Source organism: Bradyrhizobium sp. HKCCYLS3013, assembly GCF_051167615.1.
In the GTDB taxonomy this organism is placed as follows: Bacteria; Pseudomonadota; Alphaproteobacteria; order Rhizobiales; family Xanthobacteraceae; genus Bradyrhizobium.
In genome coordinates, this window is record NZ_JBNPTK010000014.1 from 1 (window position 1) to 57,671 (window position 57,671).

General features: G+C 66.1%; 43 protein-coding genes, 1 tRNA gene and 1 pseudogene (1 of these 45 running past the window's edge). 22 read left to right on the forward strand and 23 right to left on the reverse strand.

Translation table 11 applies throughout. The annotated features are described in order from the left end of the window. Positions 1–451: 451 nt before the first annotated feature. Both ACQR1F_RS23230 and ACQR1F_RS23235 read right to left on the reverse strand, forming a co-directional pair. The gene (locus ACQR1F_RS23230; RefSeq protein WP_434898847.1) at positions 452–1,657 is read right to left on the reverse strand and encodes an MFS transporter; all 1,206 of its coding nucleotides are present in this window, start codon (positions 1,655–1,657) and stop codon (positions 452–454) included. 104 nt (positions 1,658–1,761) lie between these two features. Continuing rightward, positions 1,762–2,039: pseudogene (locus ACQR1F_RS23235) on the reverse strand (MFS transporter); the annotation flags it as partial. A 209-nt stretch (positions 2,040–2,248) separates the two neighbouring features. Between ACQR1F_RS23235 and ACQR1F_RS23240 the strand changes: the two are divergent. From ACQR1F_RS23240 to ACQR1F_RS23255, 4 genes are all read left to right on the forward strand, one after another. After that, positions 2,249–3,445 carry an FAD-binding domain gene (locus tag ACQR1F_RS23240; RefSeq protein ID WP_434913942.1) on the forward strand — a complete coding sequence of 399 codons (1,197 nt, stop codon included), beginning with the start codon at positions 2,249–2,251 and terminating at the stop codon, positions 3,443–3,445. 80 nt (positions 3,446–3,525) lie between these two features. Continuing rightward, entirely contained in the window at positions 3,526–3,864 is a 339-nt protein-coding gene (locus ACQR1F_RS23245; protein ID WP_434913943.1) for a hypothetical protein, read from the forward strand. A 14-nt stretch (positions 3,865–3,878) separates the two neighbouring features. Continuing rightward, positions 3,879–5,399, forward strand: coding sequence for a chloride channel protein (locus ACQR1F_RS23250; RefSeq protein ID WP_434913944.1), 1,521 nt, complete (start codon positions 3,879–3,881; stop codon positions 5,397–5,399). A 447-nt stretch (positions 5,400–5,846) separates the two neighbouring features. After that, on the forward strand, positions 5,847–6,080 hold the full coding sequence (locus ACQR1F_RS23255) for a hypothetical protein (RefSeq protein WP_434913945.1): 234 nt from the start codon (positions 5,847–5,849) through the stop codon (positions 6,078–6,080). A gap of 450 nt (positions 6,081–6,530) precedes the next feature. Here ACQR1F_RS23255 and ACQR1F_RS23260 read toward each other — a convergent pair. After that, positions 6,531–6,620: transfer RNA gene (locus ACQR1F_RS23260), tRNA-Ser, on the reverse strand. 220 nt (positions 6,621–6,840) lie between these two features. Between ACQR1F_RS23260 and ACQR1F_RS23265 the strand changes: the two genes are divergently transcribed. Continuing rightward, positions 6,841–7,185, forward strand: coding sequence for a hypothetical protein (locus tag ACQR1F_RS23265; RefSeq protein ID WP_316215259.1), 345 nt, complete (start codon positions 6,841–6,843; stop codon positions 7,183–7,185). A 42-nt stretch (positions 7,186–7,227) separates the two neighbouring features. Here ACQR1F_RS23265 and ACQR1F_RS23270 read toward each other — a convergent pair whose 3' ends face one another. The 4 genes from ACQR1F_RS23270 to ACQR1F_RS23285 all read right to left on the reverse strand — a co-directional run bounded on the left by ACQR1F_RS23270 (position 7,228) and on the right by ACQR1F_RS23285 (position 13,700). After that, positions 7,228–8,688, reverse strand: a complete 1,461-nt coding sequence (locus ACQR1F_RS23270) for a trehalose-6-phosphate synthase (RefSeq protein ID WP_316179270.1) — start codon at positions 8,686–8,688, stop codon at positions 7,228–7,230. Between the two features lie 216 nt (positions 8,689–8,904). Next, positions 8,905–9,723, reverse strand: coding sequence for a trehalose-phosphatase (otsB, locus tag ACQR1F_RS23275; RefSeq protein WP_434874069.1), 819 nt, complete (start codon positions 9,721–9,723; stop codon positions 8,905–8,907). 3 nt (positions 9,724–9,726) lie between these two features. Beyond that, the gene (locus ACQR1F_RS23280) at positions 9,727–11,241 is read right to left on the reverse strand and encodes an MFS transporter (protein ID WP_434913946.1); all 1,515 of its coding nucleotides are present in this window, start codon (positions 11,239–11,241) and stop codon (positions 9,727–9,729) included. A 422-nt stretch (positions 11,242–11,663) separates the two neighbouring features. Continuing rightward, entirely contained in the window at positions 11,664–13,700 is a 2,037-nt protein-coding gene (locus tag ACQR1F_RS23285) for a methyl-accepting chemotaxis protein (protein ID WP_316179265.1), read from the reverse strand. 300 nt (positions 13,701–14,000) lie between these two features. Here ACQR1F_RS23285 and ACQR1F_RS23290 point away from each other — a divergent pair, with 300 nt between their 5' ends. The 4 genes from ACQR1F_RS23290 (at position 14,001) to ACQR1F_RS23305 (ending at position 19,036) form a co-directional block, all read left to right on the forward strand. Next, positions 14,001–14,486: a (2Fe-2S)-binding protein gene (locus ACQR1F_RS23290; protein ID WP_315717018.1), complete on the forward strand. Its 486-nt coding sequence runs from the start codon at positions 14,001–14,003 to the stop codon at positions 14,484–14,486. 99 nt (positions 14,487–14,585) lie between these two features. Further along, positions 14,586–16,931, forward strand: coding sequence for a xanthine dehydrogenase family protein molybdopterin-binding subunit (locus ACQR1F_RS23295; RefSeq protein ID WP_316238040.1), 2,346 nt, complete (start codon positions 14,586–14,588; stop codon positions 16,929–16,931). Positions 16,932–16,949: 18 nt separating this feature from the next. Continuing rightward, positions 16,950–17,750 (forward strand): FAD binding domain-containing protein, encoded by an 801-nt coding sequence (locus tag ACQR1F_RS23300; RefSeq protein WP_316179262.1) that lies wholly within the window; start codon positions 16,950–16,952, stop codon positions 17,748–17,750. Positions 17,751–17,923: 173 nt separating this feature from the next. After that, complete coding sequence (locus ACQR1F_RS23305; protein WP_316238082.1) at positions 17,924–19,036, forward strand: CaiB/BaiF CoA transferase family protein; 1,113 nt, start codon at positions 17,924–17,926, stop codon at positions 19,034–19,036. Between the two features lie 359 nt (positions 19,037–19,395). On the opposite strand, the gene hppD is transcribed toward ACQR1F_RS23305, so the two are convergent. Continuing rightward, entirely contained in the window at positions 19,396–20,514 is a 1,119-nt protein-coding gene (gene hppD, locus ACQR1F_RS23310) for a 4-hydroxyphenylpyruvate dioxygenase (RefSeq protein ID WP_434913947.1), read from the reverse strand. A 118-nt stretch (positions 20,515–20,632) separates the two neighbouring features. Here hppD and ACQR1F_RS23315 point away from each other — a divergent pair, with 118 nt between their 5' ends. Together ACQR1F_RS23315 and ACQR1F_RS23320 are read left to right on the forward strand one after the other, a co-directional pair. Beyond that, on the forward strand, positions 20,633–21,112 hold the full coding sequence (locus ACQR1F_RS23315) for an Lrp/AsnC family transcriptional regulator (protein WP_434913948.1): 480 nt from the start codon (positions 20,633–20,635) through the stop codon (positions 21,110–21,112). A 90-nt stretch (positions 21,113–21,202) separates the two neighbouring features. Then, on the forward strand, positions 21,203–21,514 hold the full coding sequence (locus ACQR1F_RS23320) for a DUF1272 domain-containing protein (RefSeq protein WP_315801714.1): 312 nt from the start codon (positions 21,203–21,205) through the stop codon (positions 21,512–21,514). Positions 21,515–21,589: 75 nt separating this feature from the next. Here the strand turns inward: ACQR1F_RS23320 and fahA are convergent, their stop codons facing one another. The 5 genes from fahA to ACQR1F_RS23345 form a co-directional block, all read right to left on the reverse strand. Continuing rightward, a complete protein-coding gene (fahA, locus tag ACQR1F_RS23325) occupies positions 21,590–22,864 on the reverse strand; it encodes a fumarylacetoacetase (protein ID WP_315801715.1) in 1,275 nt (424 codons plus the stop codon). A 160-nt stretch (positions 22,865–23,024) separates the two neighbouring features. Beyond that, positions 23,025–24,371: a homogentisate 1,2-dioxygenase gene (hmgA, locus tag ACQR1F_RS23330; protein ID WP_434913949.1), complete on the reverse strand. Its 1,347-nt coding sequence runs from the start codon at positions 24,369–24,371 to the stop codon at positions 23,025–23,027. Next, the gene (locus tag ACQR1F_RS23335; RefSeq protein WP_316179254.1) at positions 24,371–25,327 is read right to left on the reverse strand and encodes an MBL fold metallo-hydrolase; all 957 of its coding nucleotides are present in this window, start codon (positions 25,325–25,327) and stop codon (positions 24,371–24,373) included. Before ACQR1F_RS23335 ends, hmgA begins: the two co-directional genes overlap by 1 nt. Before the next feature lie 27 nt (positions 25,328–25,354). Beyond that, the gene (locus ACQR1F_RS23340) at positions 25,355–25,585 is read right to left on the reverse strand and encodes a DUF2783 domain-containing protein (protein ID WP_434881373.1); all 231 of its coding nucleotides are present in this window, start codon (positions 25,583–25,585) and stop codon (positions 25,355–25,357) included. Between the two features lie 13 nt (positions 25,586–25,598). Then, complete coding sequence (locus tag ACQR1F_RS23345) at positions 25,599–27,233, reverse strand: FAD-dependent oxidoreductase (RefSeq protein ID WP_434874074.1); 1,635 nt, start codon at positions 27,231–27,233, stop codon at positions 25,599–25,601. A gap of 167 nt (positions 27,234–27,400) precedes the next feature. Here ACQR1F_RS23345 and ACQR1F_RS23350 point away from each other — a divergent pair, with 167 nt between their 5' ends. Then, positions 27,401–27,958: a MarR family winged helix-turn-helix transcriptional regulator gene (locus tag ACQR1F_RS23350; RefSeq protein ID WP_316179251.1), complete on the forward strand. Its 558-nt coding sequence runs from the start codon at positions 27,401–27,403 to the stop codon at positions 27,956–27,958. A 135-nt stretch (positions 27,959–28,093) separates the two neighbouring features. Here the strand turns inward: ACQR1F_RS23350 and ACQR1F_RS23355 are convergent, their stop codons facing one another. Further along, positions 28,094–30,550 (reverse strand): adenylate/guanylate cyclase domain-containing protein, encoded by a 2,457-nt coding sequence (locus ACQR1F_RS23355; protein WP_434913950.1) that lies wholly within the window; start codon positions 30,548–30,550, stop codon positions 28,094–28,096. A 261-nt stretch (positions 30,551–30,811) separates the two neighbouring features. Continuing rightward, positions 30,812–32,893, reverse strand: a complete 2,082-nt coding sequence (locus tag ACQR1F_RS23360; protein ID WP_315801722.1) for an AsmA family protein — start codon at positions 32,891–32,893, stop codon at positions 30,812–30,814. Positions 32,894–33,105: 212 nt separating this feature from the next. Between ACQR1F_RS23360 and ACQR1F_RS23365 the strand changes: the two genes are divergently transcribed. After that, positions 33,106–33,780, forward strand: coding sequence for a Crp/Fnr family transcriptional regulator (locus tag ACQR1F_RS23365; RefSeq protein ID WP_434881370.1), 675 nt, complete (start codon positions 33,106–33,108; stop codon positions 33,778–33,780). A gap of 276 nt (positions 33,781–34,056) precedes the next feature. Then, on the forward strand, positions 34,057–35,691 hold the full coding sequence (locus ACQR1F_RS23370; RefSeq protein WP_434881369.1) for a glycosyltransferase family 39 protein: 1,635 nt from the start codon (positions 34,057–34,059) through the stop codon (positions 35,689–35,691). 24 nt (positions 35,692–35,715) lie between these two features. Here the strand turns inward: ACQR1F_RS23370 and ACQR1F_RS23375 are convergent, their stop codons facing one another. The 4 genes from ACQR1F_RS23375 to ACQR1F_RS23390 all read right to left on the reverse strand — a co-directional run bounded on the left by ACQR1F_RS23375 (position 35,716) and on the right by ACQR1F_RS23390 (position 42,314). Next, complete coding sequence (locus ACQR1F_RS23375; RefSeq protein ID WP_315801725.1) at positions 35,716–38,868, reverse strand: efflux RND transporter permease subunit; 3,153 nt, start codon at positions 38,866–38,868, stop codon at positions 35,716–35,718. Next, a complete protein-coding gene (locus ACQR1F_RS23380) occupies positions 38,868–39,794 on the reverse strand; it encodes an efflux RND transporter periplasmic adaptor subunit (RefSeq protein ID WP_316179240.1) in 927 nt (308 codons plus the stop codon). The genes ACQR1F_RS23375 and ACQR1F_RS23380 overlap by 1 nt, the downstream gene beginning before the upstream one ends. 160 nt (positions 39,795–39,954) lie before the next feature. Next, a complete protein-coding gene (locus ACQR1F_RS23385; RefSeq protein WP_316179238.1) occupies positions 39,955–40,632 on the reverse strand; it encodes an OmpA family protein in 678 nt (225 codons plus the stop codon). A 131-nt stretch (positions 40,633–40,763) separates the two neighbouring features. Then, the gene (locus ACQR1F_RS23390) at positions 40,764–42,314 is read right to left on the reverse strand and encodes a caspase family protein (RefSeq protein WP_434896188.1); all 1,551 of its coding nucleotides are present in this window, start codon (positions 42,312–42,314) and stop codon (positions 40,764–40,766) included. Between the two features lie 351 nt (positions 42,315–42,665). Between ACQR1F_RS23390 and ACQR1F_RS23395 the strand changes: the two genes are divergently transcribed. Beyond that, entirely contained in the window at positions 42,666–43,472 is an 807-nt protein-coding gene (locus ACQR1F_RS23395) for an N-acyl homoserine lactonase family protein (protein WP_315801728.1), read from the forward strand. Positions 43,473–44,416: 944 nt separating this feature from the next. On the opposite strand, the gene ACQR1F_RS23400 is transcribed toward ACQR1F_RS23395, so the two are convergent. Continuing rightward, positions 44,417–45,394, reverse strand: coding sequence for a L,D-transpeptidase family protein (locus ACQR1F_RS23400; protein ID WP_434913993.1), 978 nt, complete (start codon positions 45,392–45,394; stop codon positions 44,417–44,419). A 226-nt stretch (positions 45,395–45,620) separates the two neighbouring features. On the opposite strand from ACQR1F_RS23400, the gene ACQR1F_RS23405 reads away from it, so the two are divergent. Then, a complete protein-coding gene (locus ACQR1F_RS23405; protein ID WP_434913994.1) occupies positions 45,621–46,475 on the forward strand; it encodes an efflux RND transporter periplasmic adaptor subunit in 855 nt (284 codons plus the stop codon). Between the two features lie 376 nt (positions 46,476–46,851). Here the strand turns inward: ACQR1F_RS23405 and ACQR1F_RS23410 are convergent, their stop codons facing one another. After that, positions 46,852–47,712: a caspase family protein gene (locus ACQR1F_RS23410; protein ID WP_434913951.1), complete on the reverse strand. Its 861-nt coding sequence runs from the start codon at positions 47,710–47,712 to the stop codon at positions 46,852–46,854. A gap of 430 nt (positions 47,713–48,142) precedes the next feature. Between ACQR1F_RS23410 and ACQR1F_RS23415 the strand changes: the two genes are divergently transcribed. From ACQR1F_RS23415 to ACQR1F_RS23430, 4 genes are all read left to right on the forward strand, one after another. Then, the gene (locus tag ACQR1F_RS23415) at positions 48,143–49,867 is read left to right on the forward strand and encodes a hypothetical protein (RefSeq protein ID WP_434913952.1); all 1,725 of its coding nucleotides are present in this window, start codon (positions 48,143–48,145) and stop codon (positions 49,865–49,867) included. A gap of 211 nt (positions 49,868–50,078) precedes the next feature. Then, entirely contained in the window at positions 50,079–50,804 is a 726-nt protein-coding gene (locus ACQR1F_RS23420; protein ID WP_434885464.1) for a thermonuclease family protein, read from the forward strand. 154 nt (positions 50,805–50,958) lie between these two features. After that, positions 50,959–52,146 carry a pyridoxal-phosphate-dependent aminotransferase family protein gene (locus ACQR1F_RS23425; protein ID WP_315801732.1) on the forward strand — a complete coding sequence of 396 codons (1,188 nt, stop codon included), beginning with the start codon at positions 50,959–50,961 and terminating at the stop codon, positions 52,144–52,146. A gap of 8 nt (positions 52,147–52,154) precedes the next feature. Next, a complete protein-coding gene (locus ACQR1F_RS23430; protein WP_434913953.1) occupies positions 52,155–54,254 on the forward strand; it encodes a S9 family peptidase in 2,100 nt (699 codons plus the stop codon). Positions 54,255–54,345: 91 nt separating this feature from the next. On the opposite strand, the gene ubiG is transcribed toward ACQR1F_RS23430, so the two are convergent. Beyond that, complete coding sequence (gene ubiG / locus ACQR1F_RS23435) at positions 54,346–55,110, reverse strand: bifunctional 2-polyprenyl-6-hydroxyphenol methylase/3-demethylubiquinol 3-O-methyltransferase UbiG (RefSeq protein ID WP_409997904.1); 765 nt, start codon at positions 55,108–55,110, stop codon at positions 54,346–54,348. A gap of 47 nt (positions 55,111–55,157) precedes the next feature. Further along, entirely contained in the window at positions 55,158–55,625 is a 468-nt protein-coding gene (locus ACQR1F_RS23440) for a PH domain-containing protein (protein WP_315801735.1), read from the reverse strand. Positions 55,626–55,785: 160 nt separating this feature from the next. Between ACQR1F_RS23440 and ACQR1F_RS23445 the strand changes: the two genes are divergently transcribed. Both ACQR1F_RS23445 and ptsP read left to right on the forward strand, forming a co-directional pair. After that, positions 55,786–57,042, forward strand: coding sequence for an aspartate kinase (locus tag ACQR1F_RS23445; protein WP_315801736.1), 1,257 nt, complete (start codon positions 55,786–55,788; stop codon positions 57,040–57,042). 302 nt (positions 57,043–57,344) lie between these two features. After that, on the forward strand, positions 57,345–57,671 hold the start of the coding sequence (gene ptsP / locus ACQR1F_RS23450; RefSeq protein ID WP_315715187.1) for a phosphoenolpyruvate--protein phosphotransferase. Its footprint extends 1,941 nt past the window's final position; 327 of the gene's 2,268 nt are visible here — the first part of the coding sequence; its start codon is at positions 57,345–57,347; its stop codon lies off the right edge, out of view.

Consider the following 57,671-nt stretch of genomic DNA (forward strand, 5'->3'; position numbering starts at 1 on the left):
TGGCGCGCCTTCGCGCCAGCCTTGAGGCCGGCCGATCACCGGTCTACAAAAAAGACAGTTGCTCCCCGGGGACCGGCGTTCTTGCCCCCGTTTGCGACGACGCGCCAAAGGCACGCCACGCAGGCAGCAGCGTCGGGATGCCAGGACCATGCGACTTGACCGTCCGTGCCGGCGCCGCTCGTCAGTCGGCGCCCGCCCGTCCATCACATCCCACCCCAACGCTCCTGACGATGCGCAGCGCCCCTCGTCGATGAGGCGGGACGGCGATAGAGAACCATAAATTCCGATAAAACGAAAGAACAAATTTGCGCAGACGGGCGCCACCGGGGCGATGTCGTTGACGCAACGAACGAACTTCGTGTTTTGGCGCAGGACGGACGCGGCCTGTCCCGCGGTCCGGCGCTTCCCGCCGAGCCCATGACCGGCCCGACGGGCGACTCAGTCGAACGCCTCAGGACGAGACCGCCGCGCGCATCGGACGGCGCCGCCGCAGCAGCAGCAGGATGACCACGGCCGCGCATGAGCAGGCCAGGCTCAGCGCCAGCGGCGCGTTGCTGCCGTAGCGGGTCAGGAGCTCGACCAGGATGGGCGCCGACACCGCCGACAGCAGGTTGAGCGGCAGTCCGATCTGGGCTGACGCCTTGGCGAACGCGGCCTTGTCGTAGAACACCAGCGGCATCGTGGCCCGCGCCACGGCGAGCGCACCGCTGCCGAGCCCGTAGATCAGGATGAAGCCGCCGATCGCGGCATGCGAGCCGTCGCTCAGCATCAGCAGCAGCATTGCCACCGGCAGCGCCAGTCCGGCGACGATCGCGGTGCTGATGCCGTCCCAGCGGCCGCCGCCGAGAAAATCGATGGCGCGGGCGCTGATCTGGATCACGCCCAGCATCGAGCCGAAGCCGACCGCCTCGGCCGCCGACAGGCCTTCGGCCTTCAACAGCTCGATCAGCACCGCCCCCATTCCGAACGCGACGAAGGCGTTGAGGCCGGAGGCGCCGACCAGCAGATAGAAGGTGCTACGCGTCGGCGTCGATGCGGGGGCGGACGCTGCCGCATCCGAGGACGGCGGCAGATGATCATGGACGCGCCGCGGCAGCAGGAACACGAACAGCGGCAGCGAGACCAAGAGCAGCAGACCGGCATAGACGAGACAGGTGCTGCGCCAGCCGATATGCGCCGAGAGGGCCGAGGTCACCGGCCAGAAGATGCTGCTCGACAGCCCCGTGACCAGCATCAGTGCGCCGATGGCGCTGCGCGCGCGCAGGCCCGCGATCTCGTTGAGCACGATGTAGGAGGCGGTCGAGAGCGTGGCGCTGCCGGCGATGCCGAGCAGCAGCCACGCCGCATAATAGGTCAGCGGCCCCTGCGCGGTCGACAGCAGCGCATAGCCGGGTGCGGCCAGCACCGTGCCAGCGATCATGACGCGTCGGCCGCCCTGCTTGACGAACGGCCGCGCCAGCAGCGGCGAGCACAGCCCCATCGACATGTACAGCACGGTCGTGCTGGCGAAGATCGCCGTGAGGTCCATCTCCAGATCCGCTGCCATGGCCCGGCCGATCACCGCCGGCAGGCTGAGCGTGCCCCAGGCGATGAGCTGCGTGACGGCGAGGACGATCAGGACGCGCAGGAGGGAGGGATCGGCGATGACGGGGGGCATTTCTGGGCGAGGGCACTACAGGAGAGGGCGCGCGACACGCGCCACAGTGCTGGTTTTAGAGCATTCGAGCCGCACGAGCCCCGCTGTTTCGGAATTGCGTCCTGTCACCGATGAGGGGGCTCGGACCACGTGCCGGCCATGACGTGCGCCGGTCGCCGCCGGCGAAGCAGCAACAGCATGAGCGGGGCGGCGGAGGAGCAAGCGAAGGTCACCCCAGCGACGCGTTGCCGCCATAGCTGGTGAGCAGCGCAGCCAGGACAGGCGCCCAGACGGCCGACAGCAGATTGAGCGGCAACGCGATCTGCGCCGACGCTTTGGCAGACGCCGCCTTGTCGTAGAACACGAGCGGCATGGTCGCCCGTGCCACCGCCAGCTCGCCGCTGCTGCTCCATCTCGATGATCCATCGAAGAACAGAGCCAGGAGCGGCCAACCACACCAAGCTCCGCTGTACTGCGTACGATAGCGTACCGACTATTCCACTTTGCATCCTATAAGCGCTGTTGCTGATAGCCCGCAAAATTTGTCCATGCGTTACCAACGTGCAACAGGACGCTCGATCAGCGAAGTTGGTCCACCTCATGAGAACCGCCTTGATTTCCGGCGCCGGGATCGCGGGGCCTGCGCTCGCATATTGGTTGAAGGCGGCCGATTTCGAGCCAACGCTCGTTGAGCGGGCCCCGGCCTTGCGCCAAGGTGGCTATGTCATCGACGTTTGGGGGCTTGGCTATGATCTCGCGGAGCGCATGGGTCTGCTCGGCGACATCAATCGCGTCGGTTATCATATGCGGGAGATGCGCATTGTAGACGGCGGGGGCCGGTCCGTTGCCGGATTCGGCGCAGCGATATTCTCGGAATTGACTGCCGGGCGCTATGTGACGCTCCAACGAAGCGACCTTTCCCGGCTGCTGTTTGAGAGATCACAGGGACAGGTCGAAAGCATCTTCGGCGATACGATCGTCGCCTTGGAAGAGCAGGCGGATTGCGTCCGGGTCCGGTTCGAGCGCGAGCGTGAACGACGATTCGATCTCGTGATTGGCGCGGACGGATTGCATTCGCGTACGCGCGCACTCGCCTTCGGACCGCAATCCAGGTTCGAAAAGCACCTCGGCTATGCCGTCGCGGCGTTCGAGGCGCGCGGCTATCGCCCTCGCGACGAGGATATTTATCTGATGTACGGACGACCGGGCCGGATGCTCGGTCGTTTCACGTTGCGCGACGATCGCACGCTGTTTCTGTTTGTTTTCCTTTCGACGAGAGAGGAGTTGCCCACCACGATGGATGCCCAGAAGGCGCTCCTCGACGACCTCTATCGGCACGATGGCTGGGAATGCTGCAAGATTCTGGCCGAACTCGAGCAAACTGAGTCGCTCTATTTCGACAGCGTCAGTCAGATCCGGATGCAAAACTGGTCCCACGGCCGCATCGCGCTGGTGGGAGACGCGGCATTCTGCGTCTCGCTGCTGGCCGGGCAGGGCTCGGCGCTGGCAATGATCTCGGCTTACGTCCTTGCCGGTGAACTCGCAGCTGCAGACGGGCAGTATCAACTCGCATTTCGGAGATACGAAACATTGTTGCAAAGCTACATCAATGCCAAGCAGCGTGGAGCCGAGCGCTTTGCCGGTGCTTTTGCACCGAAGACAGAGTTCGGGCTGCGATTCCGCAACTTGGTGGTCAAAGCGTTTGCTCTTCCCGGCCTGGCCAGGCTCGCTATCGGGCGTGACATCACAGATTCCTTGGAACTTCCGCAGTATAGTTGGCCATTGTTCAGCAGAAGGGCGATCGATTAGCACTTGCCCTGACGCTGCACTCTGCGTCAAAGCCGTCCAAGTCCCTGTTGCCCAGTGCGGACGGCGTCCGGAACGCTTTTATGGCCGACCAGTCCGTATCTTGCGATCCCAACCTTGAGCCATTTCGTGTGACCCGGATGCCCACAGGACTGACTTCCGACAATATCAAAGCGATCGCAGCCGGCGGCCGCAAATCGCTGCTGGAGGAACGGCGGGTGAGCCTGCTCGTTCTTTGTGGCCTCGCCTTGGTTATCGGGGTGATGACTGGACTAGGCGCGGTTGTGTTCCGCGCCCTGATCGGCTTCGTGCACAACGTCTCTTACAATGGCAGACTCAGTTTCGTTTACGACGCCAATATCAGCGAGGGTCCCAGCCGCTTTGGCGACTTCGTTCTGTTGTCCCCGATGGTCGGGGCCTGATTGTCGTTTTTCTCGTGAGGCGCTTTGCTCCCGAAGCAAAGGGACACGGCGTCCCCGAAGTGATGGATGCGATCTTCTACAAGCGCGGCAATATCCGCGGCACGGTCGCCGTGATCAAGGCGCTGGCCTCCGCAATATCGATCGGTAGCGGCGCCGCCGTCGGGCGCGAGGGGCCGATCATCCAGATCGGCTCGGCGCTTGGTTCGGCCTTCTCTCAATTCATCGGACTCTCCACGCGGCAGAAGATAACGCTGTTGTCCGCGGGCGCCGGCGCGGGCATCGCCGCAACGTTCAACACGCCGCTTGGCGGTGTGCTGTTCGCCCTCGAAATTCTCCTGCCGGAAGTGTCGAACCGCACCTTCCTTCCCGTCGTCGTGGCGACGGGCGCTGCGACGACGATCGGGCGAATTCTCATCGGCCCGGACCCGGCCTTTGCGGTGCCGGACGTTCAATTTCCCATGGTTGCGTCGTTCAATCCGCAGGAGGCGGTTGCGTTCGTCCTGCTTGGAGTGCTGTGCGGCGCAGCAGCCTGGTCGTTCATTCGGCTGCTCGTTTTCATGGAGGATGGATTTCCGAAACTGTCCGGAAACGAGTACGTCCAGAACATCGTGGGCATGGCTGTGATCGGCCTGATGATGGTGGGACTCAGTCACGCGTTCGGCCATTCCTACGTCGATGGGGTTGGCTATTCGGTCATTCAGGACATCCTAGACCACAAGATGACCGCGACGGGTCTTCTTGCGCTGCTATTCGCGCTGAAGCTGCTCGCCACCACCGTCAGCCTTGGCTGCGGGGCCTCAGGCGGGATCTTCTCTCCCTCGCTCTATCTTGGCGCCACTCTTGGCGCGGCATTTGCGACCGGGACCAGTTCGATCTTGCCTCATTCCGGGCTGACGCCGTCCTCGGCCGCTATCGTTGGAATGGCGGCCATGGTCGGCGCGGGAACCGGCGGCGTGATGACGGCCATCGTCATGGTGTTCGAGATGACGCGTGACTACGCGATCATTGTGCCGGTGATCGTCGCGGTGGCGCTGGCTGCCGGCGTAAGGCGCGCGCTCGTCAATGAGACGATCTACACGGTCAAGCTGCGTCATCGCGGCCACCGTATCCCCAAGGAGCGGCATATCAATCTTTACCTGGTTAAGCAGGCGCAAGACATCATGGAGCGTCGCTTTATCGTAGCCAGGGCCGGCACAACGCTGAAGCACGCCTTGCCCGCGGAAGATACCGATGACGCTCGAGCCATCGTCGTCGAGCGGGATGGCCGGATCGTGGGGCTGATTCCGCCGCGTTCGGGTCTGTGGATGGAATCTCAAACCAACCCTGACCTGTTTGTCGAAACCTTTGCCGAACGGCGGATGGTCATTTGTCGCGATCAGGACCTTCTGAGCCTGGTGTTTGCGAGACTCAAGCGCCACGGCGCCGGTGCCGCCATCGTCTTCCAGGGCGGCTCCCGCCCGCGGGTGAACGACATCGTCGGCATCGTCACCAAGCGTACGATTGCTGACGCGGTCATCGACAGCTACGAGGACTGATCCGCGCGGGGATCTGAAGCACGGCGGCCGCCGCGCCGTTTCGCTCGACGTCGTGCTGCCGCAGGCCCGCCACGTCCAAAGTCCGTACGATAGCGTACGACTCCTCGCGCTGGTTGTCTTCAAAGTCGCCCCAAGGAGGAGGGAAGTGAATGTTGTGGGAACGGGGGATGATTCGTGGACACTTCGAGAGAAATTGCGTTGCGATTGCCGCAGGCATATTGCGAGTTCTGTACGATGAGGACTCCTCACGTCCACGAACGGTTGGCCATCAACGGAACTCAAGTTGCACGTTCGGTCTGTTTCGCATGCAAGAGCGAGCGGCCGAAGGAACAACCGCAAGAGAGCCGCGGTCGTAGCTCGCAACTGCAAAAATAGACCAGCGCCGATCATTTCGGCGTGCAGCATGAGCAGGAGCCGCCAAGCCGACCGTCATACGGAGAAGCGCTCATGACCGCGAATGTTTTCGACGAGCACGAAGGTCGCGTGAGGTTCATCACCGCCATTGCCATGGAGGTGAAAGCCCTCGCTCTGAGCGCATCCAGAGATGAGATGATCTCGACGAGCGATCCAGGGGCCGAAAAGTTGGTTTACGCCAAGGCTTACCAAGCCTGGGCCGATAGCAAGATCGAAGGGACGGCAGACGACATATTTGAGGCAGTCCAGGAAGTGCTCGACGTCTGAAGATGCGTCGTGTGAGCGAAATATCCTGAAGACTGTCATCCTCGGCATGGAAAAACGGAGAGCCACGGGAGCGCAACCCTGCGCAGTCTGCCGAAGGGCACCTACAAGATGACTCTCTGCCAGCTTTCGCCCCATCGACGCCGCGCGGTTCGGCCAAGACCGCTCTGAGCTTGAGCGAGCATCGCGAAGTTCACCTCCTGGATTTCTCCCGCCGACGTGTGCCAAACGGCCGGGGCTGCTCGGTCCACTCCAATGAGGTTGTGCGGGATGATCCGATCCCGTTGGCGACCTTGGGGGAAGACCGTCTGGATCGAGGAGAAGTTGAGCCTTCCGTTAAAGGACGGGAATTGGCTCGCCCCAAGCCGAACGTTCGAGTTCCGCCATGCAACGAGCGGACGCCGCCTATCGAAGGCCCGCCATAGCGCAGTTTGGCGTAGAAAATCGTGCAGCTGGCGGAGAGAGTGGGATTCGAACCCACGGTACGGTTTCCCGCACACACGCTTTCCAAGCGTGCGCCTTAAGCCACTCGGCCATCTCTCCGGCGGCCCTCTCTTGGCGGGGTCGGCGGCGTTTTGCAAGCCGGGCGGGGGCCTCGGCGGCAAATTTCCCCCAAATCGCTGATAAAAATCATCAATCCGCCCTGGTTGCGGGCTCGATCTGGCCTCGCCGCCGCCTGGCCGGACCCACTGTGAACCGGCCGGGCGGACGGCACGACCACTGATTTGCGGCCTCGATCCGGCTGCCCATGAGGGACCTCGCCATGCCGCCATCCTCCCCTGCCTGTCTCGCCATCCTGCTGGCCGCGGCGTTCAGCCTCGCCGCCGCCGGGGCGGCGCGCGCCGATCAATGCACCAAACAGGGGGTCGACGTGACCTGCGACGACGGGCGCAAGGGGATCTGGCAGGGCGACGCGATCCTGTGGCCGGACGGGACCAGGTCCAGCCTGAATCCACACCCGTCCGTCATCATCGGCAACAAGGCCTCGGTGGTCGTCGGGCCGGGCGTGTTCGTCGGACAGGGCAAGGGCATGGTGCCGATGGACAATCCGAGCTCGCCGAACAAGCTGCGCTGCGCCGTGCTCGACGGCGTGTCCTACTGCCATTGAGCCTGTGAGCCTCGCCGCCACCGGCGGCGAGGCGCGAGCCATTCAGTGATAGCGCGCACCGGGCGAGAGCATGCGGCCGGCCAGGAAGCCCGCGGGCGCCGCAGGCAGGGGTTCGATCTCGACCTCGGCGGCGTCGCCGTCCTGCAGGGTTTCGACGAAGTCGGCAAACCATTGCTGGATCGAATGGCGGCGCAGCTTCGTCATCATGATCTCGTAGCGCATACGGCGCTCGTTGAGCGGCATCGACAACGCCGTCGCGATCGTCCGGGCCATGCCGTCGATGTCATGCGGATTGACCAGGAGCGCCGCGTCGAGCTCGTTGGCGGCGCCGGCGAATTTCGACAGCACCAGCACGCCCGGATCGACCGGGCTCTGCGCGGCGACATACTCCTTCGCCACCAGGTTCATGCCGTCGTGCAGCGGCGTGACGACGCCGACCTGGGCGCTGCGATAGAGTCCGGCCAGCACACCCTGGCCATAGCCCTTGTTGAGGTAGCGGATCGGCGTCCAGTCGACCTCACCGTGGCGGCCGTTGACCTCGCTGACGAGGCGCGCGACTTCGCTCTGCAGATTGCCGTAGGCCTCGATCGATTCGCGCGAAGGCGTCGCGATCTGCAGCAGCGACGCGGCACGCAGCAGGCTCGGGTGCATCGTCCACATGCGATCGAAGGCATTGACGCGGTTGACGAGGCCCTTGGAGTAGTCGAGCCGGTCGACGCCGATGGCGAGCTTCTCGCCATTCAGGCTGCGGCGCAGCCGCGACACGTCCGGATGCGCCACCGCCTTCGCCGCCTGCTGCGCGAACTTGTCGGCGTCGATGCCGATCGGGAACACGGCCAGACGCGTGCGGCCGTGCAGCGACCTAACCACGCCGTCGCGCACCTGAAGGCCGAGATCGGTGCGGATGCAGGCGGTGAAATTCTCCCGATCATCCTCGGTCTGGAAGCCGATCAGATCATAGGCGAGCATCGCGGTGACGAGATCGCGGTGATTCGGCACGCTGTCGATGACGCAGCGCGCGGGCCATGGCGTGTGCAGGAAGAAGCCGATCGGGCTCTTCACACCGAGCGTGCGCAACTCCGCGCCGAGCGACAGGAAGTGATAGTCCTGGATCCAGAACAAGGTGTCCGGCTTCTGGAATCGGAGCAGCGCGCGCGCCACGAAGGCGTTGACCTCGCGATAGGACCGATAATCATCATGCGAGACGCTGATCAGATCGCTGCGTGAATGCAGCGCCGGCCACAGTGCCGAATTGGCAAAGCCTTCGTAGTAGCCGGCATAATGCGCGGCTGGCAGATCGAGCAGCGCCAGCGCGCCTTCACCGATCTGCTCGATCTCCGCGATCGGCTCCGTCTGCGCGCCGTCACGCACACGTCCCGAAGACCCCACCCATACTGCCCCCGATTTCTCCACAACGGGCAGCAATGCTGCCGCAAGTCCGCCGGTCATTGGCTCGTTGGCTTTGCCACGCGCCACCCGATTCGAAACCACGACGAGGTTCACAGCTCCCTCCTGTTGGTCATGTCGGTTAACAGCTGTTCATCAATATGGTTCCAGGCCACCCTTTCAACCAAATGAAACCAAATTCGGGCATTCGCGCGGTGTAATCACAGCGTCAATCAAGTCAGAACGTTTCTAATCAAGAGCGACGCATGCAACATGCGAATGCATGGCGAATGGAACTAATAACGCGGCGATGCGGAACCCCTGCGCGGACCGCTAGGTCGACGAATTAGTTCCGCCGTCGGCGAGGCGCGCCAGGAACGCGCGCACGTCGTCCGGTGCGTCGAAATGTCCGTCGACACCGAGCGCGCGGCGCCCGACCGAGAACGACAGGCCAGCGAAATCCGGCATGATCGCGAACACCGTCTCGTCGGTGACGTCGTCGCCGATGAAGAACGGCTTGCGTCCCTTGAACGGCGCGTGCCGCATCAGCTCGCGTACGCCGCTCGCCTTGGTGAAGCCGGCGTGCTTGATCTCGCACACACACTTGCCGGGCAGCACCTCGATCGGCGCCCCCGGCAACTCGGCGCGGATGCGCGACACCTCCTCGTAGATCGCTTTCTCCGCCTGCGGCGCGAGGCGATAATGCAGCGCCAGCGAGTACCCCTTGTCCTCGAGCAGAATGCCGGGGCTGAGCTTGGCGATCGCGGCGAGCCTGCGCTTCAGCTCCTTGTCCAGCGGCGGCGCCTTGATCGCATCCGCCTCGCCGCCGCCGCCGAGCCGCATCTCCGCGCCATGGCCGCCGACGGCGGGGTAGACCTCCGGCGCGAAGATGAGATCGATGTCGTTGAGTGAGCGGCCCGAGACCAGCGCCAGCGCGCCGGAGGTTCGTTGCAGCAACGCGTTCAGTGCCTCGGCGAGACCCGGCGGCACCCACACCTCGCGCGGCGTCGGCGCAAGATCGAGCAGGGTCCCGTCGATATCGAGCAGGATCGCCACCTCGCGAAGGTGCGGCACGAGACTCACCGGCGTCGGAACGATCTCGGCGGGCTCCGACGCAGGCGAAGCAGTCAGATCGGAGTTTTCGGACTTCATCATCTACTCCATGACAGCGAGCGGTCGCGCCACCTGCTCGAGCGATTTGCGCTCGGCCGCGATGGCATAGCGCCAAGCGACGAGCGCCGCCACCAGCATCAGCGCGGCACCGAACAGATAGCCGCCGAACACCGCGCCGCGCGCCCCGCTGTCAAGCAGCACGCCGAACAGCGCGGGTCCCGCCACGCCGCCGATCCCGGTACCGATGGCGTAGAACAGCGCGATCGCGAGCGCGCGCACCTCCAGCGGAAAATTCTCCGACACGGTGAGATAGGCGGCGCTTGCGGCCGGCGACGCGAAGAAGAAGATCACCATCCAGGCCGCGGTCTGGGTCGCGGCGCTCAGCACGCCGATCGAGAACAGATAGCCGGTGAGCGCGAGCAGCACGCCGGAGACGCCGTAGGTGAAGGTGATCATGGCGCGGCGGCCGAGCGTGTCGAACAGGCGGCCGAGCAGCAGCGGCCCGAGCACGTTGCCGGCCGCGAAGGGCAGGATGTACCAGCCGACGTGATCGGACTTGATGCCGTAGAAATCGGTCAGCACCAGCGCGAAGGTGAAGAAGATCGCGTTGTAGAAGAACGCCTGCGCGATCATCAGCGTCAAGCCGACCAGCGAGCGCTGGCGATAGACCGAGAACAGCGTATGCGCGAACTCGGCGAGCGGCGTGTGATCGCGCATGCGAAGGCGAATCTTGGGCAGGGATTTGGCGCGCTCCTCGCGGTCGTGGCCGGTGACGTCGCGCTCGATGGCGGCGACGATGTCGTGCGCCTGGTCCGGATGGCCATGGATCATCAGCCAGCGCGGACTTTCCGGAATCCACATCCGCATGATCAGCACGACCAGGCCGAGACAGGCGCCGATGCCGTAGGCCAGCCGCCAGCCGACATCCGGGCCGGTGACATCAGGATCGAGCAGCAAGATGGCGCCGACGGCGCCGAGCGCGGCGCCCAGCCAGAAGCTGCCGTTGATCATGAGATCGGTCCAGCCGCGATAGCGCGCCGGCACCAGCTCCTGGATCGTCGAGTTGATCGCGGTGTACTCGCCGCCGATGCCGGCGCCGGTCAAGAAGCGAAACAGCGCGTAGGTCGCGACATTCCACGACAAGGCGGTGGCGGCCGTCGCGGACAGATACAGCGCGAGCGTGATGAAGAACAGCTTCCGGCGGCCGATGCGGTCGGTCAGCCAGCCGAAGCCGAGCGCGCCGAGCACGGCGCCGGCGAGATAGGCGCTGTTGGCAAGCCCGATGTCGAGATTGGAGAAGTGCAGCGCCGGGCTCTGCTTCAGCGCGCCCGACAAGGCGCCGGCGAGCGTCACCTCGAGCCCGTCGAGCACCCAGGTGATGCCGAGCGCGAGCACGACGCGGGTGTGGAAGGCGCTCCAGCGGAGGTCGTCGAGCCGGGCGGGGATGTTGGTTTCGATGACGCGATCCTGGCCTGCCGTGTCGTCCGGCGGCGCGCTGGATGGCGGCGCTGACGTGATGACGCGGAGGTGCGGAAAGGATGCCTGTCGGGGTGCCATGGAATCCCAATGCGACGGCGCGGGTCGCACCGCATGCTCGACCGAGAGGATGAAGCAAATGCGGCAGCGAGACCCTGCCGCTGCGACCCAACGTCTCGGCCAGCGCTGGGTTCCCCCAAGCGGGGTGGGGAACCTACTCTCGGCACCAATCAGGCCGGGTCAGACGGTCGCGTAGCGGGCCCCAAATGCCGCCTCACACTTGGCTGTCGTCCCGGGCAAGTCCGCTGACGCAAAGCGTCGGCGGACGCAGACCCGGGATCCATACCGCGTGATGCCAATTGAGGTACGCGATCAATACCGCCCGTCCCACGACTGCTGCGGCGTATGGGTCCCCGCGTTCGCGGGGACGACAGCGGAATGTGCGGCGGCGGCCTCGGCATACCATCGGCCGATCGAGTGCGACCGGCAAAAGTCCTGACGATTTACGCCGCGCGGATGTTGGCCATGAAGCGGTTGAGCTCCGCGCGCAGGCGGGCGCTCTCCGAGGACAGCGACTGGGCCGAGCGCAGCACCTCCTCCGAGGCTTCGCCGGTCTGGGTCGCGCCGCGATTGACCTGGGTGATGTCGGTGGCGGCGGCCTGCGTGCCCGCAGCGACGCTCTGCACATTCCTGGCGATCTCCTGGGTCGCGCCGCCCTGCTGCTCGACCGCGGTCGCGATCGACGAGGCGATGGTCGAGATCTGGCGGATGGTGCCGCCGATCTGCTTGATCGCGGTCACCGACTCCTGGGTCGCCGCCTGCATGCCTGAGATGTGGTTGGAGATGTCGTCGGTCGCCTTGGCGGTCTGCTCCGCCAGCGACTTGACCTCGGAAGCCACCACCGCAAAGCCGCGGCCGGCATCGCCGGCGCGGGCGGCCTCGATGGTCGCGTTCAGCGCCAGCAGGTTGGTCTGCTCGGCGATCGCGGTGATCAGCTTGACGACGTCGCCGATCTCCTGCGCCGCGCGCGACAGCTTGCCGATGCGCCCGTCGGTCTCCTCGGCCTGGGCCACGGCGGATTCCGCGATGCGGCTGGACTCGCGGACCTGGCGGCCGATCTCGTCGACCGAGGCCGACAGCTCGTCGGTCGCGCTCGCCACCGAGTGGATGCGGCCGGTGGCCTGGTCGGAGGTGCCGCTGACGCGGCTCGCCAGCGACTGCGTGGTCTCGGCGGTGCGCGTCAGCGTCGAGGCCGCCTGCTCGAGGTGCTCGGCCGAGGTCGAGACGTTGGACACGATCGAGCCGACGGCGGTCTCGAACTCGTCGGCGAAGCGGATGAGCTCGGCCCGCCGCGCGGCGCCCGCCGCCTTGTTCTGGGCGTCCTGCGTCGCGGCGTCGCGCTCGGCCTTGGCCACCGCCTGCACTTTGAACTCCTCGACCGCCGCCGCCATCTCGCCGATCTCGTCGCTGCGCCCGAGGCCGGGCAGCCGGACGTCGAAATTGCCCGAGGCAAGCTCGCGCATCGCCTTGCACATCGTGATCATCGGCCTGGAAATGCCGTTGCCGAGCATCAGCGCCAGCACGGCGCCGAGCGTCAGCCCGCCGATCGCCAGCATCGCGATCAGCCGCTCGATGTCCGCGATGGTGGTGTTGGCGGCGGCCTCGATGCGCTGCTGGTCGGAGGCGACCTCGGATTTCAGCCCGTTCGACAGCGCGATGATCTCGGTCCCGACGAGGCCCATTTCCTGTTCGAGCTTGCCGAGCGCCTTCATGTTCTCCGATAGCTTGATGAAGGCGGCGCGATACTGCTTGATCAGGTCGCCGAGCTCGGCGACGCGCTGGGTGATCTTCTCGTCATTGGCATAGATCGTCACCAGCGAGGTTTCCAGGAAGCGCGTGCGCGCGATGGCGCCGTCGGCGGTCTTGGCATCCGGCTTGGCGATATAGGTCCCGACCAGCGCGGACACGGTCAGATACTGGCCGGTGAGGTCCTTGGCCGTCGTCTGCACCGACGGCAGGCCGGCGAGCGCGGCAGTGTCCGCCAGATCATCGAACTTGAAGCGGATCTTGTTGCCGATGATGCCGATCTGGTCGGTCGCCAGCTTGGCGTTCTCGCGGGTCAGGGCAACGATGCTCGAGAACGTCTTGGCGAAGGCCTGAAACTGCGCCTGCAACTTGCCGACCTGCGCACGCCGCTCGGCGCCGGTCGCGGCCATCGATTTGTCGATCGCGGCCTGGAGCGCCTGCTGGGCAGCGGTGGCCGCCGCCTCGTCCTCGGCTTTGCCGGTCAGGGCATAATAACGGGCGAGCGCCTGGTACGAGACCAGCTCGCGATCGACGGTGCGGGCGGTGTCGGCTTCCGCAACGCTGCCGCGATAGGCCGCGACCGCCGCGGCGACCCGCTCGAACCCCAGATAGGAGAAGCCGATGCTGGCGGCGGAGATGGCCAGCACCACGGCAAAGCCGAGGACGATCTTGCCGCGAAATCGCAGGGTCAGAAAATTGGCACGCCGCGACTGCGGCGCAAGCTGCGCAGACATTCCCACCCCCGACACGCCATTCTTTAATATTGGCCACAAACCAACCCGCCCGGCGGCAACGCACCAGAGCGTGATCAAAACTACGTCACAATGGCTAAGGGGCGGTAAATGGGCGGCATCGGCCTACGGCCTGCGCTCTCACCTGCGCCGATGCCGCCTCGCATGGCGGGCCACATGCGACCGAATCGCCGAGGCCGCGCGCAAGACGTCGCAATGACATCAGAGACGAAAATTCGAGTTGCAAAGTCCTGAGGGCGCTGTTTCTAATCAGAATAAGAAAAATTCATCGGGAGGTTACTCGTGTCGACAGTCAAACTGACGGTGAACGGCAAGGCGGTCTCGGTCGAGGCCGAGGATCGCACCCTGCTCGTTCACCTCCTGCGGGATCATCTCAATCTCACCGGCACCCATGTCGGCTGTGACACCAGCCAATGCGGCGCCTGCGTCGTCCATATCGACGGCCGCGCCGTGAAATCCTGCACCGTGCTCGCCGGCCAGGCTGCCGGCGCCAACGTCACCACCATCGAAGGCATCGCCAAGGGCGACGAGCTGCACCCGATGCAGGCCGCCTTCCGCGACAATCACGGCCTGCAATGCGGCTATTGCACGCCGGGCATGATCATGTCGGCGATCGATATTGTGCACCGCCACGGAGGCGAGCTCGACGAGAGCACGGTGCGTGAGGAGCTGGAAGGCAACATCTGCCGCTGCACCGGCTATCACAACATCGTCAAGGCCGTGCTCGACGCTGCCGGACGGATGAAGGTCGCGCAAGCTGCCGAATGAGGCGGGCGAGAGCCGCCGTTTACCGCAATACCGAGACCACGACCGCTGCGCGCGATGGCCGCGGCGGGACAATAGAACTCCGGTAGGGGAGAGATTCGCATGGGTATGGAAGGCATTGGCGCCAGCGTCGTCCGCAAGGAGGACAAGCGTTTCATCACCGGCAAGGGCCGTTACGTCGACGACGTCAAACTGGTGGGCATGACCTTTGCCCATTTCATCCGCAGCCCGCACGCGCATGCCAAGGTCAAGAGCATCGACTCCTCGGCCGCCGAGGCGATGCCGGGCGTGGTCGCGGTGCTGACCGGCAGGCAGATCGTCGACGACAAGGTCGGCAACCTGATCTGCGGCTGGGCCATCACCTCGAAAGACGGCTCGCCGATGAAGATGGGAGCATGGCCGGCGATGGCGCCGGAGACCGTGCGGTTCGTCGGCCAGGCCGTCGCTGTGGTGATCGCCGAGAGCAAGAACCTCGCCCGTGACGCGGCCGAAGCCGTCGTGGTGGAATATGAAGAGCTGCCGGCAGTGGCCGACATGCCCTCCGCGCTGAAGCCCGGCGCGCCGCAGCTTCACCCGGAGGCCCCCGGCAACGTCGTCTATGACTGGCATATTGGCGACGAGGGAGCGGTCAACGCCGCCTTCGCCAAGGCCGCCAACGTCGTCACGCTGGAATTGACCAACAACCGGCTCGCACCCAACGCGATGGAGCCGCGCGCGGCGATCGCCGACTACGACGCCGCCGAGGAGCACTTCACGCTCTACACGACGTCGCAGAACCCGCACGTCGCCCGCCTGGTGCTGTCGGCGTTCTACAACATCGCGCCGGAGCACAAGCTGCGCGTCATCGCGCCCGACGTCGGCGGCGGCTTCGGCTCCAAGATCTTCATCTATCCCGAGGAGATGGTGGCGCTGTGGGCCTCCAAGAAGGTCGGCCGCCCGGTGAAGTGGACCGGCGACCGCACCGAGGCGTTCCTGACCGACGCGCACGGCCGCGACCACATCTCCAAGGCGGAGATGGCGCTCGATGCCGACAACAAGATCCTGGGGCTGCGGGTCAAGACCCACGCCAATTTCGGCGCCTACATGTCGCTGTTCTCGTCCTCGGTGCCGACCTATCTGTACGCGACCCTGCTGTCGGGCCAGTACAACATCCCGGCGATCTATGCCGAGGTGATGGGCGTCTACACCAACACCACGCCGGTCGACGCCTATCGCGGCGCCGGACGCCCTGAGGCGAGCTATCTGCTGGAGCGGCTGATGGAGACCGCGGCGCGTCAGCTCAAGGTCGATCCGGCCGAGCTGCGGCGCAAGAACTTCATCACCCAGTTCCCGCACCAGACCCCGGTGATCATGGCCTACGACACCGGCGACTTCAACGCCTCGCTCGACGCGGCGATGAAGGCCATCGACTATGCCGGCTTCCCGGCGCGCAAGGCAGCCGCCAAGGCGCAAGGCAAGCTGCGCGGCATCGGCTTCTCCTGCTACATCGAGGCCTGCGGCATCGCGCCGTCGAAGGCAGTCGGCAGCCTTGGCGCCGGCGTCGGTCTGTGGGAATCGGCTGAGATCCGCGTCAACCCGGTCGGCACCATCGAGGTGCTCACAGGCTCGCACAGCCACGGCCAGGGCCACGAGACCACCTTCTGCCAGCTCATCGCCGAGCGCCTGGGCGTGCCGATCAGCCAGGTCTCGATCGTTCATGGCGACACCGACAAGGTGCAGTTCGGCATGGGCACCTACGGCTCGCGCTCGGCCGCAGTCGGCCTCACCGCGATCCTCAAGGCGATGGAGAAGGTCGAGGCCAAGGCCAAGAAGATCGCAGCGCATGCGCTGGAGGCTTCGGAAGGCGACATCGTCATCGAGAACGGCGAGTTCAAGGTGACCGGCACCGACAAGTCGATCGCGCTGCCGATGGTCGCCCTCGCCGCCTACACCGCGCACAACCTGCCGGACGGCATGGAGCCCGGATTGAAGGAGAGTGCCTTCTACGATCCGACCAACTTCACCTTCCCGGCCGGCACCTATATCTGCGAGCTCGAGGTCGACGAGGCCACCGGCAAGACGTCGTTCGTCAACTTCGTGGCGGCGGACGATTTCGGCCGGCTCATCAACCCGATGATCGTCGAAGGTCAGGTCCACGGCGGTCTCGTCCAGGGCATCGGCCAGGCGCTGCTCGAGCACGCGATCTACGATAGCAACGGCCAGCCGGTCACGGCGTCCTTCATGGACTACGCGATGCCGCGCGCCGACGACGTGCCGTCCTTCAAGCTCAGCCACACCACGACCCTGTGCCCGGGCAATCCGCTCGGCGTGAAGGGCTGCGGCGAGGCCGGCGCGATCGGCGCATCCGCCGCCGTGATCAACGCGATCACGGATGCGATCGGCAACAACAAGCTGGAAATGCCGGCGACGCCGGACCGCGTGTGGCACGCGATCCATGGCAACGCCTGATCGAACGGAGGAGCAACCATGTACCAGACCACTTATCACCGTGCCTCCTCGGTCGACGAGGCCGCGGCGCTGTTCTCCAAGGGCAGCGAAGCCAAGTTCCTGGCCGGCGGTCATACCCTGATCCCGGTGATGAAGCAGCGGCTTGCTGCTCCGTCCGATGTCATCGACATCGGCAAGATCAAGGACCTGATCGGCATCCAGTTGACCGGCGACACGCTCACCATCAAGGCCGCGACCACCTACTACGACATCATGACCAATGCCGATGTGAAGAAGGCGATCCCTGCCATCGCCCATCTCACCTCGGTGCTCGGCGATCCCGCGGTACGCTCCCGCGGCACGATCGGCGGCTCGATCGCCAACAACGATCCGGCAGCGGACTTCCCCGCGGCGCTGGTCTCGCTCGGTGCAACCGTGAAGACCAACAAGCGGTCGATCGCGGCCGGTGATTTCTTCAAGGGCCTGTTCACGACGGCGCTCGAGGACGGCGAGATCATCACCGAGGTGTCGTTCCCGGTGCCGGAGAAGGCCGGCTACGCCAAGATGCGCCACCCCGCGTCGCGCTTTGCGCTCACGGGTGTGTTCGTCACCAAGACCAAGGGCGGCGACGTCCGCGTCGCGGCCACCGGCGCCTCGCAGAGCGGCGTGATGCGCGTGCCCGCGATCGAGGCGGCTTTGAAGTCGAACTGGTCGGCGTCGGCGATCGACGGGGTCAGCATCCCGGCGAGCGGCCTGCTCAGCGACATCCACGGCTCGGCCGATTATCGCGCCAATCTGGTGAAGGTGATGGCGCAGCGCGCGGTGCAGGCCGCGGGCTGACCTCACAACGCGGATCATTCCGCGCAACGGCACGACAAATTCCATGCGGCGCGCAGCAATGCGCGCCGTTTTGCTTTGCGGCATACGGCGCGCTTGCGTTGGCCTGATGCACGCGGGACAATTGCGGATCAGAACGCGATCCGACAAGACGCGTGAATCAAGGACACAACGACGTGCTCGACAAGACCGCACCAGACACTCAGACCCGCGCCACCGGACCGCTCGCAGGCTTCCGCATCGTCGAGTTCGCCGGCATCGGACCGGGTCCGTTCGCCTGCATGCTGCTGGCGGACATGGGCGCGGAGGTGGTGACGCTGGATCGTGTCGGCGCGCGCAAGACGATGAAGTCGGTCGCCGGCCGCGGCCGCAAGGTGATCGAGCTCGATCTCAAGGACAAGTCGGTCATCGCCGAGGTGCTCGATCTGCTCGCCGGTGCCGACGCGCTGATCGAAGGCTTCCGGCCCGGCGTGATGGAGCGGCTCGGCCTCGGCCCCGACGTGGTGCTCGCGCGCAATCCGAAGCTGGTCTACGGCCGCATGACCGGCTGGGGCCAGGAGGGACCGCTGGCGCATGCGGCCGGTCACGACATCAACTACATCTCGATCACCGGCGCGTTGGCCGCGATCGGACCCAGGGAGCGCCCGGTGCCGCCGCTCAACCTGGTCGGCGATTTCGGCGGCGGCGCGCTGTATCTCGTGGTCGGCGTGCTCGCGGCGTTGCTGGAAGCCTCGAAGTCCGGCAAGGGCCAGGTGGTGGACACCGCGATGTGCGACGGCGCCGCCTCGCTGCTCGCGATGTTCTTCGACCTCACCGCGATGGGCCGCTGGACGGAGGGGCGTGAGCGCAACTTCCTCGACGGCGGCGCGCATTTCTACGGCGTCTACGAATGCGCCTGCGGCAACTTCATCTCGATCGGCTCGATCGAACCGCAGTTCTACGCGCTGCTGCGGCAGCACGCCGATCTCTCCGATCCCGCCTTCGATGCACAGATGGATCCGCGCGCATGGCCGGCGCTGAAGGAGAAGCTGGTCAGCGTGTTCAAGAGCAAGACGCGGGAGGAATGGTGCGCGATCATGGAAGGCACCGACATCTGCTTCGCGCCGGTGCTGACGATGTCGGAGGCGCCCAAGCACGCCCACATGGCCGCGCGCGGCGTGTTCGTCCAGCGGCACGGCGTGACGCAGCCCGCGCCAGCGCCAAGGTTCTCACGGACGCCGTCGACCATCCGTGAGCCGGAGGTGACGGAGATCGGGACGCTGGTGAATGCTTGGAAGGCTGGGCGTTAAACGGACGGCTGCGGTCGCGCCGACGGTGCGCTGCGCGACTATTCCGATCTGAATGAGTTGGCCACGCCCCCTCCTCAAACGCGGTGTCGTCCCGGCGAACGCCGGGACCCATAGCCACCGGCCGTCGTGTGGCGAAAATTATCGATGACTGTGCCCGATCGATACATCACGCGGTATGGGTCCCGGCGTTCGCCGGGACGACACTGTCTGTGGAGCGACGGCGTGCGTCCCACACACACCGTCATTGCGAGCGCAACGACTTGTCCGCCGAAGCTCGAAGAGCGAAGGCGGAAGCAATCCAGGGCTACAGCGGAAGTCTGGGCTGCATCAGCGAGAACAACACACACCGATGAACGGCCCTACTCCGCCGCCTCGACCTTGAGCACGCCGCGGCGGATCTGGTCCTCCTCGATCGACTCGAACAGCGCCTTGAAGTTGCCTTCGCCAAAACCGTCGTCGCCCTTGCGCTGGATGAACTCGAAGAAGATCGGACCGATGGCATTGGCCGAGAAGATCTGCAGCAGCACCTTGGTGTGACCGCCGGCAACGACGCCCTCGCCGTCGATCAGGATGCCGTTTCTCTGCAGCCGGGCGAGGTCCTCGCCCTGCTTGGGCAAACGCGCGTCGATGCGCTCGAAATAGGTGTCGGGCGGCGACGGCATGAACGGCAGGCCGGCGGCGCGCAGGCCCTCGACGGTTGAGTAGATATCGCGGGCGCCGCAGGCGATGTGCTGGATGCCTTCGCCGCGATAGATCTTCAGATACTCCTCGATCTGCCCGGAATCGCCGGCATCCTCGTTGATCGGAATCCGGATCTTGCCGTCGGGGCTGGTCAGCGCGCGCGAGAACAGGCCGGAGGCGCGGCCCTCGATGTCGAAGAAGCGGATCTGGCGGAAGTTGAACAGCTTTTCGTAGAAGCCGGCCCACACGTTCATGCGGCCGCGATGCACATTGTGGGTCAGGTGATCGATATAGTAGAGGCCCGAGCCCGCGGGCCGCGGGTCGCGCGCGCCGGTCCAGTCGAATTCGAGATCATAGGCCGAGCCCTTGGCGCCATAGCGATCGACCAGATACAGCAGGCTGCCGCCGATGCCCTTGATCACAGGAACGTCCAGCGTCTTCTGCGATGCGGGCAGGTCGGCCGGCTCGGCGCCGAGCGCGATCGCGCGCGCGTAAGCCTTGTTGGCATCGACCACGCGGAACGCCATCGACGGCGCGCAGGGGCCGTGCGCGGCGACGAAGTCGTGACCGTGGCTGCCGGGCTCCTCGTTGACGAGATAGTTGATGTCGCCCTGGCGATACAGCGTGATCGCCTTGGTCTTGTGGCGCGCGACCGCCACGAAGCCCATCAGCTTGAACAGGGCATGCAGCTCGCCGGCGTCGGGATGCGCATATTCGACGAACTCGAAGCCATCCGTGCCCATCGGGTTGTCGGCGGAGATGGTGGCAGGCGGCGCATCGTGCGGAAACGGACCCATGGCAAGCTCCTAGGCTGATTGGGTTCATGATCTCCCCAATTCGGTGCATGGAGCATGCAAACCATTGTCATTTTCGCCGAGATATGCACGATCCGTGCATAATTAGGGGAGATAACGCATGAACTCCGTCGATAGCTTCGATCTCCGCATCTTGGCCGCGCTCCAGGATGACGGTCGCCTGACCAACCAGGAGCTGGCCGAGATCGCCGGGCTCTCGGCCTCGCAATGCTCGCGGCGGCGGATGCGGCTAGAGGAGGACGGCGTCATCGCCGGCTACCGCGCCCAGCTCGCCAGCCAAGCGCTCGGCTTCGAGCTGATCGCCTTCATCCAGATCACGCTGGCGACGCACTCGCCCGACAACGCCGAGAAGTTTCGCGCGCTGGTGAACCGCATCGACGACATCCAGGACGCCTACGCGCTGACGGGCGATTCCGATTACCTGCTGAAGGTGGTGCTGCGCGACCTCAAGAGCCTGTCAGACATCGTCAACAACGTGCTGATGCCACACCAGAGCGTGGCGCATGTGCGCTCTTCGATCGTGCTCGATCGTCTCAAGGAAAGCGCCAAGCTGCCGCTGGCGTCGTTGTCGACTGGCTGAGCTTTCGCGGCGCGAATCGAGGGAAATGCGCCCTTCAACATCATCATTGCTTTTGCGACAGTGATCGCGTCCCTGACCTGCGAGACGCCCATGGCCCTGCAGCTTCGGCCCAATTGCGAATATTGCGACAAAGACCTGCCGCCGGCCGCGCAGGACGCGCGCATCTGCTCCTATGAATGCACCTTCTGCGCCGACTGCGTCGAGACCAGGCTGTTCAACGTCTGCCCGAACTGCGGCGGCGGCTTCGCGCCGCGGCCGATCCGGCCGGCGCGGCAGTGGCGGCCGGGGGTCTGCACGGTGAAACAAGTGCCGTCGGACAAGCGCGTTCACCTGAAATATGCGGCCGAGGATGTTGCCGCCTTCGTCGCCGGCGTGAAGCACGTGCCGCCAGTGGAGCGTTGAGCTCTCTCCCCGTCATTATGGATTCCGGGCTCGGCCCTGCGGGCCGCCCCGGAATGACGGCAGTGGATGGGGCGGCTACTCCGCTGCGACGATCGTGCCTTCGACCTCGCCGAAGCCGACGCGATAGCCGTTGCCCTGGCACCAGCCGCGCATCACCAGCGAATCGCCGTCCTCCAGGAACGTGCGCTTCACGCCGCCGGCGAGTTCGATGGGCTCGGTGCCGTTCCAGCTGATCTCGAGCAGGCTCCCGCGCTGGTGCTTCTCCGGGCCGGAGATGGTGCCACTCCCCAGGAGATCGCCGACGCTCATGACACACCCTGACGAGGCATGGTGCATCAGCTGCTGCACGCTCGACCAGTACATGTACTTGAAATTGGTCTGCGCGATGGTCTGCGCGGCGTTGCTGCCCGACGCACGCAAGGCGACGTCGAGCGCGAGATCGTAGTTCTGCGCGGCCTTCTGCTGCAGGTAGGGCAGCGGCACCGGGTCCTGCGTTGGCCCGGCCACCCGGAACGGCTCCAGCGCCTCTGATGTCACCACCCATGGACTGATCGAGGTCGCGAACGCCTTGGCCTGGAACGGCCCGAGCGGGACGTACTCCCATTGCTGGATGTCGCGCGCGCTCCAGTCGTTGAGCAACACGAAGCCGAAGATCATCGCCTCCGCCTGCGCCTCGGTCAGCATCTCGCCGAGCGGAGATGATTGGCCGATGACGACGCCCATCTCCAGCTCGAAATCGAGCCGCTTGCACGGGCCGAAGCTCGGCACGTCGGCGCTCGGCGGCTTCAGCTGCCCGCGCGGCCGGCGCACCTTGGTGCCGGAGACGACCACGGTCGACGCGCGGCCGTTATAGCCGATCGGCATGTGCAGCCAGTTCGGCTGCAGCGCGTTGTCCTTGCCGCGGAACATGACGCCGACATTGGTGGCGTGCTCCTTCGACGAATAGAAGTCGGTGTAGCCGGCGACGTGAAACGGCAAGTGCAGGTTGACGTCGTTGCGCGGCAGCAGCGCGCGGCTGCGCAGCGGCTTGTCGTCACGCAGGCGCGGATTGTCATGGCGCAGCAGTGCGCTGATCGCCGCGCGGGTCTTCGACCACACGGCGGGGCCGAGCGCCATGAAGGCATTCAGCGAGGATTGCGCGAACACCTCATAGGCCGGCGACAGGTCGAGCAGGCCCTCATCTTCGAGCACGGCGAGATCGAGCACGAAATCGCCAATGGCGACACCGACGCGCGGCTTCGGCGAATCGGCGGCGGAGAACACGCCATAGGGCAGGTTCTGGATCGGAAAGTCCGAGGCCGGATCGGCCGGAATGAAGGAGCGGAGTGAGGGGTCGTTGGGGTGGGTCAAAATGCTTCTCCAAACCGGGTCGTCATGCCCGGGCTTGACCCGCCTGCGCGGCCGAAGCCGCTTCGGCGCGGCGAAGGCCCGGGCATCCATCTAGCCGGCGGGACGATAGACGTGGATGGCCGGGTCAAGCCCGGCCATGACGGCATTGACATAGTTCGCGCTAAGGCCTGTTCGGATTAAACCGCTTCTCCAGTCCGTTCCAGCAATCGGCATAGTCAGGCTGCAAGGTGCCGGACTCCGCTGCGTGCCTGGTGATCCGCTGCGGGAAGCGCGTCTCGAACATGAAGGCCATGGTGCCGGTGAGCTTGACGGGCTTCAACTCGCCATTGCTGGCGTGATCGAACGCCTCGCGGTCCGGGCCGTGCGGCAGCATGCAATTGTGCAAGGACATGCCGCCCGGCACGAAGCCCTGCGGCTTGGCGTCGTAGACGCCGTAGATCAGGCCCATGAACTCCGACATGATGTTCATGTGATACCACGGCGGGCGGAAGGTGTTGTCGGCGACCATCCAGCGCTCCGGGAAGATCACGAAGTCGATGTTGGCGGTGCCCGCCGTCTCCGACGGTGAGGTCAGCACGGTGAAGATCGACGGATCGGGATGATCGAAGCCGATCGCGCCGACCGGCGAGAAGGTGCGCAGGTCGTATTTGTAGGGCGCGTAGTTGCCGTGCCAGGCGACGACGTCGATCGGAGAGTGCTTCAGCTCGGTCTTGAACAGCGCGCCGCCCCACTTCACATAGAGCTCGGTCGGGGTGTCCTTGTCCTCATACGACGCCACCGGCGTCAGGAAGTCGCGGGCATTGGCAAGGCAATTCGCGCCGATCGGGCCGCGCTCCGGCAGGGTGAAGGCGCCGCCGTAGTTCTCGCACAGATAGCCGCGCGCAGGTCCGGCCGGAATCTCGACCCGGAACTTGACGCCGCGCGGGATCACGACGATCTCGCCGGGCTCGGCATCGATACGGCCGAACTCGGTGACGAACAGCAGCCGGCCCTGCTGCAGCACGAACATCATTTCGCCGTCGGCATTGTAGAAGTGCTGGTCGACCATCGACTTGGTGATGACATAGACATGCGCGCCCATGCCGGCCTGCGTCGCGGCATCGCCCGCCGTCGTCATCGTCTGTACGCCCTGCAGGAACGTGACCTCGCCCGCGGGCAGCGGCGTCGGATCCCAGCGCAACTGCTGCACGGTGATTTCCTGCTCGTGGCAGGGCGCGGTGCGCCACAGCCCGGCATCGACGCGTGTGAAGCGGCCGGAATGCTTCACCGACGGACGGATGCGATACAGCCATGAGCGCTCGTTGGACCCGCGCGGCGCCGTAAACGGCGAGCCCGAGAGCTGCTCGGCATAGAGACCATAGGCGCAGCGCTGCGGCGAGTTGCGCCCGATTGGCAGCGCACCAGGCAGCGCTTCGGTCTCGAACGAATTGCCGAAGCCGGACATGTAGCCCGGCGTAACCTGCCCCGTGGCGCGGTTGAGCTGGTCAGGCGATGTGTTGACGTTCATCATCCTTCTCCTTGCAGGCGGGCCCACATCTCGCGGTCGCGCTCGGCGGTCCAGATCACGGGATCGTCGATGCCGCTGGCCTCGTCATAGGCGCGCGACACGTTGAACGGCAGGCAGTGCTCGTAGATCGCGAAGCTCGAGAACTTCGGGTCCATCACGTCGCGCGTGGCGGCCATGGATTCCTTCAGGCTGCGTCCCTTCGCGACCGACATCTCGGCCGCGCCGTACAGCGAGCTGACGAAGTCGCGCGTCATCGCGATCGCCTCGCGCACGGTGGCCTCGCCTTTCAGCGCCTCGCCGCGACCGGGCGCGATCGCCTTGGGATTGAAGTCGCGGATCTCGTTCAAGGTCGACGGCCATTCGCGCAAATAGGCGTCGCCGCAATAGCAGGCCGAATGATATTCGATGAGGTCGCCGGAGAACATCACCTCGGCGTCCGGCACCCAGGCGACGATGTCGCCGGAGGTGTGGCCGGCGCCGAGCTGGATCAGCTGCACCTCGCGCTTGCCGAGATGGATCGTCATCTCGCCTTCGAAAGTCAGCGTCGGCCAGGTCAGGCCGGGGATGCTCTCGGCGTCCTGGAACAGGCGCGGGAAGCGGCCGTATTCGGAATCCCAGTCCTGCTGGCCGCGCTCGACGATCAGCCGGCGCGTCTCCTGCGACGCGACGATGCCCTGGGCGTGATAGGCCGAAGCGCCAAGCACGCGCACCGCGTGGTAATGCGACAGCACGACATATTTGATCGGCTTGTCGGTGACGGTCTTGACGCGCTCGATCACCTTGTTGGCCATCGCCGGCGTCGCCTGCGCATCGAACACGATGCAGCCGTCATCGCCGACGATCACCGCCGAGTTCGGATCGCCCTCCGCGGTGAACGCATAGAGATCCGGGCCGATCTCGGAGAAGGTCACCTTCTTCTCGGTGAGATCCGTCGTGGATGCGAAACCTTTCGCCATCAGTTCATTCCTTGTGTGCGCGGCAGCCTATTGCTGCTGTTGTTGTTGTTGCTGTTGACCGGCATCAGCCATGCTGCGTTTCGCCAGCGTGATCGCGTCGCGCAGGACGCCGATGTCGCCGATGTGATTGGCGAGGATCAGGACCAATGCCGCATCGAGGTCGGCGCTTTCGAGGTCCGAGAGGCCGCGATGGGCTTCGACAATGGCGCGGAAGGCATCGTCGGGCTTGGGGAAATTGGAGGCGGTCGAGAGCGTCATCGTTGCGGCTTCCTCAGTTCAGGCCGCAGGCGCGTGCGACCGCCGCCGCGATCGCGGCGCGGCTCGGGTGCCGGAAGCGCGCCGCGACATAGCCATCCGGACGCAGCAGATAGGATGTGCCGGGTTTGGCACCGTAACGCTTGACCGCGAAGCCCTCGCCATCGGCGAGTCCATCGGGATCGCCGATGCGGATGACACCGACATCGTCGGGCACGTCGATCGCCTCACCATTGGCGAACGACAGCAGCGTGAAGCGCCGGCCCTGAGCGTTGAACGCATCGGTAAGATGGAGGTGCCGTCCGTCGGCTGCCTTCAGCGGCGCATCCGGCATCGATGTCCCCGGGCGCGGTCCGGTCTCCCAGGCCTCGTCATCTTCGGTCGACAGCGGCGTCTCGTAGACCGAGGGAACCGACAGCCGGCCGCCATTGACCATGCGCTTGCCGAATTCGGTATCCCGGGCGAGCGCGAGCACCACTTTGCGCAGCCGCGCCTCCTGGTGCGAGTTCGGCGCCATGAAATCCGTCGCGCGCGTCGACTCGCGAATGTTCTCGTCGGCCGCCGCGCTTCGCTCCAGATGGTAGGTGTCGAGCAGCGCCGCGGGCGAGCTTCCGCGCAGCACGCGATCGAGCTTCCAGGCCAGATTCTCGGCATCCTCCAGCCCCGAATTGGCCCCGCGTGCGCCGAACGGCGAAACCTGATGGGCAGAGTCGCCGGCGAAGACGACGCGACCATGAATGAAGCGCTCCATGCGCCGGCACTGGAATTTATAGAGCGAGATCCACTCGAATTCGAACTGGTCATGGCCGAGCATGCGCGCGATCCGTGGCCGCACATTCTCCGGCTGCTTCTCGACGTTGGGATCGGCATAGCGGCTGAGCTGCAGGTCGATGCGCCAGACATTGTCCGGCTGCCGGTGCAACAGCGCCGAGCGTCCGGCGTGGAACGGCGGATCGAACCAGAACCAGCGCTCGGTGGGGAATTCGGCCGTCATCCTGACGTCGGCGATCAGGAACTGATCCTCGAACACCTTGCCGGAGAAGCCCGCGCCGACCATCTGGCGCAGCGAGGAGCGCGCGCCATCACAGGCGATCACATATTGCGCCGACAGCCGATACGGGCCGTCCGGCGTCTCGATCGTCAGCACCACGTGATCATTGCGCTGTTCGAGCGCGGTGACCTTGTTGCGCCAGCGCAGCGAGATCGCCGGCAGCGCGTTGACGCGATCGACCAGATAGGCCTCGGCGTAGAACTGCTGCAGGTTGATGAAGGCCGGCCGCTTGTGCCCGGGCTCCGGCAACAGGTTGAACTGATAGAGCTCGGACGGGCCGTGGAAGATGCGGCCGACGTTCCACACCACGCCCTTGTCGACCATCCGGTCGCCGACGCCGAGCCGATCCCAATATTCCAGCGAGCGCTTCGAAAAGCAGATCGCACGCGAGCCCTCGCCGATACGATCGGCATCATCGAGCACGACGACCGCATGGCCGCGCTGCGCGAGATCGATCGCGAACGACAGCCCGACGGGACCCGCACCCACGACGACGACCGGATGCGCGGCCGGCGTGGCCTGATCCTGGTCTTCGTGCCGATGATAGCCAAACTGAACCTTCGCCTGGCCCGCGCCCTGCCCCGGATTGGCCTGCACCATGGCTTGCTCGCCTTGTGGTTTTCTTGAACTTTTCGACGCGACGATTTTCGAAGCGACCGACATTTCCTCGGGCGAGGCCATCTGGCCGTCTTGCCAGATAGTCTCACCTGCAACTATTCTAAAGCCGACGGCTTCGGCCGCGTCAACTCAAAAATCGGAGCGCGATCTTGGCGAAGCCATCTCCCGCGGCGTCCAGGCAGCAGGCGAAGCCGGTCGAGGATGACCGAAATGCCGCGGTGCCGCAGGACGACGAGCGGCTCGACCTGTTCAAGTTCGCGCCATTCCGGCTCAACCGTCTGGCCGCGGAGGTCAGCGCGGCGCTCGCCGTCGAGTATCGCGAGCGCTATGGGCTCGACATTCCGGAATGGCGCGTGCTGGCGACGCTCGGCTTCCGCCGCGAGGCCTGCAGCGCGCAATATGTCGCAGCGTGCACCCGCACGCACAAATCGACCATCAGCCGGGCCGTGACGTCGCTGCTGGAGCGGCGGCTGATCGAGCGGGTCGAGAACACCGAGGATCGCCGCGAGTTCCGCCTGCGCCTGACACGGAAGGGCAAGACGCTGTACGAGGAGTTGATCCCGCGTTTGCAGCAGCGCGAGCGCGAAATCATGGCATGCCTGTCCGCCGACGAGCGCAGGACGTTCGACCGCCTGATCGGCAAGATCGAGGCGAGCCTCGACCTGATCCAGACGAGCGAGGAGGCCGACGCGAAGCAGGCCTATTAGTTGCCAAGGTGTAGAGTGGGCAAAGCGCCGCCGGAGGCGGCGCGTGCCCGCCGTTCTTCGTCGGATTGAGACGGTGGGCGCGGCGCGTGAGACTGCTGCCAAGCAACAAGCACCGCCCAGGCGCCTTTGCCCACCCTACTTGTTGGTCGCCGACGAACGCCGCGGCTCCGCTGGGACGTCCAACACGTCGATACCCTCTCCCCGCCAGCGCAAAATCTCCATCGCCAGCACCGGGTGGTTGAATCCCTTCAGATGCAGGTCGTCGATCGGCCTGGCGTCGACCGACTGTTCGACCACGCCGTAGACACGACGCGACACGATCACCTGTCCCGCCTTGGCCTCGTCGCACAGCCGCGAGGCGAGATTGGTGACGCTGCCGATCGCGGCATATTCCAGCCGGTGCTCGAAGCCGACCTGGCCGAGCGTCGCATATCCCAGCGCAATGCCGACGCCGAACCCCAGGCTGTGGCCGCGGTTTTTCCAGCGCTCGGTCAATTGTCCGATCTCTTCGCGCATTTCGAGCGCCATCCTCACCGCGCGCGTGGTGTGGTCCTCGAACGGGATCGGCGCGTTGAACAGGATCATCACGCCGTCGCCGGCATAGCGATCGAGCGTGCCCTCATATTTGAAGATGAGCTTGCCGAGCGCGGCGTGATATTCGCGCAGCACGTTCATCGCCTCCTCGGGCTCGGTGGTCTCGGTGAACGCGGTGAAGCCGCGCAGATCGCAGAACACGACCGTGACCTCGCGGCGGTGGCTTTCCAGCAGCGCATCGTGACCATCCGACGACGCGATGATCTGGGCCACCTGCGGCGCCAGGAAGCGCTCCAGCCGTCTGATCCGCTCGATCTCCGCGAGCTGCTTCTCGACGCGCTCCTCGAGCGACTTGTTCCACTCGCGCAGCTGCTCGGTCTGCTCGGTGAGCTTGGCGGCCTGCTGCTGCACGGTGGCGTGGGTCAGCGCCAGCTCGCGGCCCTTCTGGTCGACCTCCGTGAACAATCGCGCATTGCGCATCGCCAGCACGGCCTGGTTGGCAAATGTCCGCATCAGTCCGATCAGGTTCGGCGGGAACGTGCCGGCCGCCCGCCGAAGCACCACCAGCGCGCCGAGCACGCCCTGCTGATCGACCAGCGGCGTGAACAGCACGGCGCGGAAGCCGGCGGCGACGGCGACATCGCGCAGCGGGTGATCGGGTGCGCTTTCAAGCTCGGCGATCGCGATCGGCTCGCCGCTGCGCACGGAATCGGAGAGCAGGCTCGTGCGCTCGTCGAGCACATTGTGCGCGCCGTCCCGGTCGACGCCCTTGGCCTCCACCAGCCTGAAGCGGCGTTCCGCGGCATCGTAGGAATAGATCAGCACGGCATCGGCATGCGTGATCTCCAGCGCGCGCGCCGCCACCGTCGGCAGCACGGCATTGAGATCGAGCGAGGAGGCCACCGCGCGTCCGACCTCCTCGAGCACCTTCAGCTCATTGATCGACTGAGCGAGATCGCGCGTCCGCTCCTCGACCTTGGCTTCCAGCACGGCATAGGACTGCGCGAGCTGGCCGGCCATGCTGTTGAACTGATCGGCGAGCTCCTCCAGCTCGTCATGCGTCTTCACCTCGATGCGCTGGGCGAAGTCACCCGCGCCGAGCTTGCGCGCGCCGGCGCGCAATGCGGTGATCGGAACGAGCATGCGGCGCGCCAGCAGCGAGCCCGCGAGGATCGCCACGGCAAGACCGAGCGCGATCAACAGCGCCCCACGCAACAGCTGGTCCCGGATCGGCGCCAGCGCGTGCGCAGTGGACTGCTCGAAGAACACGGACCAGCCGAGCTTGGGGAGCGTCGCGACCGCCGAGAGCACGGCATGCCCCGCGGTGTCCGTGCCGGAGGCCAGCGGCTGGCCATCCGGCGCGAGCGCCGCCGCGACCTGCGGCAGCTTGGCGAGGTCCTGGCCGACGGCCGGCCCTTTCGCGGAGCTCGCCAGCACCTGGCCGCGCGGATCGATCACGTAGGCGGTGCCGACCTTGCCGACCTGTGCCTCGGTCATGAAGTCTTCGAGAAAGTCGAGATCGATGTCAGCCACGGTCACACCGGCATTGAAGCCGGAATGCGCGACCGAGATCGACATCATCGGCTGCGCGCCCTTGAAGGTCACGGCCGAGAAACTGCTTCCATGCGTGACGGTGTCGGTGAAGCGCAGATCGCGCGACAGGTCGTTGCCCGAGGAGAACGAGATCGAGGTGCGCGACACCCGGAGCTGCTCGCGGCCCTGTCCGTCGAGCTGATACAACTGCCGCACGGCCGGTGCCTGACTCAGCAGCTGCACGTAGTCGGCGCGGCGCAGCTCCAGCGTGTTGGCGCTCGCCCGCGTCACCCAGCTGATCTGCCGCTGCAGATCCGAGAGCGCCTGATCGATCCGCCGGGCGCTGGCGTCGGCCTTTTCGGCCATGGCGGCGGTCAGGCTCGCCTTGGTGGACTGATAGCTGATCCAGGTTTCGGTCGCGCCGTTCACGGCCAGGACGAACACGACGAGCCCGACCAGCGACACGACGTATTTGGCGAACAGGCCCTGCCGCAACGACCAGCCTCTGTTCTCGACCTCGCTCATCCGGACCCCTCACGCGCATCATCGCCGAGGTCAGCCTCGGACAGGCGCGTCCGCTGCCGTCCTCGCGGCAGCAACACCTCGGAGACGGGACCGCTCGGGTGCGAGACGATCCGTCGCCGGCATCCGTTTAGCACAGAATGGCATGCACAGCGGCGCCCACGCCGCGCGCGCTCGCGCGCCTCGTTATCGTGCGGCTGGCCCTGAATTGCATCCACCGCTCGGGGGACATCCTTCGCGGACTCGGCCGGTCGCGGTCATATATTACCTATTGAAGATGCGCTTCAGAACGTCGTTCATCGGCTGGCTGTCCTGGGCACCGTCCTGCAAGGGCTCGGCGGGAGCGGCCTCTGCCGCGCCCTGGCCGGCGTCGCCCGGAGGCCGCGAAACAGCGCCGTCCTGGGGCGCAACCAGCGTACGGCCGCGGCTCTTGGCGGGCGGCGACGCGCCCTGCAGTCCTTGCTGAATCAGATTGCCGATCGCCGATCCGAGATCGCCGCCAAGCAGGTCGGATTGGCCGGGGGCCGGGGCCTGCCCATTCGGGGCTGCCGCTGACGGCGCGCCGTTCGGACCAGCAGCACCGGTGGGCGCAGAATTTCCGATCAGGCCGCCGATGCCGTTGATCAAATTGTTCAGCCCGGCTCCGTCCTTGCCGAACAGGCCCTGGCCCATCTGCTTGAGCCTGGCGTAGGCCGCGTCCGGATTGTCCAGGATGCCGGCCATGTCGGGGTAGAAGCGCGGCTGACTCCAGGGGCCGTCGATGACGACGGGAATCCCAAGGCCGATCGGCTCCGAGGTGCGGCCCTGCCCCTCGGTCGTCATCACGAGCTTCGGCTCGACCCGCATCGCCAGCGCCCGATTGCCCAGATCGATCGTCCCCGTACCGGCGACCTTGACCAGCGGTCCGACCAAATTGAGGTCACTGGTGGCGGCCTGCCCGCGCTCGACCTGAAACGAGGCCGAGAGCTGCGTGAGATCGGTCGTCAGTTCCTTCGAATCCTGCCATCCCGACAGCGGATTGGATGTCAATGAGCGGATCATCTGCGCAACGTTGATGCCGCGGATCGCGCCGTCCTGGAACAACAGGAACGCCGAGCCGCTCAGGTTGCTCATGATCGCCTGCTGGCTGGCGCCATTGGAGCGCAAGGCGAGCTTGCCTTGCATCCGCGCATCGAGCTTGTCGAATCCGGCGACGTTAGAGAGCAGCGGCAGCGCCCGGATGCCGACGAGATCACAGTGCATCGCATAGGCCGGATTGCCCGTGGAGGCGTCGATCACGACCTCGCCACTGGCCTGCCCCTCATAGGCGCCGAGATTGGCGATGGTCGCCTTCAGCAGGCCACCGGCCAGCGAGGCTTCGAGATCGAGCGGACCGAGGCGGGCCCCGGAGAGAACGACGTCCGTCGCCGACAGCTTCACACGGGCATCGACGTAGTTGAGACCGCGCAAGTCGATTGCCGCCGTGCTCCATCCCGACGCGCCGGCAGGGCCCTGCGCGGCAGGCGCTCCCAAGTCGAGCCGGCGAACGTCGAGATCGACCTTCACCAGCGGCTTGCTCGCCAGATCGACCGAGGCCCAGCCGTTGAAATCGCCATCGCCGAGCGTTCCGCTGAGACCGTTGATCATCACCACCGGGCCATTCAGGCGAACGTCGGCGCGGCCGGCAAGACCGCCGCGGAATGCATTGGCCACGTCGATCTTGAACTCGACCGGCAGGGTCTGGCGGTCAATCGGCAGCGCCGGCGCCGGCGCTGTGACGTCGAACGTGACCGGGCGGTCGCCGGCCCGGGCCGTACCCGTGATCTTGACCTTGCCATCGGACAGAGACGCCGTCGCGCCGATGCCCTCGAGACGATTCTCGACGCGGTCGCGCGGGTTGGAGAGGATGACGGCGCCGTCCCTGACGGTGACCCGTTCGATCCGGGCCGCAGGCGCCGCTTCTGGCTTCGCCGAGGCACGGCTGCGCGGCGCATTATCCCGCAGCCGCTCGCGCAGCAGCGGCAGATAGAGTGTGGGCTTGTCGATGATGATCTCGCCGATGTCGGGCCGGCCGGACCACAGGCTCGACAGCGCCACGTCAGCCTGCAGCTTGCCGATCGTCAGCCGATTGTTGCCGTCCCGCTCCTTCGGATCCTGCACGGTGATGTCCGTCAGGGTTGCATGCAGCGACGGCCACAGGCTGACGCTTGCCGAGCCGGCGATGCTCAGGCGATAGCCGGTGTCACGTTCGACGCGGTCCTGGATGGCCACCGTAAGGAAGCTCGCCGGAAGTCCAAAAGCCAGCGCCAGAGCCAGCACGACGATGACGGCGCCAATCAAACCGCCTGCGATCTTCAATGCCTTCATGTCGATGTCCCAAGCGCGAGGCGCGAGCGGTCTCCACCGGTTAGCGTGCGGCAATGCCGACCCGGTTCAATCCGAAATTTTCTCGGAACGAAGACCGCTCCCAGCGCGACCAAAATAGTCGGAAGCCCGTGCGTCATTATGTGACTTATGACACACTTCCGACCGGGGGGTTTCTGTAACTGAGGCTTTGAACCATTGCCGAAGGTATAGTGATGAGCAAGCAGGCCGAATTTGCGGTCATTCTGAAGATGAACCCGATGTTCGCCGACCTCGGTTCGGACGAGTTGCAGCGAATCTCGAGCCTCTGCCACACTCAGCATCTGTCGTCGGGCGAGGTACTGTTCCAGAAGGGCGACCCCGGCAATGCCCTGTTCGGGGTGCGGCGCGGCCAGATTCGCATCGAGACCGGTGCCACTGACGGCAGCCGGCTGACGCTCAACTTCATGGGGCCCGGCGATCTGTTCGGCGAGGTCGCCGTGCTCGACGGGCAGGAGCGCACGGCGGACGCCACCGCCGGTGAAGCAACCGAGCTGTTCGTGCTCCGCCGCGAGGATTTCCTCAGTTTCCTGGAACGCGAGCCCAAGGTGGCGATCAGGATCATTCAGCTGCTGTGCCAGCGCATCCGCTGGCAGAGCGAGCGCATGGAGGAATCCGTGCTGCAGCCGCTGCCGGTGCGGCTGGCACGCCGGCTGTGCGCGCTGGCGGAGGATTTCGGCTCCGAGGTTCACATCTCGCAGGAACAGCTCGGCGTCTTCGTCGGCGCGGCGCGCGAAAGCGTGAACCGCCAGTTGCAGGCCTGGCGCAAGGACAAGATCCTGGATCTGCAACGCGGCCGCATCCTGCTGCATGACCTGACCAGGCTGAACACGATCGCACGCAACGATTAGTTGGCCGAGCGCGGCAAGCGCGCAGCGTCGTTCACCGCGAATTTGTCGATTGCGGGTCCAGTCCATGGCGGGAACTGCCCGTCGTGCATCGTTTCGTATCAGCATCGGCCAAAGATGATCGCAATTGGGCCACCACGCCTCACAATTTGCGACATGAACTCTTTTTAACAGTTCTAACAGGGTTCAATCCGGCAGCGATGAACTCCACGGGCTCGCGCACGGACGGTGCGCGGGGTGGGGCTTTGCGCGCCAGACAAGCGTGGTGGAAGCGAAGTCATGAGTCTTGCGTTGCCGGCGATCGCGATCGAGGCCAGTGGTTCGGTAGGCCGGTGGCGCAGAGCTCTCACGATCTGGATCGACGCCGTGGAGGACGGTTGGGCCGTTCCGGCCCTGATCGTCGGGTTCGTCGCGGTCTGGATGGTGTATTTCTCGGTCGCCTATCTGGGGGGCGATCTCCATCAGGATGTGATCGAGACCTGGTCGCTCGGACGCAGCTTCGACTGGGGCTCGACCAAGCATCCGCCGCTGATGGGCTGGGCCGCGCGGGCCTGGACCACCGTGTTTCCGCTGACCAACTGGTCGTTCAACCTGCTGGCGCTGACCAACGCGGCGGTCGGCCTCTGGGCCGTCGACCTCATCACCCGGCGTTTCGCGCGCGGTGACAAGCGCCTGGTCGTCCTGCTGCTGCTCATGCTGCTGCCGGTCTATCAACTGCACGCGCAACGCTTCAACGCCAACGCCGTGCTGCTGTCGAGCTGGCCGCTGGCGACGTGGTGTTTCCTGCGCTCGTTCGAGACACGTCACGTCGGCTGGGCCGTCGCGGCCGGCCTGACCGCGGCACTCGCCATGCTCGGCAAGTACTACTCGGTCTTCCTGATCGCGGGCTTTGCGGTCGCAGCGTTGTGCCACGGCGAGCGTCGGGCCTATTTCACCTCGTCCGCGCCTTGGATCGCGGCGCTGTCCGGCCTGGTCGCGCTCGCCCCCCATATCTATTGGCTCGCCACGACCGGCGCCCAGCCGTTCTCGCATGCGATCGAGCATCACGTCGGCAAGACCGCCTCGGCCGCCCTGGTCGAGGGCAGCGGCTTCCTGTTGGCGATGGCCGGCATCGCCGGTATCCCCGGCCTCATATGGCTCGCCATGACCCGGCCCCGCGCCACCCGCGTGCTGAACGATGCGCTCAGCCTCGCCCCCGGACTCCGGCTGCTGGCGATGATCAGCATCGGGACCGTGGTGTTCCCCGCGCTGGTCTCGATCGTGTTCGGCACCGACATGCCGCCGCTCTGGGGCCTGCAGGGCGTCTTCCTGTTCGTCATCGTGATCGTGTGTGGCGCGAGCTATCACGCCCCCCGCGACGTCACGATCAATCTCGCCGCTGCGACGATCGCGATCGCGGCATTCGCGGCCACAGTCGTAGCGCCCTTCCATGCCTTGTACCGGAACTACGTTCCGTTGAACGAGGGCCGCGATTTCTACGAGCCGGCCGTGACTGAGCTCGACCGCCTGTGGCATACGGCGTCGAACGGAGCCCTTATCGCCGTCGGCGGCGATGACGGCCTCGCCTTTGCCGCCGCGTTCTACAGTCCCGACCACCCGCACTATGAAATGGCGCTTGTGCACCCGCACGAGCTGCACCCTCCGTCAGAAGAGCTGACTGCGCAGGGCTGGGCGGCGCTGTGCTACGACACCGACATCTCCTGCATCTCCGGCATGCAAGCCGCGGCAGCGCAGGCGCGACGTTCGGTACGGGCCGATTTCACGCTCCGGACCAAGCTGTTCGGCCTGGAGGGCGCGAGCCAGGGCTTCGTTGCCCTGATCGTTCCGCCTGAGACCACCGCGCCAGTCGACAGCGCGCCGAACGTGGCCCACGATCTCAGCGCGCGCCGCCGTACGCCCTCGACCGCGAACTGAAACAGCACGTTTCCAGCACTCATCTCATTCCGCAGCCGGCGACATCGCCGACGGCGGCGGCTTTGGCTGATGCCCCGCCTCCGGCCCATGGCCGGACTGCGCCTCGTCGGCAGTCTCGCCGGAGGAGACGATCAGCTTGCGGCCGAGGCGGGCGAACAACGCGCCGACATCGTCCATCACCAGGAACATCGCCGGCACGAACAAGAGCGACAGCACGGTCGAGAACACCAGGCCGCCGATCACCGCGAGCGCCATCGGCGAGCGGAACTCGCCGCCGGCACCGACCGCGAGCGCGCTCGGCATCATGCCGGCGACCATCGCGATCGTGGTCATCACGATCGGACGGGCCCGCTTCATGCCGGCGTCGATGATCGCCTCGTCGCGCCTGACACCGGCATGAATCGCTTCGACCGCGAACTCGACCAGCATGATCGCGTTCTTGGTCACGATGCCCATCAGCATCATCATGCCGATATAGACCGGGATCGTGAGCTGCTTGCCCGTCAGCATCAGCGCGCCGATCGCCCCGCCGATCGACAGCGGCAGCGAGAACAGAATCGTGATCGGCTGCAGGAAGGTGCCGAACAGCAGCACCAGCACGGCGTAGACGATCATCAGCCCTGCCGTGATCGCCGTGATGAAGCCGGACGCCAGCTCGTTCAGGCTCTCGGCATCATCCGAAGGGATCAGCTTGACGCTGGCCGGCATGCTCTTTCTGACCGGCAGCTCGTCGATCTGCCTGGTCGCATCGCCGAGCGCCGCAAGCCCGACGAGGTCGGCCGCGACGGTGGCCTGCCGCCCGCGATCGTAGCGGCTGATGCTGGTCGGGCCCTGATCGAGCTTGATATCGGCGACCACCGCCAGCGGCACACCGCCCTTTTCGCCGTACTGCCCGAGCGGCACCCGCAACTGTTCGAGGATCTTCACGTCGCTGCGCGCCGCATCCTCGAGCTGCACCCGGATCGGGACGAGGCGGCCGCCGGCATCGTATTTCGCCAGCGCGGGACCGACATCTCCGATCGTGGCGACGCGGATGGTCTGCGACAGGCTTTCTGTCGACACGCCCAGACGCGCGGCCAGGTCGGCGCGCGGCTGCACCCGCAACTCCGGCCGGTCGAGCGAGGTGTCCGACACGACGTTGGAGATGATCGGAATCCGCTTCATCTGCGACGCGAGCTCGCTGGCAACGTTGTCGACCAGCTTGGGATCCGAGCCCGTCAGCACCAGCTTGATCGGGCGCAGACCATTTTCGTCGGTGAACCAGAAGCGGATGTCCGGAATGCTCTCGAGATCCTTGGTGATCTCGAGCTCGAGCTCCTTCTGGGTGATCTTGCGCTCGGTCTTCGGCGTGTAGTTGACGATCATCCCGGCGCGGCGAACCTCCATCGCGCCCTGAAGCCGGCCGCCGTCAACGAACACGCTGCGGACCTCGGGCCGCTTGCGCAGGCGCGCGACGATGTCCTCGGTCACCTTCTCGGTGTAGGCGAGCTGCGCCCCGGGCGGCAGCTCGATCGCGAGCAGCGATCGCGCGGCGTCCTGGGCAGGCAGGAACCCTTGCGACAGCAGGGTCGTGCTCCAGATCGAGCCCGCGAAGATCCCGATGCCCAGGAGAACCGTGATGAAGTAGTGCTTCACCGACCATGTGACGATGCGCTGATACGCACGCAGGATGAAACCGGGCGGCGGATCGTCATGGTCGTGATGCTTGAGGAAGTAGGCCGCCAGCATCGGCGTGACGAAGCGCGCCGCCAGCAGCGAGAAGAACACCTGCACCGAGACGGTGATGCCGAACTGCTTGAAGAACTGTCCGGCGATGCCGGACATGAAACTGGCCGGTGCAAAGATCGCGATGATGGTGAGGCTGATCGCGATGACCGCGAGCCCGATCTCGTCCGCGGCATCGAGCGCCGCGCGATAGGGCGACTTCCCCATCCGCATGTGGCGCACGATGTTCTCGATCTCGACGATGGCATCGTCGACCAGAATGCCGGTCGACAGCGTGATCGCCAGGAACGACACCATGTTCAGCGAGAAGCCGAGAATATCCATCGCCCAGAAGGCCGGAAAGATCGACAGCGGCAGCGAGATCGCCGCGATCACCGTGGCGCGGAAGTCACGCAAGAACAAGAGCACGATGATGACGGCGAGGATCGCGCCCTCGAACAGGGTCGAGATCGCCGCTTCGTAATTGCCCTTGGTGAAATCGACCGACGTATCGATCAGCTTCAGCTCGACATCGGGATGGGCGGCTCTGACCTGGTCGATGCGCTTCTGGACCGCGGCGGCGACGACCACGTCGCTGGCGCCCTTGGCGCGCTTGATGCCGAGCGCGACCACCGGCTCACCGTTGAAGCGCGCAAAGGTGCGGCGGTCGGCGATCGTGTCGGTGACCGTCCCGAGATCGGCGAGCCGGACCTCGCCGCCGCCGAACAAGGGAATCATCGTGTTGGACAGCTCGTTCAGCGTCTTGGCGCCGGCGAGCGTGCGGATCGCCTGGTCGTTCTTGCCGATCTCGGCGCGGCCGCCGGCGACGTCGACATTGGTTCCGCGCAGGCTCTGGCTGACATTGACGGCGGTAAGGCCCATGGCCTGCAGCCGGTCGGGATCGAGCGAGACCAGAATCTCACGCTCGACGCCGCCGATGCGCTCGACCTGGCTGACGCCGCGCACGCCCTGCAGCTCGCGCTTGACCACGTCGTCGACGAAGAACGACAGCTGCTCCGGCGTCTTGCCCGGCGAGATCGCCGCATAGGTGACGATGGGCAGCCCGATCTTGTCGACGCGCGAGATCAGCGGCTCGGTGACGTTCTGCGGCAGGTCGGAACGGACCCGGGTGACGGCGTCCTTGACGTCGTTGATGGCGCGATCGGTGTTGGTCTCGAGCGCGAACGTAATCGTCGTCACCGACAGGCCGTCGGTGATCAGCGACTGGATGTGGCGCGCGCCCTCGACGCCGGAGACGCCGTCCTCGATGATCTTGGTGACCTGGGATTCAAGCTCCGACGGCGCCGCGCCGAATTGCGCCACCGCGACCGAGATCACCGGAATGTCGGCGTTCGGCAGCCGGGTCACCGCGAGCTTGGTGAAGCTCATCCAGCCCAGGATCAGCAGGATGATGGAGAAGAGGATCGACGGCAGCGGGTTCCGGATCGACCATGCCGAAATATTCAGTGCCATCAGCGTACCCGCGTGCGATCGATGTCTTCGGCAAACATGGTCTTGATCTGGTCGCCATCGTGCAGCGAGCTGCCGGCGTCGGCCACCACGATTTCTCCCTCTGTCAGCCCGTCGAGGATCTCGCTCGACGTATCCGACACCAGGCCGACCCGCACCCGGCGGGTCTCGATCGTGTTGCCCTTCACGACCTGGATGGTGAGATGATCGATCGCCGTATTGGGCACGGCGACGCCGCAGCTCCGCCGGGCATCGATATTGGCGCGCGCGAACATGCCCGGCTTGAGCGACGGATTGCTGGTCAGCGCGATGCGCACATGGCCCAGCTGGGTGGTCCGGTCGACCTGCGGCGCCACCACGCGCAGGCGGCCGACAATGTCGGGAAGGTTGTCACGAGTGATGCGCACCGGCGCGCCCGTGCCGAGCTTCAGGAGATGAACGCTCGGAACCTCGGCGTCGAGCTCCAGCTCGTTGTTGACGGCGATGCGGAACATCGGGCCGGCCTGCGGCGAGGCCGGCGCACCGGCGATCGTGCGGACCTCGGTGACGAGTCCTGCGGCCGGCGCACGCAGCGACACCGGCCGGCTCGCGGCCGCTGCCGGCGCTCCCGGCTGCTGCGGCGGCGGCGTCAGGCGCGCCAGCTCCTGGTTCTCGGTGACGGTGTCGCCCTCCTTGACCAGAACGTCGATGACCCGCGATCCCTCCTGATCGGCGCCGACCACCGCCTCGCGGCGGGCCACGACGAAGCCGGTGACGCGCACGAGATCCGAGAAGCAGGCTTTCACCGCCTTGGTCACAAGCACCTGGGCCTGCATCGGCGGCTCCTCGGCAGTGTGATGGGGACGATGCTCGTACCAGTAATAGCCGGCGAACAGGGCCACGAAGACCACCGCGCTGGCTGCGGTTTTAAGGGATTTTGGCAGCTTCATCGGCAGGGGGATCCGGTCGGCGCGAGATGCGGGTTATGGATGCTGCGAATTTGGCGCGGGACGCTCCGACAAGGCGATGCGCCCCGCAATCCTGCGGGACGCATCCGGCCACCTCGATCTCCGGCCACGCGACCTCCGACGGCGCTTGATGGACGCGGCGCTACTTGGCCGCCGCCGTCTTGCTCTGCATGTTGACGACCTGGACGCGGCGGTTCACCTCGGCGAGCGGCTGGCTCGGATCCTTCAGCTTGCTCTTGCCGTAGCCCACCGTCACCAGGTCGGCGCCGGCGATGCCGAACTTCTCGACCAGATAGCGCTTGATCGAATCGGCGCGCCGCTCCGAGAGATCCTGATTGTAGGCCTCGCCACCGGCGGCATCGGTATGACCGGCGACGACGAAGGTCGACCCTTTCAGCTCGGCATTGGTCAGCGCCCGGCCCAGCGCCTGCACCGACGGCAGCGACTTCTGGCTGATGTTGGCGGAATTGTAGTCGAAGGTGATCTCGAGATCGATGTTCGGCTTGGTCTTGGCGACCGCCGCGATCTCCTCGCGCTCGGCAGTGGACAGCGATCGCGTCGAGCGGCCGCGAATGCTCTGCAGGAACTTGTCCTGCTCCGGCGAGACGGCGGGCGCGGCCTCCGACGGCGGCGACATCGACAGCCCCCGGGTCAGCGGCTTCTTCTGCCCGGCCAGGGCGCGGACGATCTGATCCTCGCTGACGTCATCGGCGGCGAAGGCCGGCATCGCGACGAGCGACGCGGCTGCGCTCAGGACCGTCGCGGCCAGGAGAGCCGTCAGGCCGGCGGTCATGGTCGAATTCGTTTTCGGTGCGGTCATTGCCAATCCCTCCTCACGCGAACTGATCGTCCCGGTCTCCGCCGCGCCCACACGCGACACCCGGCTGTTCGCTTTTATGTCGGTCCGGCCTGCCGCATGGTTCGAGCCGGCCGGCCGACGCGCGCAACAAATCAGCGCACGCCGTAAGCTTCGAACTCGCGGACGATGTTGGGGTCCATCGCCTTGGCGTTGGCGATGTCGAGCGCGCCCTCCTGCGCGGCGCCGTTACGCTGCTTGGCGAGACCTCGGCCATACAATGATGACGTCAGGCGCGGATTGATCTTCAGCGCCGCATCGAAATCGGCGATGGCGTTCTTGACCGCGCCGCTCTTGAGGTTGACCAGCCCGCGGCTGTCGAGCGCGTCCACGAAATTCGGCCGCAGCCGCAGCGCCTCGTTGCAGTCGCGCAGCGCAGGCTGCAGCTCGCCGACGACCGTGCGGGCCCAACAGCGGTTGTTGAGCGCCTCGACGTCCTTTGGATTGATCCGGATGGTGTCGTCGAAATCGCGGATCGCCTGCGCGTAGGCGCCCTTGCTCGCATACACCTGGCCGCGCCGGTACAGCGCGCCGGCATCCTCCGGATTGGCCGCGATCTTGGCGGTCAGGCTCTTGATCGTGGGATCGTCGGCAAACGCATCCTCCGCCGGAGCGGCGGGGGCCGCGGGCGCAGCAGGCGCGGCGGGCGCCACGTTCGCGATCACGGGAGATGGCGCGGGCGCCGGCGGCGCCGGAGCAACCGGCGGTGCCGGCGGAGTATCCACCTTCTGCACCGGCGTCGGCTGCGGCGCGGGCGGAGCCGGCGGCAGCGGCGACGGCACCGGCGGAGCCACCACGACCTGCGTCGGGGTCGGCGCAGGGACAGGTGGTGCCGGAATCGGCGCGGCATTGCTCTCGGCCTGCGGCGGCCTGACGCCGCCATTGCCCGGCACGAAGGAGAAGTCCTCCGCCAGCGACGACGAGATCCACGGCACCTGCTCGCTGCGCGACGCGCGGGTTACGCCGACGCGGGTGCGGTTCAGCGTCTCCTCTGCGGTGAGGTCGGGAACGCGGATCTCCTTCAGCAGCTCCTGCACGAACAGGCTGTGATCCCGGCCGCTATCCGACACGACGGCGGACAGCGCGGCCGAGTACATCACCAAAGTACCGCTCGGTGCGATGACCGGCGCGAGCCCAGCCGAGGCGGTGCGGAACCTGCGCTCATAGGGATTGCGCCGGGAGGCATCGAGCAGCGCGATCTTCACGCCGGCGCCGCGGCTGTTGATCTCCTGCAGCACCTGCTCGAGGCCGATGCCGTCGCGCCGCACGTCGGCCTCCTGCCAGATCTGCGCGTCGACCGGGATCATGTAGCTCTGCCGGCTCGACTGGATGCCGTAGCCGGAGAAGAACAGCAGCGCCACCGAGCCCGGCTTGATCTTGCCATAGAGCCGGTCGAGGCCGCGGCGCATCGCGTCGCCGCCGGCGTTCTCCAGGGTCTCGACGCTGAAACCGTCGCGCTTCAACTCGTCGGTGAGGTCGCGGGCATCGTTGACCGGTTCCTTGAGCGGCGCCTCGGCATCCGGATATTTCGCATTGCCGATGACCAGCGCGAAGCGGTCGCCGGCCGCGCGCGCGGGCCAGGAGACCACGGCCGAGAACGCGACGGAGAACATCAGGCCGAGCGGCAGCAGCAGGCGGAAAGTCATCACGATGGCGGTCCAGCGGTCAGCAATCAGGCGCCGTCCAGCTTGCGCCGCGGCGACCATATCCCACGCGTCAGGCATTATCAAATCGCCGTGACGGTCCGTCAACCGCTTGCAGGGGTTGAAGAATCGTCTGAGGCGGCGACCGCCCGCAGGAGCCTGTTGCGAGCTGCGGGCGATGACACGAGCGGACCATGCAACGATCCCAATGTCTTGCAATGTGAGATGCCTCACGCTGTGTCGCGGCAGCGCACCGTCCGGTTCGACGCGCGCCGCGATTGACCTCGATGCGATTGACCTCGATGCCTGCCGATGGCTCGATGGTTGCCGTGCCCAACCAACGAGAAGGCCATCATGGGGAACGCCACCGAGATCTACGCGCTGCGCTATGCGACGATGTCGCCGCGCACGCCGCACATGAACTTCCTGCAGCCCGATCCGCACGACAGCACGGCGCAGGACCTCGACTATTTCGTGTGGCTGATCCGGACTGACGGGCGCGACATCCTGGTCGACACCGGCTTCAACGCCGCGGAGGCCGAGATCCGCCACCGCACCCTGACGCGCGATCCGATCGATGCGCTCGCTTCGTTCGGCGTCGACGCCGCCGGCATCCGCGACATCATCGTCACCCATCTGCACTACGACCACGCCGGCAATCTCGACCGCTTCCCGAACGCGCGCTTTCATCTGCAGGAGCGCGAGATGGCCTATGCCACCGGCCGCTGCATGTGCAACGGCATGCTGCGCTACCCGTTCACGGTCGAGCACGTCACCACCATGGTGCGCCACGTCTATGGCGAGCGCGTCACCTTCCACGCCGGCGACGGCGAGGTCGCGCCCGGCGTCACCGTGCACCGGGTCGGCGGCCATTCCGACGGGCTGCAGGTGGTGCGCGTCGAGACCGCGCGCGGCCCCGTCGTGCTCGCCTCCGACGCCGCGCATTACTACGCCAATCTGCAGCGCCGCAGCCCGTTTCCGATCGTCTACAACATCGGCGACATGGCGCAGGGCTGGGAGATCATCGAGCGCCTCGCCGGCCATCCGGATCGATTCATCCCAGGGCACGATCCGCTGGTGACCGAGTTGTATCCTCGCGTGAGCGACAAGCTCGACGTCTATGCGCTGCATGTCGCACCGTCGCGGTCGTTTGCGAGATAGCGGCGGCGATCTGTTCTTCTGATGTGATTGTCAAACAGCCCACGCGGCCGCACGGCCGCGGTCTCGCGGCGCTTTTCGCGTCCGAGCTTTACTCATCGAGACACCCTCTTCAAGAGAGGGCGCAGGGAGAGCCAGGCCTCGGCTGAGGCCTGCGGCCCGCCTGCGAGAAAAAATGCAGGCGGCAGAACCACAGGTACAGCCGGAACGACCCGGCCCTCCCTGCGCGATGGCTTTACGATTTATACGCAGTCTCCCCGGTGACCGGCTTGTTTGCCACCGTGGCGACAACGCGCGCATCACGCACGTTGCGCGGACCTCAGCGTCGGGAGGTCAGGACCCTGCGACTTCATCGTCCGCGGCATGGCGTACGTCGGCATGCTTTGAGCACGCTGCGCCATCTCGCGGCCATCGCATCCCACCCCAACGCGTCGTGACGTTCGCGAGCGCCCCTCTTCAATGAGGCGGGACGGGCGGAAGTCTCCACCTGATTTGCCCGACGGCGCGAGGGAATTCTTTTTATCGGAATATCTGGACAAGCCCGATCGGCTTGGCATTGCTCGTTAAATTCGCCGCGGCGCGCAGGAAAGACGATGCGGCCGGTAGGGTGGGCAAAGGCGCTGGCACGTCCTCGCGACACGCACGATGGCTGCGCGCTTTGCCCACCATACGCGGTGAATTGGTCGTTGCAGCGATGCTGCTGTACTCCGCCACTCGCCGTCCCGAGCAAGTAGCGACGCGCGATCGCGTGGTTGCGATGCCGACCCGAGACTCATACGCGGCGGCGGTCGCGATGGGCGAACTGTCAATGACCGGCCTGCCTCAAACCGCTCCCTGGGATTATGGGTCCCGGCGTTCGCCGGGATGACGGCGGTGGGTGTGGATCGAGCCGGGTCACGTCGTTCGGCCGGGATGATGGCGTAGCTTCGCCAGGCAACGGTGCCCGCTCAATGCAGCTCCACCTTCGCCTTCTTCGACAGGTGGTCGCCGAGGAAGCGCACGTCCCAATTGGTCAGGCGGACGCAGCCGTGCGATTCCGACTTGCCGACCTTGGACGGCTCGGGCGTGCCGTGGATGCCGTAGCCGTTGCCGACCGACAGGCCGATCCAATAGGCGCCGACCGGGTTGTTCGGGCCGGGCTTGATGGTGAACGGCTTGCGCGACTTGACGCCCTTGAACTCGTAGTCCGGATTGTAGCGGTAGTTGGGATCGGCATCGCGCGAGGTGACCTTGAAGGTGCCGTCGGGCGTCGGTTTCTCCTCGCTGCCGACGGTGGCCGGAAACACCGCCACCAGGCTGCCGTCCTTGTCGAATGCCTGCACCGTGCCGGCGTCCTTGCTGATGTCGAGCCGCATGATCTCCGGCGCCTTCTCGTCCGGCCGGATCACGTTGGCGACGGCGATCTGCTCGCCCTCCTTGTCGAAGCTGGCCTTCGGATTGAGCGCCGACAGCAGCTGTTCGCTCATGTGGAATTTCTCGGCCAGCGCCTCGCGCGGCGAGGTGTAGCCGAGCGCCGGCAGGTCCTTCATGTCCTCCATGTGCTGCGGCAGCTTCTTCAGGAACGGCCCTTTCACATCGTCGCGGGTGATGGTGTAGGAGACGATCGCCGGCGCCTGGTCGCCGCGCAGCAGCGCGTCCCACAGCTCGGGCGTCAGCTTCGCATCACCGGCAAGCCCCTTGGCGCGCGCGAACGCGGCGAGCGCCGTGCGCGCATTGTCGCCGAAGCGGCCGTCGATCTCGCCGGGCGAGATACGCGCGCGATCGAGCAGCACCTGGGCGCGGATCGCCACCGGGTCCATCTTCTCTTCGGCCGGCGGCCGCTTGCGCAGCTCGGCGCCGTTGACGGCGTCGGCGGTGAGCTCGGCGGAGACCGCCGGCGTGACGAGGGCGGCGCAGAGCAGAAGTGGTATCCAGAGCCGAAGCATGATCGTGAGTCCCAAATAGAGATGGCCGACATTCGGCAGCGTCAACGTGGACCCTGCCGAGAAAGTTCGGGGGTCCTCCGCTGAACGTCGCAGCATGCTGGCGCGACTACCAGGGACGCGGGTCGGCTGGCCCGGCGGCTGCACGTCTGCTATCCCGACTTCAGCCGTTCAATTGACGTGAGTTCGCGAGGATCGGTTTCGCATGCGACATGCCGCAATTGCCACGATGCGCCGGATGCCGCTATTGGCCGCGGCCGGCGTGCTGGTCCTGATCCAGCCGGTGCTGGCAGCCGACGACAGCGCACCGAAGGGCGCCGCGGTCAGCGTGCTCAAGGCGACCAAGGCCTGCTTCGACAACACGGTCGAGGTGTCCGGCATGGTGCTGGCGCGCAACGAGACCGCCGTCAGGCCCGACCGTCCCGGACTGAAGGTCGCGGAGGTGCTGGTCGATGCCGGCGACAGCGTCACGGCCGGGCAGAACCTGGCGCGGCTGACGCCGCCGGAGGGCGGCACGATCATGATCCAGGCGCCGGTCGCGGGCACCATCCTGTCGTCGAGCGCCACCATCGGCGCCTTCGCCTCCGGTCGCGGCGAGGCGCTGTTCTCCATTCTCGCCCGCAACGAATATGATCTCGTCGGCCTGGTGCCATCAGCGCAGCTCGGCAAGCTCGCGGTCAACCAGACCGCGCGGATCCGCATCGTCGGGGCCGGCGAGGTCGAGGGCAAGATCCGCCGGGTGGCGCCGACCGTCGAGCCGAACAGCCAGCTCGGCCAGGCCTTCATCGGCATCAACGGCACGGCGCGGCTGCTGGTGAATTCGTTCGGCCGCGCCGTGATCAAGATCGGCCAGAGCTGTGGCGTCGCGGTGCCGCTGACCGCCGTGCTGTACGATCCGGACGGCACCGTGGTGCAGGTGGTGCGCGCCCAGCGCATCGAGACCAAGCGGGTCGAGATCGGCCTGATGGCCGGCGGCCAGGTCGAGATCCGCGACGGCCTCGCCGAGGGCGACGTCGTCGTCACCCGCGCCGGCGCGCTGCTGCGCGAGGGCGACCCGGTGCGGCCGGTGATGGCGAGCAATTGAGGGCGGCGGCCGAGTCCTGCGGAACGGATGAAATGGGGAGGTCGCGCCAGGCGCGGTCGGCTCCCCTCCCCCTGGCGGGGAGGGGTCGGGGGTGGGGGTTCTCCGAGTCGCGCTCGACGTGATTTGCGAGCCAGCTCCTGGGAGGTTTTCAGCGATCCAAGGCAGCGCCATGCGGGAGGGATCGCTCCCGCATCCGCCAAAGCAGGATGTTTGCAGCAAAGGCTCAAGCCAGCGACGCGCGGCGCTCGTGGACCCCCACCCCCAACCCCTCCCCGCAAGGGGGAGGGGAGCTGACCGTCAGCTTGGTGAGAGGGGGGCAAACGCTCAGGCGCTCTGAGCGTCAGACGCGTTGAACGAGAGATGGAAACCCCAGGCCTCAGCTGCCGGCGTTGGCGACGTCGGCGCTGAAGCGGATGTCCTCGACCAGGGAGGACGACACCATCGGCACCTGCTCGCCGTCGGAGCTGCGCGCGATGGCGTTGCGGGTCTTGTTGAACACGGTCTCGGCGCTCGGGCTCTTGCCGAGCTGGTTGAGCAGCTCGCTGACCAGCACGCTGTTCTGGCCCTTCGGATCGTCCAGCACCTTGCCCGGCGTCGCCGACGACAGGATCAGCGCGTTGGCCGGCGCGTTGATCGGCGCCAAGCCGTGCGAATAGGCGCGGAAGCGGCGCTCATAGGGATTGCGGCGGGAGGCGTCGATCACCACCAGCTTGGCGCGCGCGCCCTGCTCGCGGACCGTATCGAGCAGACGCTCGATGCTGGTGCCCTCGCGGCGCACATCGGCTTCCCGCCAGATCTTGGCGTCGACCGGGATCATGTAGCTCTCGCGTCCCGCCTGGATGGCGTAGCCGCCGAAGAACAGCATCACGACCGAGTCGGGCTTGATCCTGGCCTTGAGGCGCTCGACCGCGCGGGTCATGTCGTCCTTGTTGGCATCCTCGACGACATCGACATCGAAGCCGTCGCGGCGCAGCGCGCCGGTCAGCGCGCGGGCATCGTTGATCGGCTGGACGAGCGGCGCATTCGCATCGGGATAGTGACCATTGCCGATGACGAGCGCGAGGCGCGCGCCGTTGCCGGTCGCCACGCTGCTCTGCTCGGAGGCGGCCGCCTTGGGCGCCTCGAGCGAACGCTTGTTGAGGGCAGCATGCGCGCCGATCGCGAGCGACACCGTGCAGAGAAGCGCGGCGGCGATCACGGCCGATCGGCGGGAAAGAGAAGGCTGCCTTGCGGTCATCACGTCAATCCTGGTCCGAGCCTGCCCGTCGATGCCAAAGGGGTGCACCCTTTGGTCGCGCTGGCGCCTCTGAGGTTTGAGGGGTTGCGAGACGATGTGTCGTCCCAATGCGCGCAAATTGCGGCGCCGCAACGAAGAAAGGATTAACCCGAACGAGCACCCAGGGCAACATCGGAACACCATTGACTTTTCAAGCACTTGAAGAGAAACGCAAATTTAACCATGGCGGCGATCTCCAAACGGCCCTGGGCGGACCGCCGGGAGGCCACATTGCCGCCAAATCCGCCTCCCGCGCCGTGACCGCCGTCACGTTGTCTTTGGCGGTCGAGCGTGTCAGTTTGCCCCATGCATGCGCACGGCGCGCCGTTTGTGGGGCGTTTCGAGCAGCGCATGCCGTCCGTCCCGCCTCCGACAACCCGCGAGTCCTCGCTTGAGTTTCCAGTATTTCGCCGGCGCGGCCTGTCGCGCACTGACGGCCCGGAAGGATGGGCCCTCGCTGTACGAGGTCTGCGACCCCATCCTGCGCCGGCCCGGCAGCGGCGACCCGCATCTGTCGAAATTCTACCGGACCGCGCTGGGGAACCCGGCGCTGCGCGCATTGCTGCGCCGTGCCGGCCTGCCCGAGCTGAACGATCCCGCTCGCCTCAATGCGCTGCGCGACGCGCTGGTTCTCGCCCGCGACAATCCGACGCCGGACTGGGAGCAGGTCGGCCGCCCGGTCGCCGATCTCGTCGACAGCATCGCCTTGCACCACCCTGCCCCGCCGCGCCGGACTGCGGCGGCGGCCATGCCGCCGGCCGGCGAGGTCGACCGCGTGATCCGGGCCTGCGGTGCCGACCTGCTCGGCTCGTTCAGCCGCAATGGCTTCATCCCGACCTATGCCGCCTTCAACCTGATCGGCGACCCCGACATGAAGGGCCGCGAGGTCAAGATGGCGCTGCAGGGGCTCGACGCGCGCGGCTACAAGAACTCGACCCTGCTGTTCAACCTCGCCCGCGTCTTCATCGCGCGCTCGCCGGCGGCCGCGGTGATCAATCCGCCGTGGCGCGGCATCGCCGAGCCGATGTGGGAGCCGGTGCAGATCCGCCACCGCTCGGCGTATTACGACGCGTTCTTCACCGAGGCGCTGCTGAGCTATCTGGAGACCGGCCTCGCCTCATCGGAGCAGACGAGCGCGGCGCGCGGCGCCATCGCGGCGATGGTCGAGTTCTGCCTGACCATCAGCCGCGAGCAGGTGCGCGGCGCCGACGGCAAGAGCTACGACGTCGTCACCGCGCTGGCGCCGCATCCGCATCCGCGGTTCTCGCGCTTCTTCACCCAGATCAAGCAGGACCTCGGCTTCGGCGTCTACGTGCCGGATTGCGACACCACGGCATGCTCGTTCTCGGCGGCGACGCAGGCCGGATCGGACGATCCGATGCTGAGCCAGCCGCTGCTGGATTTCTACGCCGGCTACCAGGTGCGCGCCGGCGGCAACGAGCCGCGCGTGACGGTGCCGATCAACGACAACGTCGACTACGAAGGCGGCGTCGCGACCTGGATCGACAGCCTGGCCGGCGAGCGGCCCTACGGCAACGATCTCGATCCGACGCTGAATCTCGACGTGCTCGAGGTCTCGTTCCGCAATCTCAAGCGCTGGCAGGTCCTGGAGACGCAAGGCAGGCTCGACGTCGTCAGGCGGATCGTCGGCTTCCAGCAGCGGCTGGTGCTGAGCGGCGCCTTCGCCGATCCGCGCTCGCACATCTATTATTTGCCGGAGCTGTACTGCGCCTATTTCGGCCGCTGCTACCACGCCTTCATGGCGCTGCCACCGGCGGCGCGGCAGGCGATCGATCCCGACGGCGCGTTCGAGCTCATTCGGCTGCGCGTGCTCGCTTATGTCGAGGACGAGCTGATCGGCCGCGAGATGAACCCGTTCGACGCGGCGCTGGCGCTGATCGCGCTCGGCCATCTCGGCGGCGCTGCAGCGAGCTTCGCGCCCGCGGTGCATTGCATCGTGACGTCGTTCGGCGAGGGCGGCCGGCGGCATCCGTACCGGGCCTATGAGTGGAACAAGATGAAGACCCCGACCCGCATCCTGGTCGGCGGCCCCGAGGTGACATCCGCGTTTGTGCTGATGGGCCTGGCGCTGGCCCGGCGGGTGGCGGTGAACTGATCGAGCGCGATCTCGGCGGCAAGGGCGGTGCGCTCCCCTCCCCCTTGCGGGGAGGGGAGCAGAGCGACGCCTTGGCCATAGCTCGGCTCCTCCTTTCGGCCGCCATCGCGCGAAGTTGAGCGACTCAGGCAATCGCGGCGCTGGAACTGGCGGGCGATCCGCCGCACTATCGCTGCTATTGCCCATCCCCAAGGACGACCCGCGCCCGTTGATGTCGATGAAACCAGCCCTGCTCGCGCTCCTCCTGCTGCTGCCCTCCGTCGCGTCCGCCGCCGACATCACCGGGATTCCCAAGATCCGTGAGGCCGACGGGATCACGATCGGGGCCACCCGCATCCGGCTCGGCGGCATCGACGCGCCCTCCGTGGATCAGCTCTGCCTCAACAAGAACGGCGAGCGCTGGACCTGCGGCGTGGCCGCGCGTGACGAACTGATCAAGCACGCGGACGGCAAGAGCTGGACCTGTCATCCGCGCTCGATCGATCGCCGCGGCCGCCAGGTGGCGCGCTGCGACGTCGACGGCGAGGACATCCAGAAATGGCTGGTGCGCAGCGGCTGGGCGCTGGCCTATCGCACCCTCTCGCATGACTACGAGCCGGACGAGGCGGAGGCGCGAGCCGCCAAGGCCGGCATGTGGCAGGGCGCATTCATCGCGCCATGGGACTGGCGCGTACGCAACAAGAAGACTGCGATCCTCGGCGCCACCAAGCCGCCGGAGGGCGCGCGCAAGATCCTGCTCGCCTCGGCTTCGGGCCCGGTCGCGCCCTCGCCGGACTGCACCATCAAGGGCAATGTCAACGGCGCCGGCGAATGCATCTATCACACGCAGAAGAGCCGCTGGTACGCGCAGATCAAGATGCACGTGTCGAAGGGCACGCGCTGGTTCTGCTCGGTCGAGGAGGCCGAGGCCGCCGGCTGCCGCGAGACCCGGCGCTGAGCCCCACCGCGCCGACCCGCCGGGGCATGCCAGCCCCCCGGGTTCTCCGGCTTTTCTTATGCGGCGCCGCCACGTAAAACGGCGCTGGGCCGGCCGTGTGCGAGAGCCCATCACCACCCTCAACCGCCAAACCACATCGCCGAGGACACTGACAATGACCGTTCGCGCGGGCCGGGAGTTTCTGGCCATCCCGGGACCCACCACGATGCCCGACGAGGTGCTGCAGGCGATGCACCGCCCCGCGCTCGACATCTACTCCAAGCAGATGGTCGAGCTGACCGACGGCATCATGTCCGACCTCGGCCGGCTGTTCGCGACCAAGGGCAAGACCTACATCTACATCGCCAACGGTCACGGCGCCTGGGAGGCCGTGCTCTCCAACGTGCTGGCGCGCGGCGACAAGGTGCTGGTGCTGGAGAGCGGCCGCTTCGCGATCGGCTGGGGCAATGCGGCACGCGCGATGGGCGCCGACGTCGAAGTGCTCCGTGGCGACTGGCGCCGCGCGGTGCGGCCGGCCGAGGTCGAGGCGCGGCTGCGCGCCGACAAGGAGCACTCCATCAAGGCGATCGTGGTGGCGCAGATCGATACGGCGTCGGGCGTCGTCAATGACGTCGAGGCGATCGGCCGCGCCATCAAGGCCGCAGGCCATCCGGCGCTCTACATGGTCGACACCGTCGCTTCGCTCGGCTGCATGCCGTTCGAGATGGATGAATGGGGCATCGACGTCGCGATGTCCGGCTCGCAGAAGGGCCTGATGACGCCGCCCGGTCTCGGCTTCGTCGCCGCGAACGCCCGCGCGCTCGAGGCGCACAAGCGCGCCAACATGCGCACGCCCTATTGGGACTGGAGCGAGCGCGAGGGCACCGAGCACTATCGCAAATATGGCGGCACCGCGCCGGTGCATCTCTTGTTCGCGCTGCGCCAGGCCATGGACATGCTGTTCGACGAAGGGCTGCCGCACGCCTTCCGCCGCCATGAGCTGCTCGCCGAGGCCGTGCGACGCGCGGTGGCGAAGTGGAGCGAGGGCCAGGTGATCGGCTTCAATATCGCAGACGCCGCCGAGCGCTCCAACACCGTGACCACGGTGCTGGTCGGCGGCGGCCATGATCCGGCGGTGCTGCAGACCTACTGCAAGGAGCAGTGCGGCGTCGTGCTCGGCACCGGGATCGGCGACCTGCAGGGCCAGGCGTTCCGCATCGCCCATATGGGCCATGTCAACGCGCCGATGGTGCTGGGCACGCTCGGCGTGATCGAAATGGCGCTGGTGGCGTTGAAGATCCCGCACGGCCGCGGCGGCCTCGACGCCGCGATCCAATGGCTCGGCGAGAGCGTGACCCCGTAAAGGACGAGATGACAGACAGCAGCAAAACAGCGCCGGTGGCGCCGCGCCATCAGCACAGCTTCACCCGCCACGGCATCACCGTGCAGGACGACTATGCGTGGCTGAAAGACGCGCGCTGGCAGGAGGTGCTGCACGATCCGTCGCTGCTGGATGCTGACATCCGCGCCTATCTCGAGGCCGAGAACGCCTATGCGGAGTCCGTGCTCGGCCACACCTCACCGCTGCAGAAGAAGCTCGTCGCGGAGATGCGCGGCCGCATCAAGGAAGATGACTCCTCGGTGCCGTCGCCGGACGGGCCCTACGCTTATTTCCGCAAGTACCGCGAGGGCGGCCAGCACGAATTGTTCTGCCGGACGCCGCGCAACGGCGGAGCGGAGACCATCGGGCTCGACGGCGACGCGCTGGCGCGCGGGCATGAGTATTTCAAGTTCGGCGGCAGCCGGCATTCGCACGACCACAAGCGCGTCGCCTGGAGCGCCGACACCAAGGGCTCGGAATACTTCACCATCCGCGTGCGCGACTGGGATGGCGGCGATGATCTCGCCGACGTCGTCGAGGAGACCGACGGCGGCGCGGTGTGGTCGCGCGACTGCACGAGCTTCTTCTACGTCAAGCTCGACGACAATCACCGCCCGATGCAGGTGTGGCGGCATAAGCTCGGCACCAGGCAGGCCGATGACGTGCTGGTGTACGAGGAGAAGGACACCGGCTGGTTTACCCATGTGCACGAGTCGACCTCGGGCCGGTTCTGCGTCATCGCCGGCGGCGACCACGAGACCTCCGAGCAGCGGCTGATCGATCTCGACCATCCCGAGGCGCCGCCGCGGCTCGTCGCCGCCCGCGAGAACGGCGTGCAATATTCGATCGCCGACCGCGGCGACGAGCTGTTCATCCTGACCAATGCCGATGGCGCGATCGACTTCAAGATCGTCACCGCGCCGCTGTCTACGCCCGAGCGCGCCAACTGGCGCGACCTCATTCCGCACCGCGCCGGCATCTACGTGCTCGACCACGATCTCTATGCGGGCCATCTCGTGCGACTGGAGCGCGCCAACGCGCTGCCGTCGATCGTGATCCGCGACCTGACATCCGGCGAGGAGCACGCGATCGCCTTCGACGAGGGCGCCTATTCGCTCGACGCGATGGGCTCCTACGAGTTCGATACGACCAACCTGCGCTTTGCCTATTCGTCGATGACGACGCCGTCGGAGGTCTGGGACTACGACATGGTGACGCGCGCGAAAACCTTGCGCAAGCGCCAGGAGATTCCGTCCGGGCACAATCCGGCCGACTACGTCACCACGCGCATCATGGCGAAGGCCGATGATGGCGCCGAGGTGCCGGTGTCGCTGCTGCACCGGCGCGACTTCGAGGCCGACGGCTCGGCGCCGCTGCTGCTCTATGGCTACGGCTCCTATGGGCATGCGATGCCGGCGTCTTTCAGCACCAACCGGCTGTCGCTGGTCGACCGCGGCTTCGTCTACGCCATCGCCCATATCCGCGGCGGCACCGACAAGGGCTGGGGCTGGTACCTCGACGGCAAGCGCGAGAAGAAGACAAACAGCTTTGACGATTTCGCGGCTAGCGCCCGGGCGCTGATCACGGCGAACTACACAGCGGCCGGCCGCATCGTCGGCCATGGCGGCAGCGCCGGCGGCATGCTGATGGGCGCGGTCGCCAACCGCGCAGGTGAGCTGTTCGCCGGCATCGTCGCCGAGGTGCCGTTCGTCGACGTGCTGAATACGATGCTCGACGACACCCTGCCGCTGACGCCGCCGGAATGGCCCGAATGGGGCAACCCGATCGAGAGCGAGACGGATTTCCGCACCATCCTGTCCTACTCGCCGTATGAGAACGTCGCGGCCAAGGACTATCCGGCGATCCTGGCCATGGCCGGCCTGACGGACCCGCGCGTCACCTATTGGGAGCCGGCAAAGTGGATCGCGCGGCTGCGCGCGACGATGACCGGTGGCGGGCCGGTCCTCCTGCGCACCAACATGGGCGCCGGCCACGGCGGCGCCTCCGGGCGCTTCAACCGGCTGGATGAGGTCGCGATCGTCTATGCGTTCGCGCTGTGGGCGGTGGGGCTGGCGGATCGGACGGCGTGAGCGCGGCCGACGCCGGCAATTGCCGGATGTGGCGCGGGATCGCACCCCATCGACACCGGTTGTGGAGCGGCAGCCGGGCACACCGCGCCGGCTAGACCATCTGCTCGGCAACCACCATGTAGTTCACGTCCATGTCGGTCGACAGGCTCCAGCGGTCGGCGAAGGGGCTGTAGACGACGCCGCTCTGCTCGGTGATGACCAGGCGGTTGTCGAGCAGGTATTTGGTCAGTTCGTCCGGCGTGACGAACTTGCTCCACTCGTGCGTGCCGCGCGGCAGCCAGCGCAGCACGTATTCGGCGCCGACGATGGCGAGCGCAAAGCTCTTCCAGTTGCGGTTCAGGGTCGAGACCACCATCATGCCGCCCGGCTTCAGCACCGCGGCACAGCGGCCGAGGAAGGCGCTGACGTCGGTGACGTGCTCGACGACCTCCATCGCCAGCACGATGTCGAAGCGCTCGCGCGGGTCCATCTCCTCGATGGTGGTGCAGCGGTAGTCGATCGACAGATGACCCTTCTCGGCATGCAGCCTGGCAGCGGCAATGTTGCTGGCCGAAGGGTCGACGCCGACGACCTGCGCGCCCAGCCGTGTGAACGGCTCGCACAGCAATCCCGCGCCGCAGCCGATGTCGAGCATGCGCAGCCCCGACAGGCAGTTGAGGCTCTTGGCGTTGCGCTCGAATTTCCGGCAGGCGGCATCGCGGATATAGGTCAGGCGCAGCGGGTTGATCTTGTGCAGGGGCGCCATCTTGCCCTTCGGGTCCCACCAGGTCTCGGACAGTTTCGAGAACTTCGCGATCTCGGCCGGATCGACGGTCGAGCCGGAGGGAACAGAAGGGCTGCGGGAATCCTGAGGCATTGTCATCGCTGAATACTCAATGATCGAAGCTGCGGCGCCGTACCGGGCTAACGCGCCGTGATGGCGTTCCGGAACGCCAGCGGCTCCGCGATGGTCGAAATGGTTTCCTTGCCCTCGCCCACACCCAAGATGGTGACATCACCGTAATTGAGAACCCGTCCCATGATGGTCTGGTTGACGTCGACGCTCTCGACCTTGTCGAGGGCCATCTCGAAGGTACGGCGCTTGATGAAACCGGTTTTGTGCACGACGCGGCGATTGGTGACGTCCGTCTCGGTGGTGAGACGATGGAACCAGGCCCGGACCGTCCAATACAGCGCAACAATGGCGATGACGGCGGCGGTGGCCAGGCACAGCATGACCAGATTGTCGTTCACGGTCATGCGGGTGAGGACGAGCAATCCGAACACGACGATCCAGGCCCCGATCGCCGGAAGGTAGAACATCCAGTGCGCATTGGTCGAATACAGCACCTTCTCGCCGGGTTGCAGGATTTCGTCGATGTAACGCGCCATTCCAAGCCTCTAACCTGACCCTGTAACCTGACCCTGTCACCACAAGGAACCGTCTTGCCCCCAGCCGCGGCGCTATGTATACGCGCGTTTCGGCTGGCGCGCCTCCGGTTTCGCGCTCAGCCGGTCAACTTATCCTCCTGATGGGAATGAGCGCGTCGTCATGGGTCGCCTCGTGCTGAAATTCGGCGGCACCTCCGTCGCCAACATCGACCGCATCCGCAACGTCGCGCGCCACGTCAAGCGCGAGGTCGATGCCGGTCATGAGGTCGCCGTGGTCGTCTCGGCGATGTCGGGCAAGACCAACGAACTGGTCGCCTGGTGCACCGAGGCGTCGCCGATGCACGATGCGCGCGAATACGACGCCGTCGTGGCCTCGGGCGAGCAGGTCACGTCCGGCCTGCTGGCGATCGTGCTGCAGGGCATGGGCATCCAGGCCCGCTCGTGGCAGGGCTGGCAGATCCCGATCAAGACCAGCGACGCCCATGCCTCGGCGCGAATCGTCGATATCGACGGCTCCGAGCTGATCCAGCGCTTTCGCGACCGCAAGGAGGTCGCGGTCATCGCCGGCTTCCAGGGCATCAACGCCGAAACCGGGCGAATCACCACGCTCGGCCGCGGCGGCTCGGACACCTCGGCGGTGGCGATCGCGGCCGCCATCAAGGCCGACCGCTGCGACATCTATACCGACGTCGACGGCGTCTATACCACCGATCCCCGGGTGGTGCCGAAGGCCAAGCGGCTCGACAAGATCGCCTTCGAGGACATGCTGGAGCTGGCGTCCCAGGGCGCCAAGGTGCTCCAGGTCCGCTCGGTGGAACTGGGCATGGTCCACAACATGCCGATCTTTGTCCGCTCCTCATTCGACAAGCCCGAGGATATCGACCCGCACGCCAACCAGCCGCCGGGGACGCTGATCTGCAGCGAGGAACAAATCATGGAAAATCACGTCGTGACCGGCATCGCCTTCTCCAAGGACGAGGCCCAGATCTCGGTGCGCCAGATCGAGGACAAGCCGGGTGTTGCCGCCTCGATCTTCGGACCACTGGCGGATGCCAACATCAACGTCGACATGATCGTCCAGAACGTCTCCGAAGACGGCAAGACCACCGATCTCACCTTCACGGTGCCGGCCACCGATTACAATCGCGCGCGCGAGACCATCACGGCGGCCAAGGACAAGATCGGCTATCAGCGCCTGGATACCGCGACCGACGTTGCCAAGGTCTCGGTGATCGGCTCGGGCATGCGCAGCCATGCCGGCGTCGCCGCCAAGGGATTTGCCGCGCTCGCCGCCCGCAACATCAACATCCGTGCGATCACGACCTCCGAGATCAAGTTCTCGGTGCTGATCGACGCCGCCTACACCGAGCTCGCCGTCCGCACGCTGCATACGCTCTACGGACTGGACCAGGCCTAGAAAATCCTCCTCCGCGACCACACCTGTCCCGTTATGTGACAGCGGGACGGACCGAAGATCGTTCGAAAGCCGTTGACGCCGCCCGCGGTGGCAGGCGTTTTGCTTGGCAAAACAAGCCCTAATTCGCTATACGCCATCGCAGGATGGCAGCCGCAAACTGTGCTCCAGTGATGGTTGTTCTGGTTCGGGCCGGCACTCTGAGCGTGCGATAGTGCCGAATCGAGAAAGCTGTTCGATGCCGCGAGTTTAGCGCCAGATCCGGCCGCGTGCCGGGCTGGCCCCAGGAAGGGGGATTGTGCCACATGCGAAGCGCGTCGGGAGGCCCCCGCGTCCTGCTCAGACGGCTTCGCGAGACCATGGCGGAGCAGGTCTCGGCACAGGAGCGGCTCGACAAGATCGTGGTGCTGATCGCGGCCAACATGGTCGCTGAGGTCTGCTCGGTCTATGTGCTGCGCGTCGACAACACGCTCGAGCTCTACGCTACCGAAGGTCTGAACCGCGACGCCGTGCACATGACCGTGCTGAGCGCGCATGAGGGCCTTGTCGGCCTCGTCGCCAGCGAGGCCACGCCGCTCAACCTGAACGACGCGCAGAGCCACCCCGCCTTCTCGTATCGCCCGGAGACCGGC

Excerpts from the sequence above, each read along its gene's own strand:
- ACQR1F_RS23230 (WP_434898847.1), bottom strand. The coding sequence starts at position 1,657 with ATGCCCCCCGTCATCGCCGATCCCTCCCTCCTGCGCGTCCTGATCGTC.
- ACQR1F_RS23245 (WP_434913943.1), top strand. The coding sequence starts at position 3,526 with ATGGCCGACCAGTCCGTATCTTGCGATCCCAACCTTGAGCCATTTCGT.
- ACQR1F_RS23255 (WP_434913945.1), top strand. The coding sequence starts at position 5,847 with ATGACCGCGAATGTTTTCGACGAGCACGAAGGTCGCGTGAGGTTCATC.
- ACQR1F_RS23265 (WP_316215259.1), top strand. The coding sequence starts at position 6,841 with ATGCCGCCATCCTCCCCTGCCTGTCTCGCCATCCTGCTGGCCGCGGCG.
- otsB (WP_434874069.1), bottom strand. The coding sequence starts at position 9,723 with ATGAAGTCCGAAAACTCCGATCTGACTGCTTCGCCTGCGTCGGAGCCC.
- ACQR1F_RS23280 (WP_434913946.1), bottom strand. The coding sequence starts at position 11,241 with ATGGCACCCCGACAGGCATCCTTTCCGCACCTCCGCGTCATCACGTCA.
- ACQR1F_RS23285 (WP_316179265.1), bottom strand. The coding sequence starts at position 13,700 with ATGTCTGCGCAGCTTGCGCCGCAGTCGCGGCGTGCCAATTTTCTGACC.
- ACQR1F_RS23295 (WP_316238040.1), top strand. The coding sequence starts at position 14,586 with ATGGGTATGGAAGGCATTGGCGCCAGCGTCGTCCGCAAGGAGGACAAG.
- ACQR1F_RS23300 (WP_316179262.1), top strand. The coding sequence starts at position 16,950 with ATGTACCAGACCACTTATCACCGTGCCTCCTCGGTCGACGAGGCCGCG.
- hppD (WP_434913947.1), bottom strand. The coding sequence starts at position 20,514 with ATGGGTCCGTTTCCGCACGATGCGCCGCCTGCCACCATCTCCGCCGAC.
- ACQR1F_RS23315 (WP_434913948.1), top strand. The coding sequence starts at position 20,633 with ATGAACTCCGTCGATAGCTTCGATCTCCGCATCTTGGCCGCGCTCCAG.
- ACQR1F_RS23320 (WP_315801714.1), top strand. The coding sequence starts at position 21,203 with ATGGCCCTGCAGCTTCGGCCCAATTGCGAATATTGCGACAAAGACCTG.
- hmgA (WP_434913949.1), bottom strand. The coding sequence starts at position 24,371 with ATGAACGTCAACACATCGCCTGACCAGCTCAACCGCGCCACGGGGCAG.
- ACQR1F_RS23335 (WP_316179254.1), bottom strand. The coding sequence starts at position 25,327 with ATGGCGAAAGGTTTCGCATCCACGACGGATCTCACCGAGAAGAAGGTG.
- ACQR1F_RS23340 (WP_434881373.1), bottom strand. The coding sequence starts at position 25,585 with ATGACGCTCTCGACCGCCTCCAATTTCCCCAAGCCCGACGATGCCTTC.
- ACQR1F_RS23345 (WP_434874074.1), bottom strand. The coding sequence starts at position 27,233 with ATGGTGCAGGCCAATCCGGGGCAGGGCGCGGGCCAGGCGAAGGTTCAG.
- ACQR1F_RS23355 (WP_434913950.1), bottom strand. The coding sequence starts at position 30,550 with ATGAGCGAGGTCGAGAACAGAGGCTGGTCGTTGCGGCAGGGCCTGTTC.
- ACQR1F_RS23360 (WP_315801722.1), bottom strand. The coding sequence starts at position 32,893 with ATGAAGGCATTGAAGATCGCAGGCGGTTTGATTGGCGCCGTCATCGTC.
- ACQR1F_RS23365 (WP_434881370.1), top strand. The coding sequence starts at position 33,106 with ATGAGCAAGCAGGCCGAATTTGCGGTCATTCTGAAGATGAACCCGATG.
- ACQR1F_RS23370 (WP_434881369.1), top strand. The coding sequence starts at position 34,057 with ATGAGTCTTGCGTTGCCGGCGATCGCGATCGAGGCCAGTGGTTCGGTA.
- ACQR1F_RS23375 (WP_315801725.1), bottom strand. The coding sequence starts at position 38,868 with ATGGCACTGAATATTTCGGCATGGTCGATCCGGAACCCGCTGCCGTCG.
- ACQR1F_RS23380 (WP_316179240.1), bottom strand. The coding sequence starts at position 39,794 with ATGAAGCTGCCAAAATCCCTTAAAACCGCAGCCAGCGCGGTGGTCTTC.
- ACQR1F_RS23385 (WP_316179238.1), bottom strand. The coding sequence starts at position 40,632 with ATGACCGCACCGAAAACGAATTCGACCATGACCGCCGGCCTGACGGCT.
- ACQR1F_RS23390 (WP_434896188.1), bottom strand. The coding sequence starts at position 42,314 with ATGACTTTCCGCCTGCTGCTGCCGCTCGGCCTGATGTTCTCCGTCGCG.
- ACQR1F_RS23395 (WP_315801728.1), top strand. The coding sequence starts at position 42,666 with ATGGGGAACGCCACCGAGATCTACGCGCTGCGCTATGCGACGATGTCG.
- ACQR1F_RS23400 (WP_434913993.1), bottom strand. The coding sequence starts at position 45,394 with ATGCTTCGGCTCTGGATACCACTTCTGCTCTGCGCCGCCCTCGTCACG.
- ACQR1F_RS23405 (WP_434913994.1), top strand. The coding sequence starts at position 45,621 with ATGCGCCGGATGCCGCTATTGGCCGCGGCCGGCGTGCTGGTCCTGATC.
- ACQR1F_RS23410 (WP_434913951.1), bottom strand. The coding sequence starts at position 47,712 with ATGACCGCAAGGCAGCCTTCTCTTTCCCGCCGATCGGCCGTGATCGCC.
- ACQR1F_RS23420 (WP_434885464.1), top strand. The coding sequence starts at position 50,079 with ATGTCGATGAAACCAGCCCTGCTCGCGCTCCTCCTGCTGCTGCCCTCC.
- ACQR1F_RS23425 (WP_315801732.1), top strand. The coding sequence starts at position 50,959 with ATGACCGTTCGCGCGGGCCGGGAGTTTCTGGCCATCCCGGGACCCACC.
- ACQR1F_RS23430 (WP_434913953.1), top strand. The coding sequence starts at position 52,155 with ATGACAGACAGCAGCAAAACAGCGCCGGTGGCGCCGCGCCATCAGCAC.
- ubiG (WP_409997904.1), bottom strand. The coding sequence starts at position 55,110 with ATGCCTCAGGATTCCCGCAGCCCTTCTGTTCCCTCCGGCTCGACCGTC.
- ACQR1F_RS23440 (WP_315801735.1), bottom strand. The coding sequence starts at position 55,625 with ATGGCGCGTTACATCGACGAAATCCTGCAACCCGGCGAGAAGGTGCTG.
- ACQR1F_RS23445 (WP_315801736.1), top strand. The coding sequence starts at position 55,786 with ATGGGTCGCCTCGTGCTGAAATTCGGCGGCACCTCCGTCGCCAACATC.